The organism is Pseudomonas sp. NFACC41-3 (assembly GCF_900109505.1).
Classification (GTDB): Bacteria; Pseudomonadota; Gammaproteobacteria; order Pseudomonadales; family Pseudomonadaceae; genus Aquipseudomonas; species Aquipseudomonas chlororaphis.
On the sequence record NZ_FOAE01000001.1, the window covers coordinates 682541 to 739645 of the forward strand.

At 65.4% G+C, this 57105-nt stretch carries 47 protein-coding genes (1 of these 47 running past the window's edge); 30 read left to right on the forward strand and 17 right to left on the reverse strand.

Annotation, left to right across the window (positions count from 1 at the left end; all coding sequences use genetic code 11):
• The 3 genes from BMY68_RS03190 to BMY68_RS03200 form a co-directional block, all read left to right on the forward strand.
• Positions 1-269 carry the end of an ABC transporter substrate-binding protein gene (locus BMY68_RS03190; RefSeq protein ID WP_007932592.1) on the forward strand. Its footprint begins 511 nt before the window's first position, so only the last 269 of its 780 coding nucleotides appear in the window; its start codon lies beyond the left edge, outside the window; the stop codon is at positions 267-269.
• 297 nt (positions 270-566) lie between these two features.
• Positions 567-1679, forward strand: coding sequence for a succinylglutamate desuccinylase/aspartoacylase family protein (locus tag BMY68_RS03195; protein WP_085530387.1), 1113 nt, complete (start codon positions 567-569; stop codon positions 1677-1679).
• 89 nt (positions 1680-1768) lie between these two features.
• Positions 1769-2485 (forward strand): alpha/beta hydrolase, encoded by a 717-nt coding sequence (locus tag BMY68_RS03200; RefSeq protein ID WP_085530388.1) that lies wholly within the window; start codon positions 1769-1771, stop codon positions 2483-2485.
• 36 nt (positions 2486-2521) lie between these two features.
• Here BMY68_RS03200 and BMY68_RS03205 read toward each other — a convergent pair whose 3' ends face one another.
• The 3 genes from BMY68_RS03205 to BMY68_RS03215 form a co-directional block, all read right to left on the reverse strand.
• Positions 2522-3097 carry a DcrB/PsbP domain-containing protein gene (locus tag BMY68_RS03205; protein ID WP_085530389.1) on the reverse strand — a complete coding sequence of 192 codons (576 nt, stop codon included), beginning with the start codon at positions 3095-3097 and terminating at the stop codon, positions 2522-2524.
• Positions 3098-3235: 138 nt separating this feature from the next.
• The gene (locus tag BMY68_RS03210) at positions 3236-4141 is read right to left on the reverse strand and encodes an aromatic amino acid exporter YddG (RefSeq protein WP_085530390.1); all 906 of its coding nucleotides are present in this window, start codon (positions 4139-4141) and stop codon (positions 3236-3238) included.
• Positions 4142-4201: 60 nt separating this feature from the next.
• Entirely contained in the window at positions 4202-4978 is a 777-nt protein-coding gene (locus BMY68_RS03215) for an AraC family transcriptional regulator (RefSeq protein ID WP_085530391.1), read from the reverse strand.
• A 254-nt stretch (positions 4979-5232) separates the two neighbouring features.
• Here BMY68_RS03215 and BMY68_RS03220 point away from each other — a divergent pair, with 254 nt between their 5' ends.
• Positions 5233-6552, forward strand: coding sequence for an Nramp family divalent metal transporter (locus BMY68_RS03220; RefSeq protein ID WP_085530392.1), 1320 nt, complete (start codon positions 5233-5235; stop codon positions 6550-6552).
• Between the two features lie 121 nt (positions 6553-6673).
• Here BMY68_RS03220 and BMY68_RS03225 read toward each other — a convergent pair whose 3' ends face one another.
• From BMY68_RS03225 to glcD, 4 genes are read right to left on the reverse strand one after another with little or no spacing between them, the layout of a single operon-like run.
• Positions 6674-7075: a heme-binding protein gene (locus BMY68_RS03225; protein WP_085530393.1), complete on the reverse strand. Its 402-nt coding sequence runs from the start codon at positions 7073-7075 to the stop codon at positions 6674-6676.
• A 12-nt stretch (positions 7076-7087) separates the two neighbouring features.
• On the reverse strand, positions 7088-8338 hold the full coding sequence (glcF, locus tag BMY68_RS03230; protein WP_085530394.1) for a glycolate oxidase subunit GlcF: 1251 nt from the start codon (positions 8336-8338) through the stop codon (positions 7088-7090).
• A 15-nt stretch (positions 8339-8353) separates the two neighbouring features.
• Entirely contained in the window at positions 8354-9418 is a 1065-nt protein-coding gene (gene glcE / locus BMY68_RS03235; RefSeq protein ID WP_085530395.1) for a glycolate oxidase subunit GlcE, read from the reverse strand.
• On the reverse strand, positions 9418-10917 hold the full coding sequence (gene glcD, locus BMY68_RS03240; RefSeq protein WP_085530396.1) for a glycolate oxidase subunit GlcD: 1500 nt from the start codon (positions 10915-10917) through the stop codon (positions 9418-9420). The genes glcE and glcD overlap by 1 nt, the downstream gene beginning before the upstream one ends.
• A 232-nt stretch (positions 10918-11149) precedes the next feature.
• Between glcD and glcC the strand changes: the two genes are divergently transcribed.
• Both glcC and BMY68_RS03250 read left to right on the forward strand, forming a co-directional pair.
• Positions 11150-11914, forward strand: coding sequence for a transcriptional regulator GlcC (gene glcC / locus BMY68_RS03245; protein ID WP_085530397.1), 765 nt, complete (start codon positions 11150-11152; stop codon positions 11912-11914).
• A 103-nt stretch (positions 11915-12017) separates the two neighbouring features.
• Complete coding sequence (locus BMY68_RS03250; RefSeq protein ID WP_062822890.1) at positions 12018-12188, forward strand: metallothionein; 171 nt, start codon at positions 12018-12020, stop codon at positions 12186-12188.
• A 154-nt stretch (positions 12189-12342) separates the two neighbouring features.
• Here the strand turns inward: BMY68_RS03250 and BMY68_RS03255 are convergent, their stop codons facing one another.
• Positions 12343-12570 carry a DUF6555 family protein gene (locus BMY68_RS03255; protein WP_007930743.1) on the reverse strand — a complete coding sequence of 76 codons (228 nt, stop codon included), beginning with the start codon at positions 12568-12570 and terminating at the stop codon, positions 12343-12345.
• A gap of 224 nt (positions 12571-12794) precedes the next feature.
• Here BMY68_RS03255 and BMY68_RS03260 point away from each other — a divergent pair, with 224 nt between their 5' ends.
• The 3 genes from BMY68_RS03260 to BMY68_RS03270 all read left to right on the forward strand — a co-directional run bounded on the left by BMY68_RS03260 (position 12795) and on the right by BMY68_RS03270 (position 15149).
• Positions 12795-13574 (forward strand): AraC family transcriptional regulator, encoded by a 780-nt coding sequence (locus tag BMY68_RS03260; protein WP_009043131.1) that lies wholly within the window; start codon positions 12795-12797, stop codon positions 13572-13574.
• A gap of 401 nt (positions 13575-13975) precedes the next feature.
• Entirely contained in the window at positions 13976-14149 is a 174-nt protein-coding gene (locus BMY68_RS03265) for a DUF1427 family protein (RefSeq protein ID WP_007930748.1), read from the forward strand.
• 43 nt (positions 14150-14192) lie between these two features.
• Complete coding sequence (locus BMY68_RS03270) at positions 14193-15149, forward strand: quinone oxidoreductase family protein (RefSeq protein WP_085530398.1); 957 nt, start codon at positions 14193-14195, stop codon at positions 15147-15149.
• A 148-nt stretch (positions 15150-15297) separates the two neighbouring features.
• Here the strand turns inward: BMY68_RS03270 and BMY68_RS03275 are convergent, their stop codons facing one another.
• Positions 15298-16341 carry a purine-nucleoside phosphorylase gene (locus tag BMY68_RS03275; protein WP_009043133.1) on the reverse strand — a complete coding sequence of 348 codons (1044 nt, stop codon included), beginning with the start codon at positions 16339-16341 and terminating at the stop codon, positions 15298-15300.
• A gap of 23 nt (positions 16342-16364) precedes the next feature.
• Positions 16365-17339 (reverse strand): nucleoside-specific channel-forming protein Tsx, encoded by a 975-nt coding sequence (locus BMY68_RS03280; protein ID WP_085530399.1) that lies wholly within the window; start codon positions 17337-17339, stop codon positions 16365-16367.
• A 537-nt stretch (positions 17340-17876) separates the two neighbouring features.
• Here BMY68_RS03280 and BMY68_RS03285 point away from each other — a divergent pair.
• The 4 genes from BMY68_RS03285 to mnmH all read left to right on the forward strand — a co-directional run bounded on the left by BMY68_RS03285 (position 17877) and on the right by mnmH (position 31072).
• The gene (locus tag BMY68_RS03285) at positions 17877-28418 is read left to right on the forward strand and encodes an autotransporter-associated beta strand repeat-containing protein (RefSeq protein WP_085530400.1); all 10542 of its coding nucleotides are present in this window, start codon (positions 17877-17879) and stop codon (positions 28416-28418) included.
• Positions 28419-28503: 85 nt separating this feature from the next.
• Positions 28504-28905, forward strand: coding sequence for a nuclear transport factor 2 family protein (locus tag BMY68_RS03290; protein ID WP_085530401.1), 402 nt, complete (start codon positions 28504-28506; stop codon positions 28903-28905).
• A gap of 32 nt (positions 28906-28937) precedes the next feature.
• Entirely contained in the window at positions 28938-29972 is a 1035-nt protein-coding gene (gene selD, locus BMY68_RS03295; protein ID WP_085530402.1) for a selenide, water dikinase SelD, read from the forward strand.
• Positions 29972-31072: a tRNA 2-selenouridine(34) synthase MnmH gene (gene mnmH / locus BMY68_RS03300; protein WP_085530403.1), complete on the forward strand. Its 1101-nt coding sequence runs from the start codon at positions 29972-29974 to the stop codon at positions 31070-31072. The genes selD and mnmH overlap by 1 nt, the downstream gene beginning before the upstream one ends.
• Before the next feature lie 121 nt (positions 31073-31193).
• Here mnmH and BMY68_RS03305 read toward each other — a convergent pair whose 3' ends face one another.
• Positions 31194-32249 (reverse strand): permease, encoded by a 1056-nt coding sequence (locus BMY68_RS03305; RefSeq protein WP_085530404.1) that lies wholly within the window; start codon positions 32247-32249, stop codon positions 31194-31196.
• A gap of 183 nt (positions 32250-32432) precedes the next feature.
• The gene (locus BMY68_RS03310) at positions 32433-33209 is read right to left on the reverse strand and encodes an IclR family transcriptional regulator (RefSeq protein WP_009043140.1); all 777 of its coding nucleotides are present in this window, start codon (positions 33207-33209) and stop codon (positions 32433-32435) included.
• Between the two features lie 167 nt (positions 33210-33376).
• Between BMY68_RS03310 and BMY68_RS03315 the strand changes: the two genes are divergently transcribed.
• From BMY68_RS03315 to BMY68_RS03330, 4 genes are read left to right on the forward strand one after another with little or no spacing between them, the layout of a single operon-like run.
• Positions 33377-34138, forward strand: a complete 762-nt coding sequence (locus BMY68_RS03315; RefSeq protein ID WP_053260502.1) for an ABC transporter substrate-binding protein — start codon at positions 33377-33379, stop codon at positions 34136-34138.
• Between the two features lie 60 nt (positions 34139-34198).
• Positions 34199-34855, forward strand: a complete 657-nt coding sequence (locus BMY68_RS03320) for an amino acid ABC transporter permease (protein WP_009043142.1) — start codon at positions 34199-34201, stop codon at positions 34853-34855.
• A complete protein-coding gene (locus BMY68_RS03325) occupies positions 34852-35598 on the forward strand; it encodes an amino acid ABC transporter ATP-binding protein (protein ID WP_009048220.1) in 747 nt (248 codons plus the stop codon). Before BMY68_RS03320 ends, BMY68_RS03325 begins: the two co-directional genes overlap by 4 nt.
• The gene (locus BMY68_RS03330) at positions 35595-36884 is read left to right on the forward strand and encodes an NAD(P)/FAD-dependent oxidoreductase (protein ID WP_085530405.1); all 1290 of its coding nucleotides are present in this window, start codon (positions 35595-35597) and stop codon (positions 36882-36884) included. Before BMY68_RS03325 ends, BMY68_RS03330 begins: the two co-directional genes overlap by 4 nt.
• Positions 36885-36894: 10 nt before the next feature.
• Here BMY68_RS03330 and BMY68_RS03335 read toward each other — a convergent pair whose 3' ends face one another.
• Positions 36895-37569 carry a histidine phosphatase family protein gene (locus BMY68_RS03335; protein WP_085530406.1) on the reverse strand — a complete coding sequence of 225 codons (675 nt, stop codon included), beginning with the start codon at positions 37567-37569 and terminating at the stop codon, positions 36895-36897.
• 328 nt (positions 37570-37897) lie between these two features.
• Here BMY68_RS03335 and BMY68_RS03340 point away from each other — a divergent pair, with 328 nt between their 5' ends.
• Complete coding sequence (locus BMY68_RS03340; RefSeq protein WP_085530407.1) at positions 37898-38602, forward strand: glutathione S-transferase family protein; 705 nt, start codon at positions 37898-37900, stop codon at positions 38600-38602.
• Between the two features lie 208 nt (positions 38603-38810).
• Positions 38811-39653, forward strand: a complete 843-nt coding sequence (locus tag BMY68_RS03345) for a PhzF family phenazine biosynthesis protein (protein WP_085530408.1) — start codon at positions 38811-38813, stop codon at positions 39651-39653.
• Positions 39654-39692: 39 nt separating this feature from the next.
• On the opposite strand, the gene BMY68_RS03350 is transcribed toward BMY68_RS03345, so the two are convergent.
• On the reverse strand, positions 39693-40724 hold the full coding sequence (locus BMY68_RS03350; RefSeq protein WP_085530409.1) for an AraC family transcriptional regulator: 1032 nt from the start codon (positions 40722-40724) through the stop codon (positions 39693-39695).
• Positions 40725-40919: 195 nt separating this feature from the next.
• Between BMY68_RS03350 and BMY68_RS03355 the strand changes: the two genes are divergently transcribed.
• The 9 genes from BMY68_RS03355 to BMY68_RS03395 all read left to right on the forward strand — a co-directional run bounded on the left by BMY68_RS03355 (position 40920) and on the right by BMY68_RS03395 (position 51879).
• Positions 40920-43424 (forward strand): flavin-containing monooxygenase, encoded by a 2505-nt coding sequence (locus BMY68_RS03355; RefSeq protein WP_085530410.1) that lies wholly within the window; start codon positions 40920-40922, stop codon positions 43422-43424.
• A 336-nt stretch (positions 43425-43760) separates the two neighbouring features.
• Positions 43761-44696, forward strand: a complete 936-nt coding sequence (locus BMY68_RS03360; RefSeq protein ID WP_053260509.1) for a Ppx/GppA family phosphatase — start codon at positions 43761-43763, stop codon at positions 44694-44696.
• 227 nt (positions 44697-44923) lie between these two features.
• A complete protein-coding gene (locus tag BMY68_RS03365) occupies positions 44924-45337 on the forward strand; it encodes an arsenate reductase ArsC (RefSeq protein ID WP_009043151.1) in 414 nt (137 codons plus the stop codon).
• 244 nt (positions 45338-45581) lie between these two features.
• Positions 45582-46553, forward strand: a complete 972-nt coding sequence (locus BMY68_RS03370; RefSeq protein ID WP_085530411.1) for a Bug family tripartite tricarboxylate transporter substrate binding protein — start codon at positions 45582-45584, stop codon at positions 46551-46553.
• Between the two features lies 1 nt (position 46554).
• Positions 46555-47049, forward strand: a complete 495-nt coding sequence (locus BMY68_RS03375) for a tripartite tricarboxylate transporter TctB family protein (protein ID WP_085530412.1) — start codon at positions 46555-46557, stop codon at positions 47047-47049.
• A 23-nt stretch (positions 47050-47072) separates the two neighbouring features.
• Positions 47073-48581: a tripartite tricarboxylate transporter permease gene (locus BMY68_RS03380; protein ID WP_053260512.1), complete on the forward strand. Its 1509-nt coding sequence runs from the start codon at positions 47073-47075 to the stop codon at positions 48579-48581.
• 236 nt (positions 48582-48817) lie between these two features.
• Entirely contained in the window at positions 48818-49915 is a 1098-nt protein-coding gene (gene nspC, locus BMY68_RS03385) for a carboxynorspermidine decarboxylase (RefSeq protein WP_085530512.1), read from the forward strand.
• Between the two features lie 26 nt (positions 49916-49941).
• Complete coding sequence (locus tag BMY68_RS03390) at positions 49942-51177, forward strand: saccharopine dehydrogenase family protein (RefSeq protein WP_062822877.1); 1236 nt, start codon at positions 49942-49944, stop codon at positions 51175-51177.
• Between the two features lie 297 nt (positions 51178-51474).
• On the forward strand, positions 51475-51879 hold the full coding sequence (locus BMY68_RS03395) for a DUF1801 domain-containing protein (RefSeq protein ID WP_085530413.1): 405 nt from the start codon (positions 51475-51477) through the stop codon (positions 51877-51879).
• A gap of 243 nt (positions 51880-52122) precedes the next feature.
• On the opposite strand, the gene BMY68_RS03400 is transcribed toward BMY68_RS03395, so the two are convergent.
• Positions 52123-52794 carry a glutathione S-transferase family protein gene (locus BMY68_RS03400; protein ID WP_085530414.1) on the reverse strand — a complete coding sequence of 224 codons (672 nt, stop codon included), beginning with the start codon at positions 52792-52794 and terminating at the stop codon, positions 52123-52125.
• Between the two features lie 178 nt (positions 52795-52972).
• Positions 52973-53725, reverse strand: a complete 753-nt coding sequence (locus tag BMY68_RS03405) for an SDR family oxidoreductase (RefSeq protein ID WP_009043159.1) — start codon at positions 53723-53725, stop codon at positions 52973-52975.
• Between the two features lie 127 nt (positions 53726-53852).
• Between BMY68_RS03405 and BMY68_RS03410 the strand changes: the two genes are divergently transcribed.
• Positions 53853-54761, forward strand: coding sequence for a LysR family transcriptional regulator (locus BMY68_RS03410; protein ID WP_085530415.1), 909 nt, complete (start codon positions 53853-53855; stop codon positions 54759-54761).
• A gap of 223 nt (positions 54762-54984) precedes the next feature.
• Here BMY68_RS03410 and BMY68_RS03415 read toward each other — a convergent pair whose 3' ends face one another.
• Positions 54985-55527 (reverse strand): Hsp20/alpha crystallin family protein, encoded by a 543-nt coding sequence (locus BMY68_RS03415; RefSeq protein ID WP_062822871.1) that lies wholly within the window; start codon positions 55525-55527, stop codon positions 54985-54987.
• 500 nt (positions 55528-56027) lie between these two features.
• Between BMY68_RS03415 and hemB the strand changes: the two genes are divergently transcribed.
• Positions 56028-57002, forward strand: a complete 975-nt coding sequence (gene hemB, locus BMY68_RS03420) for a porphobilinogen synthase (RefSeq protein WP_009043161.1) — start codon at positions 56028-56030, stop codon at positions 57000-57002.
• Positions 57003-57105: the final 103 nt, after the last annotated feature.

Here is a 57105-nt window from a genome sequence, read left to right on the forward strand (position 1 = left end):
TGGTTTCCGGGCGCATCGACGCGCTGCTGGCCGACTCGGTCAACCTCGACGACGGCTTCCTGAAAACCGACGCCGGCAAGGGCTTCGCCTTCGTCGGTCCCGAGTACAACGATCCGAAGTACTTCGGTGGCGGCGCCGGCATCGCCGTGCGCAAGGGCGATACCGCCCTGGCCGAGAAATTCAACACCGCCATTACTGAGATCCGCGCCAACGGCAAGTACAAGGCCGTGCAGGACAAGTACTTCAAGTTCGACGTCTACGGCGAGTAATTTGCCGGGCTGGAAAAGGCGGCTACCGTGAAGACGGCGCCGCCTTTTTTATGGGTGCGATTTCCCCCCGTGCGATGGGGCGCCCCTGTAGCCGCTGCCGAGCCCGCGAGGCTGCGATCGACCCCGCAGGGGGCGCAGGGACCTTGAGATCGCTGAAGGCCTTCGGCCTTATCGCAGCCTGCGGCAGCGGCTACAGAAGCCCGCGCCACCCGGCAGCGGACGACGACCTTTTCACGGCCGCGCAAATGCCTCAGGCTACGGCCCCCGCCGAACTCCATTTTTCTTCCGGAGCCCTTCATGCAACGCATCGACCATTCCTTGCCCTGGAGCCACCTGGGCACCCAGCGCCAGCTCAGCGTGTTCCGTTTTGGCGGCGGCAGCCGCAAGGTCTATATCCAGGCCAGCCTGCACGCCGACGAGCTGCCGGGCATGCGCACCGCCTGGGAACTGAAAAAACGCCTGAGCGAACTGGAAGCCCAGGGGCAACTCAAGGGCGTGATCGAGCTGGTGCCGGTGGCCAACCCCATCGGCCTCGACCAGCACCTGCAAAGCAGCCACCTGGGGCGTTTCGAAAGCGGCAGCGGGAAGAACTTCAACCGTGCCTTCGTCGAACTCAGCGGCCCGGTGGGCGACCTGATCGGTGACCGCCTGGGCAGCGATGCGGCGGCCAACGTCGCCTTGATCCGCCAGACCATGGGCGATGTCCTTGACGCTCTGCCAGCCCCGACCTCGCAGCTCCAGGCCCTGCAACGCCTGCTGCTGCGCCATGCCTGCGACGCCGACATCACCCTCGACCTGCACTGCGATTTCGAAGCGGCGATCCACCTCTACGCATTGCCTCAGCACTGGCCACGCTGGCAGCCCTTGGCCGCGCGGCTGAAGGCCGGCGTGGCGCTGCTTTGCGAAGATTCCGGCGGTAGCTCGTTCGACGAATCCTGCTCCACGCCCTGGCTGCGCCTGGCCCACGACTTCCCGCGGGCGGCGATTCCCCCGGCCAACCTCGCCACCACCCTGGAGCTGGGCAGCATGGGCGACACCCGGGTCGAACAGGCCCAGGCCAACTGCGAAGCGATCCTCGGTTTTCTCGCCGAGCAGGGGTTTATCGACGGCCAATGGCCGGCGACTCCGGACGCCTGCTGCGAGGGCATGCCGTTCGAAGGCACCCAATACCTGTTCGCCCCGCACCATGGGGTGGTCAGTTTCCTGCGTGAGGCTGGCGAATGGGTGGAGCGGGGCGATGCGATCTTCGAGGTGGTCGACCCGCTGAACGACGTCGTCAGCGTGGTGCGCGCCGCCACCAGCGGCGTGCTGTTCGCCCTGGACCGCAGCCGCTACACCGAGCCGGGCATCTGGCAGGCCAAGGTCGCCGGCCGCGAGCCGATCCGCAGCGGCAAGCTGACCAACGATTGAGACGTGCGCCGGCCTGATGATGGCCGAGCGTTTCCCCTACTCGCAGGCCAGGCCACATCGCCAGGCCTGCCCACCCGGAAGGACGTCCCATGTTCAAGTTCCTGGCCCTGTTACTGCTAAGTGTTTGCGCCACTGCCCAGGCGCAGACGGTGCTGCACGACGACCTGCCGCTGCTCTACCTGGAACAGGCCGCGGCCGATTCCCGCGACCGGCCTTTGGTGATTTTTCTCCATGGCTACGGCAGCAACGAAGAAGACCTGTTCGGCCTCAAGGATGGGTTGCCGGCGGATTACACCTATCTCTCGGTACGGGCGCCGCAGACGGTGGAAGAGGGCAGTTACCAGTGGTTTCATAAGCAGGGCGAAGGCGCTTACGACGGGGTGACCGTCGAGCTGGCCGACAGTGCCAAGCTGATCGACGAGTTCGTCCGGCAGGCGCTCGCCAAGTACCACACCCGCGCCGACCGGGTGTTCCTGGTGGGCTTCAGCCAGGGTGCGATCATGGCCTACGAGCTGGGCCTGCGCCATCCCCAGGCGGTCCGTGGGATTGCCGCCCTGAGCGGGAAGATCCTGCCGGTGCTGCGCTCGCAGCTCAAGAGCGGCGCGGGCCTGGAGCGGCTGGCGATCTTCATCGCCCATGGCACCGCGGATATGCGCCTGCCTTACAGCGACGGCTCCGAGGCCGACAGCCTGTTGCGCGGCCTGGGCCTGGCTCCGCAATTCCATGCCTACCCGGGCATTGGTCACACCATCAGCGACACCGAGCTCCAGGACCTGAACCGCTGGTTGCTCAGCCTCAACCCTTGAAGCCGTGAACCCGCCGCGGCCGCTGTGCCGCTGCGCTTACTTGCCGACGATCTGGCTGACCAGCTTGTCGTGATTGGTCTTGTCGCCGATTCGCGAAATCACCTGCACCACCGCCATGCGGTTACCCGAGCCGGCCAGCAGGGTGGAGCTCTGGGTCATGCCGCCGCCCTGGGTCGCGGTGCTGTCGATCTGGCGCAGGCCGAGGCCGCCGCGGGTCATGCTCTTTTCGCTCTGCTTGCTGAAGTCCGGCAGGGCTGCCGCCTGTTGCGAGAGGAAACCCGACACCGCGCTGTCGAGGAACTGCGCGTCGTTGTCCTTGGCCTGCACCGCATCGGGGATCAGGTTCTGCGCGGCGATGACCACGGTCTTGGTGCTGGCGTTGGTGTACAGAGTGCCGGTGGCGCCGGCGGTGCCGCTGGCTTCGTCGCCGGCCGGCAACGGGTTGGCGATAAAGCCCTTGGGCAGGCTGAACTTGAACTTGCCGCCGAGCATCGAGACGGTCTCGACCTTGGCCTTGTTGTTCGTCGGCTGGGCCGCGGACACCTCCAGGGCGCTGAAGCCGGCCAGCGCCGCCAGGACCAGGACCGCGGCGTGTTTACCGAACAGGGACATGCAGATTCTCCAGAGTGAGCGCGTTGGGGCGCGCATCTTCCCACGGCTGTCGCGGGGCACTCCAGCGGGATATGTGGCGGCACGAAATTTCGGATAAAAGGGCGCGGGAGCGACTTCGTGGGGCTTATCGGACGCTCCTCAACCCTGGGCAGAACGCGCCCCCGAGGTCGCCAGCACCGCCCCGGTGATGATCAGCAGCGCCGGCACCAGCAGCCATACACTGGCCGCGCTTTGCCCGATCACGATCAGCAGCAGGGTGGAGATCAACGGCGCCAGGTACGACAGTGCGCCGAGCGTGGCCAGGTTGCCGTGTTTGGTGGCGTGGTCCCAGGCGAAGAAGGCCAGGCCGACCGGACCCAGCCCCAGGCCGAGGATCGCCAGCCATTGCTTGAGGTCCGGTTGCACCGGGCTTTCGAACATCAGGTGGCAGAGCGCCCCGGCCAGCGCCACCAGCCCGCAGATGCCGCCGATCAGGCTGCTGGGCACGCTGCTGAAACGGCGGTTGAGCACCGAGTAGCCGGACCACACCAGGGCGCAGCCGAACGCCGCCAGGTAACCCGCCACCGGCATCGCGCCGACCTGGCTGGCAGCGCGCTGCTGCATGATGAACGCGGTGCCGGCCAGCCCCAGCAAGGCACCGGTCAGTTGCCGGCCGCGCAGTGGTTCGCCGCCGGCCCGGGCCGCCAGCAGGACAATCAGCAACGGCCAGAGGTAGGCGATCAGGCTGGCCTCGGCGGCCGGCGCGGCTTTCAGGGCGAAGAAATACAGCGCGTGGTAGGCAAAGATCCCGCCGAACCCCAGGGCCCAGACCGGCCAGGGCTGGCGCCAGCCACGAAAACCGGCGCGCCCCCGCAAGCCGAGCAATACCAGGCTGGCGCCGCAGGCCACGGCAAAGCTCAGGGCCAGCAACTGGAAGGGGGGAATGCCGGCGGTGAGGGTGGTCAGCAGCGCCAGGCATGACCAGAGGAACACCGCGATCACGCCGATGGCGGTGGCGGCGCCGCTGCGGGAGGGGGCGAGGCGGGTTGAATGGATCGCGGTCATAGACACACCGAGGCAAGGGCGGTGTGGCCAGCATAGAAGGCGCCGCGACGGCGGTATTGATCAGGCCTGCCGAAGTCTTGTTGCAGCCTGCGCCTGAGCGTCGCGAGCGGCCTTGCGCAGGGCCGCCGGGGTCAGGTTGCGCGCCTTCTTCAACGCATGGGTCAGGGCGCTTTGATCGGCGTAGCCGACCCGCTGGGCGATCTCGCTGATGGGCAACAGGGTGCGGCCGAGCAAGTCGATGGCGCGGTCCAGGCGCAGGGTCGAAATGTAGGCGAAGGGCGTGCTGTGCATGTCCCGCTCGAACAGCAGATACAGGGTGCGCTCGCTGACCCCCGCGGCCTGGGCGATGGCGCGGGCGCTCAGCGGGCTGCCCAGGTGTTGCTCGATGTAGGTCAGGGCCCGCACCAGCGTCTGGCGCTGCGGCGCGCTCGGCGTCGGGCGGGTCAGGCAGGCCAGCAGCAGGGCGCTCCAGGCGCTGGCGACCGGGCTGGAAGAGGTGAGCAAGGCACCGCTGTGGTTGGCATAGCCGAGCAGGTGGCGGATCTGCGGGTCGATGGTGAAGAAGCGGGTATCGGCCAGAGATTGCTCGGTGTCGGGGCTATCCAGGTCGAGCACCAGAAAGGTATTACGGCGTTCGGCCAGGAAGCTATGCCGGGCGCCCGGCGCAATCACCACGCCCTGGCTGGCGTCGACCTTGCCACCACGGCCATCCACCTCGATCTGCATCGCCCCTGACTGCGGCAGCACGATCTGCGGAAAATCGTGATGGTGCAGCTCGACCTGCCCGGAATACGAACGCATCGCCAGGGCGACAGTGGGGTGGGCTGGAGTGTTCATGGCGCTGCTCCGCGGATGGCTGCCTCGCATCATGCCTGAAAATACGGAGGCTGTAGGAGCGGTCGGTCGGTGCGGGATGGTTTGGGAAAAGGGGCCGGCTCATCTGTTGTGGTGACTGATATGCCGCTATCGCGAGCAAGCTTCGCACCTACAGAGGCAGGCTGCAAAAGGCCGGGGCAGGGCGCTATCAAGGCTTGGGCCGGTTCGCTGAAACGTCTAAGCTGGGCCACCGTTCCAGCCTTCCGGATGCCCGCGTGAAATTCACCCTCCCCAAAATCGGTACTGCACCGTTCTGCCCGCCGGAAGTCGCCGGCACCATCGTCGTCGATCCCAGTGCGCCGCTGTTCAAGCGCCTCCTGCGCTTCGCCGGCCCTGGCCTGCTGATTTCCATCGGCTACATGGACCCGGGCAACTGGGCCACCGCCATCGAGGCCGGCTCGCGCTATGGCTACAACCTGCTGTTCGTGGTGCTGCTGGCGAGCCTCGCGGGCATGGCGGTGCAATGCCTGTGTTCGCGCCTGGGCATCGCCACCGGGCGCGACCTGGCGCAGCTTTGCCGGCAGCGCTACAGCACCCGCACGGCGCGCACCCAGTGGCTGCTGGCGGAGGTGTCGATCATCGCCACCGACCTTGCCGAGGTCCTGGGGTGCGCCCTGGCGTTCCACCTGTTGCTCGGGGTTTCGCTGACCACCGGGATTGTCATCACCGCCTTCGACACCCTGTTGATTCTCGCCCTGCAGAACCGTGGCTTCCGCCGCCTGGAGGCGATCATGCTGGTGCTGGTGGGCACCATCGGCCTGTGCTTTTTCGTCGAGCTGCTGTTGATCAAGCCGTACTGGCCGGATGTGGCGCGAGGCTTCACGCCATCGCTGGCGGCGATCAGCGAAGCCGCGCCGCTGTACCTGGCGATCGGTATCCTCGGCGCCACCGTGATGCCGCATAACCTGTACCTGCACACCTCCATCGTGCAGACCCGCCTGGTGGGCCGGGACGAAGCCAGTCGGCGGGATGCGATCAAGCTGGCGCGCATCGACACCATCGGCTCCCTGGCCCTGGCGCTGCTGGTCAACGCGGCGATCCTGATCCTCGCCGCCGCGGCCTTCCATGGCACCGGGCACACCGAGGTGGTGGAGCTGCAGGACGCCTATCACCTGCTCGATCCGCTGGTGGGCGGGGCGCTGGCCAGCGTGCTGTTCGGCGTGGCCTTGCTGGCCTCAGGGCAGAGCTCGACCTTCACCGGCACCATCGCCGGCCAGGTGATCATGGAGGGCTACCTGAACCTGCGCCTGCCGTGCTGGCAGCGGCGCCTGATCACCCGCGGCCTGGCGCTGGTGCCGGCGTTCGTCGGCGTGTGGCTGATGGGCGACGGCGCGGTCGGCCAGCTGCTGGTGCTGAGCCAGGTGGTGCTCAGCCTGCAACTGCCGTTCGCCCTTTACCCGCTGATCCGCATGACCAGCGACCCGCGGTTGATGGGCGTCTTCGTCAACCGCTGGCCGACCCGCATCCTCGCCTGGAGCCTGTTCGCCGTTATCAGCGGGGCCAATGCCTGGCTGATTGCGCAGTTGGTGATGTGAGGCAGGCGTCGGGGCGGCGGATTTTCCGGCCCTATCGCGAGCAAGCTCGCTCCTACATGGACGGCGCAGAACCCTGTAGGAGCGAGCTTGCTCGCGATGGACCGCGCAGCGGTCCAGATTTTCAATCCAGTGCCCGAGCAGCGAACCGCGCCACCTGGGCATCCTCCCCGGACTTGACCCCGGACACCCCGACCGCACCGATCACCTGGCCGTCGAACACCACCGGCACGCCGCCTTCCAGCGAGGTCAGCAGGGGCGCCGAGAGAAACGCCGTGCGTCCGCCGTTGACCATTTCTTCATAGCCCTTGGACTCGCGTCGACCGAGGGCCGCGGTGCGGGCCTTTTCCACGGCGATGTAGGCGCTGACCGGCGCGCAGCCGTCCAGGCGTTCGAGGGCCAGCGGATGGCCGCCGTCGTCGACGATGGCGATGCTCACCGCCCATTGGTTGCGCTCGGCCTCGTCCCGCGCGGCGATCAGGATGCGCTGGACTTCGCGCTGACCCAGTACGGCTTTGCTGTGCATGGCGTGCTCCTTTCAGGGCGTAGCTGATTGATGGGAAGCATTCAGGGGTGGCAGGGCGGCCTCGACCAGTTCGATCCAGTGCCGCACCGGGGTACGCCCGGCGCCGTCGAGGTGGGTCTGGCAGCCGATATTGGCGGTGGCTATGACTTCGGGCCGGCCGCTTTCCAGGGCATTGAGCTTGTTGTCGCGCAGTTGCCGCGCCAGCTCGGGCTGGGTCAGCGAATAGGTGCCCGCCGAACCGCAGCACAGGTGGCTGTCGGGCACCTCGGTGAGCTCGAAGCCCAGGCGCTTGAGCACGGCCTCCACCGCGCCGCCGAGTTTCTGCGCGTGTTGCAGGCTGCACGGGCAGTGGAAGGCCAGGCGCTGGTCGCTGTGGACGTGCAACTGTTCCAGCGGTTCGTCGCGCAGCACTTCCACCAGGTCCCGGGCCAGGGCGCTGACCCGCTCGGCGCGGGCGGCATAACGTGGGTCGTGGGCCAGCAGGTGGCCGTAATCCTTGATAAAGGCGCCGCAGCCGCTGGCGGTCTGCACCAGGGCTTCGGCGCCGTTTTCCAGGTGCGGCCACCAGGCGTCGATATTGCGCCGCGCCCGCTCCAGGCCGGCCTCCTGGGCGTCCAGGTGGTAATCCACGGCGCCACAGCAGCCGGCCTCGCTCACGGTTTGCACGGCGATGCCCAGGCGGTCGAGGACCCGCGCCGTCGCCGCGTTGGTGTTGGGCGACAGGCTCGCTTGCACGCAGCCTTCCAGCAGCAAGACACGCCGCGCGTGGGCCGTGGTCGGACGCGCCTTGGCCGGTTGCACCTGGCGCGGCAGCTTGCCGTGCACGGCCTCGGGCAGCCACGGACGCAAAGTGGTGCCGGTGCCGAGCAGCGCCTTGAACAGCGCCGGGTTCGGCGCCAGGGCGCGCAGGCCCTGGCGCAGCAGGCGCTGGCCGAGGGGCCGGGGCACGGCGGCATCGACCACGGCGCGGCCGATGTCCAGCAGGTTGTGGTAATCCACTCCGGACGGGCAGGTGGTTTCGCAGTTGCGGCACGACAGGCAGCGGTCCAGGTGCAGCTGGGTCTTGGCCGTGGCCTGGTGGCCTTCCAGCACCTGCTTGATCAGGTAGATGCGCCCCCGTGGCCCGTCCAGCTCATCGCCCAGCAACTGATAGGTGGGGCAGGTGGCGTTGCAGAAACCGCAGTGCACACAGGTGCGCAGGATGCTCTCGGCCTCTGCGGCGCGGGGCAGCTGGCGCGCCTGTTCGCTCAAGGTGGTTTGCATGCTTGGGGTCTGCGTTCAGAGCTCGGCGTAGAGCCGGCCGGGGTTGAAGATCCCTTGCGGGTCCAGTTGCGCCTTGAGCTGGCGGTGGTAGCGCAGCAGCACCGCCGGCAGCGGCTGGAACGGGCTGTCCACCAGGCCGTGGCTGTAGCAGGTGGCATGGCCGCCGACGCGGCTGGCGAGGTCGCGGATGCGCTCCGCAGGCGCCGCGGATTTCAGCCAGCGCTGGGCCCCGGCCCAATCTATTAACTGCTGGCCGGGCAGCTCCAGAAGTCCCGTGTTATTGGGCAGCGACAGGCGCCACAACGGCAGGCCTTCGTCGAAGAATGCCAGGCGTTGTTCGTTGAGGTTGGCCCAGTAGTCGACGGCCAACGGCTCGCCACCCAGGCGGTCGCGGGCCGCGGCCACCGAGCCTTCGCCGCCCTCCAGGCGCAGGTGCAGGCGCTGGCCGTCATGGCTGGCGGCGCTGATGGGCAGTGGTTGCTGGCCCCAGTCGGCGAGCCGGGCCAGGGCCTTGGCGCTGTCCATTTCCAGGCTCAGGCTGAGGCACTGGCGCGGTTTGGGCAGGACCTTGAGCGACACCTCGGTGAGCACTCCCAGGCAACCGTAGCTGCCCACCAGCAAGCGCGAGAGGTCGTAGCCGGCGACGTTTTTCATCACCTCGCCGCCAAAGCGCAACAGCTTGCCGGTGCCGGTGATCACCCGGCTGCCGAGGACGAAGTCGCGCACCGAGCCGGCCCAGGGCCGCCGTGGGCCGGACAGGCCGGTGGCGACCATGCCGCCGACCGTGGCGCCGTCGCCGAAGGCCGGCGGTTCGCAGGCCAGCATCTGCCCGGCGGCGTCCAGCGTGGCCAGCAGTTCCGCAAGCGGCGTGCCGGCGCGGACCGTCACCACCAGCTCGGTGGGGTCGTAGCTGACGATGCCGCGATGGCCGCGGGTGTCGAGCACTTCTCCAGCGCTCATCCGCCCGAGAAAGACCTTGCTGTTGCCACCCTGGATCAGCAGTGGGGTATTGCCGGCCAGCGCCTGCCCGACCTGTTCCAGCAGTTCGCCGCTGGCGTCGTTATCCGCGTGTGCCGTCATCAGAAACGCTCCAGCTCGGGGAAGGGCAGTTGCCCGGCGTGCACATGCATGGCGCCGAATTCGGCGCAGCGGTGCAGGGTCGGGATGTTCTTGCCGGGGTTGAGCAGGCCACCGGGGTCGAAGGCCGCCTTGACCGCGTGGAACAGGGTCAGCTCGTCGCTGTTGAACTGGGCGCACATCTGGTTGATTTTCTCCCGGCCGACCCCGTGTTCGCCGGTGATGCTGCCACCGACCGCCACGCACAGTTCGAGGATCTTGCCGCCCAGGGCTTCGGCACGGTCCAGTTCGCCGGGCTGGTTGGCGTCGAACAGGATCAGCGGGTGCATGTTGCCGTCGCCGGCATGGAATACATTGGCCACCCGCAGCTGGTATTCGGCGGCCAGCGCGGCGATGGCCTTGAGCACCCCCGGCAGTGCGCGGCGCGGAATGGTGCCGTCCATGCAGTAATAGTCCGGCGACAGCCGGCCCACCGCCGGGAAAGCGTTCTTGCGCCCGGCCCAGAAACGCACCCGTTCGGCTTCGTCGCGGGCCTGGCGGACCTCGGTGGCGCCGGCCCGTTCGAGCACCGCGCGGACCCGATCGCAGTCGTCGTGGACATCGGCTTCGACACCGTCCAGCTCGCACAACAGGATGGCCTCGGCGTCCACCGGGTAACCGGCGTGAATGAAGTCTTCGGCGGCGCGTAGCGCCAGGTTGTCCATCATTTCCAGGCCGCCGGGGATGATGCCGGCGGCGATGATATCGGCCACCGCGCGGCCGGCTTTTTCCACCGAGTCGAAGGCCGCCAGCAGCACCTTGGCCAGTTGCGGCTTGGGCAGCAGCTTGACCGTGACTTCGGTGATGATCCCGAGCAGGCCTTCGGAGCCGGTGAACAGCGCCAGCAGGTCGAAGCCCGGCGCGTCCAGGGCGTCGCTGCCCAGGGTCAGGCGTTCGCCTTCGACACTGAGGATCTCCACCTTGAGCAGGTTGTGCACGGTCAGGCCGTATTTCAGGCAGTGCACGCCGCCGGCGTTTTCCGCGACGTTGCCGCCGATCGAGCAGGCGATCTGCGAGGACGGGTCGGGGGCGTAGTACAGGCCGAACGGCGCGGCGGCCTGGGAGATCGCCAGGTTGCGCACCCCGGGCTGGACCCGCGCGGTGCGGGCGGCGGGGTCGATATGCAGGATCTGGTTGAAGCGCGCCATCACCAGCAGCACGCCCTGTTCCAGGGGCAGGGCGCCACCGGAGAGGCCGGTGCCGGCCCCCCGGGCGACCACTGGCACGCGCCGTTCATGGCAGATCCGCAGCAGTTCCTGCACCTGCTCGATATGCCGCGGCAGGGCTACCAGCATCGGCGTGGTGCGATAGGCCGAGAGGCCGTCGCATTCGTAGGGCTTGAGGTCTTCCGTCTGGTGCAGCAGGTCGAGGTCGGGCAGGCGCTGGCGCAGCGCTTGGAGCAATGCCGCTTTATCGACGCTGGGCAGCGCGCCGTCGACGCGTTCGTCGTAGAGGATATTCATGGGTGGCTAACGACCCTGAGTTGTTTTTATGGGCGCTCGGCTGGCTGGGCCGCTCAGTTGCATCATTGGCCCGGCTGGCCTTACTGTCCACGGGGCCGAACGCTGGTCGAACCAGTTTGTTTTGTCGTCGATGGCGGGTTTTTTATAAAAAGTCAGGTATATCAGCAGGATGGCCTGGCGGTCCGTTTGATCGGGTTTTTTCTTCACGGCTGGTCATACCAGTGGAGGGCGCATGCACAGGAGCGATTCGGGCCGGCACCAGGTGGCGGATGTGGTGTGTGAACGCATCGAACGGCTGATCGTCGACGGCGTGCTCAAGACCGGCCAGCTGCTGCCCTCGGAGCGGCGCCTCACGGAAAAACTCGGCGTGTCGCGCACGGCCTTGCGCGAGGGCCTGAAGCTGCTGCGGGCGCGGGGCATCATCGAAACCGAACAGGGCAAGGGCTCGTTTGTCGCCCAACTGTCGGGGCAGGGCGCGACCTCGGCGCTGATGCATCTGTTCAGCTCCCAGCCGCGCACCCTCTACGACCTGTTCGAAGTGCGCAGCCTGCTGGAAGGCGAGTCGGCGCGGCTGGCGGCGTTGCGCGGCACCGAGGCCGATTTCGTGCTGATCGGCCGCGCCTATCAGGCGCTGCTGGACGCCCACGACCAGGCCCTTGATGCCTCGGCCCACGCGCGCCTGGATCACGCTTTCCACCTGGCGATCTGCGAGGCCTCGCACAACCCGGTGCTGGTGCAGACCCTGCGCTCGCTGACCGACCTGCTGCTCAATTCGGTGTTCGCCTCGGTCAACAACCTCTACCACCGCCAGGCGCAGAAGCGCCAGATCGACCGCCAGCACGCGCGGCTCTACAACGCCGTCACCGGACGGCTGCCGGAACAGGCGCGCAAGGCCGCCATCGCGCATATCCAGGGCCTCTGCGACAACCTGCGGGAGATCGAAAACGAAGAGCAGCGCCTGGTGCGGGCGACCTTGCGCCTGGAAGGCTGGAACTGAAGCCGCCGCGACCAGGGGCCAATGGCGGCGACGGGCAGCCACTACACTGCTAGAGACGCGGCAACATCCGCGTCGTCGACGACCACCACAAAGGAGTCACCCCATGTCCAACGAGACTTGTGCCTGTCCAGGCTGCACCTGCAAGGTCGGCGCCCATGCCATTGTGCGTCACGGCAAGCACTACTGCTGCCAGGCCTGCGCCAGCCACCACGCCAACGGCGAACCCTGCGCCTCTACCAAAGGCTGTGATTGCGCCAAGGGCGCGCATCACTGACGTGCTGCAACAGTGGCGGGGCGAAAAAAAAACAGTGGAGCCTGTCGTGGCTCCACTTTCAATTGTGCGGGGTGCAGATACCGCTTTCGCTGGCAAGGCGGCTGGCCGGCGGCTTTGGCAGCGCACGCCGCACAAGGCATCGACCTCGCTTGGCTCAGGTCGACGGTCGCCAGGTGACGTTCTCGATACCGAATTTTTCCGCCAGGGGCTTGCTGGTCTTTTTCACCCGTTCCAGGCCAAAGCGGCCGATGCGGCCGACACCGGCGTCGCAGCTTGCCCAGTGCCACGCCTCGGCGTTGTCCATCTTCTCCGAGCGGATGATGAAGGACTTGGGGGTGCCGTGCAGGGTGTATTCGATGACGAAAAGTTTTGCGTTGTTCATAGAGCTATCAATCCTCCCTGTGATGGTTTAGTGACCCGCGCGGGCAGGGAAAAATTCACTCGGATTGTCGAGCAAGGGGCTCAGCGGTCGGGCAGTGGTCGGGCAGGCATTCGAACGGGTTATTGCCTGTCGCTGCGGCGCCCGTTCGGATGTTTTCTCGCGGTTTTCCAGGCGGATCGACGGGGTTACCATGGGCCCCCCTTGCTTGACGACGATGCCCGGCCATGGCCCTTGCCGCACCTCCCGACCTCAGCGACACCGACGTACCGGTGCAACCCCTGGCGCGCACCTATCCGCGCGGCCTGTTCATCGAGCCCCACGAACACGCCTGGGGGCAGCTGCTGTACGCCATGAGCGGGGTGATGTGGGTCGAGACGCCGAACGAGGCGCTGGTGGTGCCGCCGCAACGGGCGGTGTGGCTGCCGCCGGGCGTGCCCCACGGGATCCGCGTGGTCACCGACCTGCAGATGCGCAATATCTATCTGCGCCCGTGCCTGGCGGCGACCCTCGACAGCCAGGTGCAGGTGCTGCAGGTGGACAACCTGCTGCGCGAGCTGATCGTGCGCCTGGTGGAGCATGACGGCGCGCCGCAGCCGGAGTACTACGACGCGCTGGTGGGCCTGGCCCTGCTGGAGCTCAAGCGCGCCCGGCGCTCGCAGCTGAAGATCGTCCTGCCGGACAGTTCCGACCGGCGTCTGATCAGCCTCTGCCAGGCGGTGATGGCCGCGCCTTCCCTGGACATTCCCTTCGAACGCCACGCCGAGGCGGCGGGCGCCAGCGTGCGCACCCTGGCGCGGCTGTTCAAGGACGGCCTGGGCATGGGCTTCGCCGAGTGGCGCCGCCAGGTGCAGCTGGCCACGGCCGCCGCCGAGCTGATCCAGGGCGTGCCGGTCGGCACCATCGCCCGCGAACTGGGCTATTCCCCCGGCAGCTTCAGCGACATGTTCCGCCGCGAGCTGGGGCTGGCCCCGTCGCAATACGCGGCCGGGGAAGCCCGCGCCTGAGTGCCTGTCATCCCTGTAGCCGCTGCCGAGCTCTGCGAGGCTGCGACCGGGCCACCGCGTTTATCCAGACCCACTGCATTCTCAGGCTTTGCGCCTGCTGCGCAGTCGATCGCAGCCTCGCGCGGCTCGGCAGCGGCTACGGGGGCTTGGCGGACAGGCATCCATTGTGTGTGGGCGCTGCAATCCCGTAGGAGCGAAGCTTGCTCGCGATGAACGATAACGCGGTATGCCAGACATTCCACGTCGGGGCCATCGCAGCCAGGCTTCGCTCTTACTCGTTCATACCCACAGATTGGCCGAAATCCTGAAGTGCTTGGCCGGTTGCCCGGTTTGGCGTTCCCTAGACTCCCGGCATGCCCAATCGCCGCCGCTCTGGCGCGGCGCACTGCCTGGAGTTCGTCATGCATTACCTCATCTCCCTGGCCATCGGTCTCGGTGTCGGCCTGCTTTATGGCGCGCTGAATTTTCGCTCGCCGGCGCCGCCGGCCATCGCCCTGGTCGGGCTGCTCGGCATGCTCGCCGGCGAACAGCTATGGCCCATGGGCCGGCAGCTGGTGAGCAACTGGTTGTCCTGAGGCCTTTCGATTCTTGTATGTATTCCTGTCCATGGAGGTGCTTATGCACGCCCTGCAATTTTCCAAGACCGGCGATCTCTCGTCGCTGCACTACGTCGAGGTGCCGACCCCGGTGCCGGCCACCGATCAGATGCTGGTGCGGATCAAGGCCGCCGGCCTCAACCCCAGCGACGTGAAAAATGTGCTCGGGCGTTTTCCCTACACCACTGTGCCGCGCATTCCCGGGCGGGATTTTGCCGGGGTGGTGGTGGAGGGGCCGCCGGAGTGGGTGGGGCAGGAGGTCTGGGGCACCGGCAAGGAGCTGGGGTTTTATGCGGACGGCTCCCATGCCCAGTACGTGGCGCTGTCGGCCAAGGGCGTGGCGCACAAGCCGGCGCAGCTGAGCTTCGCCCAGGCCGCCAGCCTGGGCGTGCCTTACACCACTGCCTGGGATGCCCTGGAACGCAGCGGGGTAAGCGCCGGCACCAGGTTGCTGGTGATTGGCGGCGGGGCGGTGGGCAGCGCCGCCCTGGCCCTGGCGAAGGTTCGCGGGGCCCGGGTGCTGGCCGCCGCGCGGCGTCCGGAACAGGTCAAGGCCTTGCAGGCACAAGGGTTCCAGGCCTTGCAACTGGACCAGCCGGAAGACCTCGGGGCGCAGGTCAACGAGGTGTTCGCCGGCGGCGCCGAGGTGATCTTCGACACCACCGGTTTCTGGCTGCCGGCCTCGGTCGCGGCCCTGGCGCCGTTCGGCCGCATCGCCATCATCGCCGCGCCGGTGGACGGTCATGTGCAACTGCCGGCCCTGGGCCTGTATCGCAAGGGCGGTTCGGTGGTCGGGATCAACTCGTTGCTGTACGGCGTGCAGGCCTGCGCGGCCATGCTCGAGCAGTTTGGCCGGTTCTTCGATGAGGGGCTGTTGCCATTGCCGCAGGGGCTGTTCGAATCGCCGCTGGAGCAGGGCGTCGAGCGTTATCACGAGGTCAATCAGGGCAGTGGCGAGAAGGTGATTTTGCTGCCGTAAAGGTGGGGTCTTGTGCGGGTCAGAGGATTGGCGTGGCTTGTTGTAGCCGCTGCCGAAGGCTGCGATCGCCCCGAAGGGGCGCGGCGATCTTGCGTTCGCTGAGGTCCTGCGGACCTATCGCAGCCTGCGGCAGCGGCTACAGGTTGGTTTACGCCCCCGGCACGCCTTTCTCCCACGCCGACCAGTTCTTCAGGATGTCCTGCACCAGCGGGTTGCCGGTGCGATAGAGGTTTTCCAGGGCCGGGACAAAACCGCCCTGGTCGGCGTACTTGAGCAGGTTGTCGACCTCGCTGCCGCCCGGCTCGGGGCGGTCGAAGTCGGAGCCGGCGCGGACCACCGCCAACCGCTGCACGTCCACCCGGCCTTCGCGACTGGCGCGCAGCAGGGCCTCGTAGGTCGAGTTGTCTTCCTGCTGGGTGGTGCAGTACTCGCCCTTGTTGTCGGTCAGCAGGCGGGTCCAGACCTCGGCCCGCTCGCTCAGGCGCGTACCGGAGAACCAGGTGTTGCCCGCCAGGGTGTCGCACTGGGTCACCACCGGCGGCTGGTTGGCCGGGGCCGCTGGGTACTTGAGGCGCCAGGCCGCCGATTCCTTGCTTTCGCTCAGGCTTACCCGACGCGACAGGGCGAAGGCCTTGGCCTGGAGTTTCGGGTTGAGCTCGAAGACTTCGGTCTTGTAGTCCAGCGGCGGTTTCTCGTTCGGCCCCTTGGTATTGATGCCCAGGTAGCCGGTCGGCCAGTCCTTGGGCGCGTCCCGCGAATCCAGTTCCCACTGGGTACCGAATTCCACCAGGTAATGGGCCCAGGCAGTGGTGCCGATGGTTCCGTGTTTAGGGCTGATGCCGGCGATCCCGGCGACCAGGAAATAGCTTTTGCGCAGGTCGAATTTCGGCGACAGCGCCAGTGCCAGGGTCGAGGCCGCGGCGTTGGTCTGGCCCATGCCGGTGACCAGCAGGCAGACGTCCCTGGTATTGCAACGGATCGCCGGGTACTCCGCCGACAGCCCCGGTACGCGCACTTCCTGTTTCAGTTCCAGGCGCTCGATCCAGTGCTGGGCCTCGGGGGCGAACATGGTGATCAGCATCACCTTGGGTTTGATCGGGGTCGCCGGGGCCTCGGCGGCCCAGGCCGTCGAAGCGAGCAGGGCGCCGCAGGCCAGGCCCACGGAAAGGGAAAGACGGGTTATCGCGTGCATGAAAGCCTCCATTGCTTGAGTGATCAGAACTGGTAACCGATGCCGGCGTAGTAACCCCAGCCATTGGACCGGGCGCGGAAATCGCCATCGCCGAAATTCAGCTCGCTGCCGTCCTGCCAGTTGCCGCCGTTGTGGAAGTAGCGGCCGACCAGGGTGAACCGCAGGTGGGTAAAGGAATACAGCAATACGTTGGTGGATACCGTGGCGTTGGCCGTGCGGGCTGGGTTGTCCTTGTGCAGGTCCGAGCCGAAATCGAAGTTGGTGAAGCCGATATAGGTCAGCGACGCGCCGTTGCCGAACTTGCTGATGGGTACGATGTACTTGAGCTGGGCCCGGTAGCCGTCCCAGGAATATTCATTGCTGGCGCCGTAGTTTTCCCACTGGTAGCGCCCGTAGAAGTTGGCCGACAGGTTGACCCGCGAATGGGTATCGATGTCGGTGCCCAGGCCGCTGTACAGGGTATTGGCGCGGTTGGCGCTGTTGCTGCCGTGGTCGTAGATCCAGTCGAAGGCCACGTACCACTCCTTGAATGGGCCGATGGCCAGGCTGCGTCCGGCCAGGTAGTCGATGGAGATCCGCGGTTCGTGTTCCATGAATACCGGCGAGCCGTGGTCCCACACGCCTTTGTCGTGGCTGTTGCCGATGTTGAAGATCTTCGGGATGTCGATGTAGCCGTACAGCTCGAACGGCCCCTTGCGGCCGAAGTACTCGTATTCCAGGTAGATATCGTCGGCCGGCTGCGGGCCGAAACTGATGTCCTTGCTGCCGATCAGGGTCAGGTCCTGGTTGTACCAGTCCGACAGGTATGCACCTTTTGTGGGCGGATTGGCGTCCGGGCTGAGGGTTTCGCCCTGGGCCGAGTCATCAACGCTTTGTTGGCGGTCGACGGTTTTTTCCTGGGCCTGGGCAGCGCTGCTGAGTACTCCCGTAACGACGGTCAGTAGCAGGGAAACAGCCAGGGTGCGACAGGAGGCCGAAGGTGTAAGAGGTCGATGCATTGAAACTCCCTGTTCATGCGGTAGGAAAGCCATGGCTGGCCGGGTTGAGGCGAACTTGTATTGATCGTCGGCTCAACGGGTTCGCGCAAACGTTTGCATATGCTGTACCAACTTCGCTCAGGTGTTTGAAACAAATGAAAAATCGGTGCAGAAACTGACTGTCTTGTTAGGAAATATCCGGAAAATCAAACCGGATACTTCTGAAATCGCTGGGCGGTAAGAGGGTGGGGCATAAGGTGGGCACTTGTGAGGGGATGTATCTGATCTGACAAAAAAGCTGTTTTTTAACTAATTGATAAATAAGAAGTTGATAACTTTTTACGAAGTTTTATCGGTCAATTCTTACCATAGTATTAATGCTATTTAATCCTGCGGTTTCGTCTCTGCCCCCGCAAAGCTCGTCTACGTTTCTGGCACGGAGCAATTTTCGCCACGGTCAGGTATTCGAAGTCAGTGCGTATCGATTCAGGACGTTGCTGAGCGAGCAGTACACGCATTCATGGATGAACAGCTTGGCCCCTTAGTAAGGAGTTGAGCGTGGACAAAGTTCAGGTCAGGGACGCAGTCAATCATCTTTCCCCCCTTTCTTTGGCAGTTCGCCTGGGGCTTGCCGGGTTGCTGCTCAGCCTGGTCAGTCCTTCGGCCATGGCCACCTGTTCCACCGTCGGCAGCGTGGTGACCTGTACCGGAGTACCGGGCCTGCCGCTGTTCCTCAACAACTTTTCCAGCGCCACCGATGGCCTGACGGTCAACGTCAACAGTGGCGCGCAAATGAACGCGACCCTGGGCGGCAAGGTGCTGGACCTGACCGGCAGCACCATCACCCTGAACAACGCCGGGACCCTCGATCCGGCGCTGCTGGGGCTGGTCTCGGTGCTGAGCGGCGGGGCCTTCATCGGCAACGGCGCGGCGGGGGTGGTCAACGTCACCAACGCCGTCACCGGGATCATGCGCGGTACCGGGCAATTGCTCGGCCTGAACCTGAGCAGCCTGGACGGCGCCGCGCTGAACATCAACAACGGTACTGGCGGTACCACCACCATCGTCAACAACGGCACCATCACCTCGACCGGCCTGTCGCTGCTCAGCGTGACCCTGGCGGACACGCCGGTGGTGGCGGTGTACGGCGGTTCCCAGGTGAACATGACCAACAACGGCACGCTGGAAGGCCGGGTCGCCTTCGAGAGCTCCAGCGGCGGCAATACCTTCATCAACACCGGTACCATCCAGGGTGGGGTGTCGATGGGGGTGAACAGCACCAACACCTTCACTGCGGTTACCGGTTCCAGTGTCGGCGTCGGCGATGGGATCAACATCAGCCTCGGCCTCGGCGGCCTGCCAGGGATCAACCTGACCTTCGCACCCACCGGCAAGGTCGATGGCGGCGCGGGCGGCACCAACACCCTGATCCTGCAGAACACCATCGGCCCTGGTGGTGGCACCACCGGCAGTGGCACGGTGTCGAGCGACAATTACATCAACTTCAACAACCTCACGCTCAACAGCGGTACCTGGACCCTGCAGGGGCCCCTGGTCAGCGGCAGCACCACCCTCAACGGCGGCATCGCCCAGTTCGATAACAGCGGTACTTTTGGCAGCGGGGTGCTGACCAGCAATGGCGGGATTCTGCAGGCCAGTTCCGGCGGCCTGACCCTGAGCAACCTGGTGACCCTGGGCGCCGGCGGCCTGACCGTGCAGGGCGGCAACGACCTGAGCCTGGCCGGGGTGATTTCCGGTACTGGCGGCCTGACCAAGAGCGGCGCCGGCCAGTTGAGTCTCGACGGGGCCAACACCTACAGCGGCAACACCAGCATCAGCGCCGGCTCGGTACAACTGGGCAACAACCTGGCCTTCGGCAGCGGCACGCTGAGCATCGATGGCGCGGCCACGCTGTCGACGCCCGGCACCATCACCCTGAACAACCTGGTCACCCTCAACAACAGCATGATCGCCACCGGCGCCGGCAGCCTGACCCTGGCGGGGCTGGTCAGCGGCAGCGGCGGGATCACCAAGAGCGGCAGTGGCAGCCTGCTTCTCAGCGGCATCAACAGCGGGTATTCCGGCACCACCACCCTGAGCGCCGGCACCCTCAGCGTGAGCAACGACAGTGCCCTGGGCAGCGGTGGACTGACCGTGAGTGGCAGCGCCAGCCTGGACAGCAGCGCCGCGGTGAACCTGGCCAATGCCGTGACCCTGAATGCCAACCTGACCACCCTCGGCAGCAATGCCCTGACCCTGGGCGGCGTGCTGTCCGGCACCGGCGGGCTGATCAAGAACGGTAGCGCCGACCTGACCCTGAGCGGTACCAACACCTACTCGGGCGGCACCTCGCTCAATGGCGGCACGCTGCTGGTGGGCTCCGGCACCGCCCTGGGCACAGGCGCCCTCAACGCTGGCGCGGGCACCACCCTGGACGCCAGCGCGGCCGTGAGCCTGGGCAATGCCATCAACCTCAGCGGCGACCTGACCCTTGGCGGGAGTCAGGACCTGACCCTGGGCGGGGCGATCAACGGCGCGGGCGGACTGATCAAGGACGGGGCCGCGGCCCTGACCCTGAACGGTGCCAACGGCTACCTGGGCGATACCGCCCTCAACAGCGGCTCGCTGATTCTCGGTTCGAATACGGCGCTGGGTCTCGGCACCCTGAACACCGCCAGCGGCACCACCCTGGATACGAATACTGCAGTGACCCTGGCCAATGCCTTGAACCTCACCGGCAACCTGAACCTCGGCGGCAGCGCCGACCTGACCCTGGACGGCGTGGTCGGCGGCAGCGGCGGCCTGACCAAGAACGGTGCGGCCAACCTGATCATCAACGGCGCCAACACCTTTCTTGCCGGCACCGCCCTCAATGGCGGCACCCTGACCCTGGGCAACGCCGATGCGCTGGGCAGTGGCGCCCTGACCGTGGGCGGCGCGGCGACCCTGGACAATACAGCCAGCATCGGCCTGGCCAACGATGTCACGCTCAATGCCGACCTGACCCTGGCCGGCAGCAACGCCCTGACCCTGGATGGCCTGGTCAGCGGCACCAGCGGGCTGATCAAGAATGGCGCGGCCAGCCTCACGCTCAACGGTGCCAATACCTACCAGGGCGGCACCACCCTCAATGCCGGGGGGCTGGTCCTGGGCAATGGCGCGGCATTGGGCAGCGGCGACCTGACCGTAGCCGGCGCCGGGACCTTGAGCGGCAGCGGCGCGCTGACCCTGAACAACGGTGTGCACCTCGATGCCAACCTGACGCTGGACGCGAGTAATCCCCTGACACTGGCTGGAGTCATCGACGGTACCAGCGGCCTGATCAAGAACGGCACCTCGAGCCTGACCCTGAGCGGCAACAACAGCTACCAGGGCACCACTGCGCTGAATGCCGGTTCGCTGATCGTCGGTTCCAATACCGCCCTGGGCACCGGAGCGCTGAATACCGCCGCAGGCACCACCCTCGATGCCAGTGCCGCGGTCAGCCTCGGCAACGCCATCAACCTGGGCGGCAACCTGACCCTCGGCGGCAGCCAGGACCTGACCCTGGGCGGGGTCATCAACGGCGTCGGCGGGCTGATCAAGAACGGCACGGCCGACCTGACCCTCAATGGCGCCAACGGTTATCTGGGCAATACCGCACTCAATGCCGGCACGCTGATCGTCGGCGCCAATACCGCCCTTGGCGGCGGTGCGCTGAACGCGGCCGCGGGCACCACGCTGGATGCCAATACCGCCGTCGCCCTGGGCAACCAGGTGAACCTGGCCGGTGCCCTGAACATCGCTGGCAGTGCCGACCTGACGCTGTCCGGCGCAGTCAACGGCGCCGGCAGCCTGGTCAAGGACGGCAGCGCCAACCTGGTGCTCAACGGCAGCAATGGCTTCCTTGGCGGCACCACCTTGAATGCCGGCACCTTGACCGTTGGCGCCGATGCGGCGCTGGGGCTCGGTGCATTGACCGTCGGTGGCGCAGCGACCCTGGACAGCAACACCGCCGTGGCCCTGAATAACGACGTGGCGCTCAATGCCAACCTGACCCTCGGCGGCAGCAACGCCCTGACCCTGGACGGCGTGGTCAGCGGCACCGGTGCACTGGTCAAGAATGGCGCGGGCGAGCTGCAGCTCAACGGCGTCAACGTCTATGCCGGCGGCACCAGCCTGAATGCCGGCACCCTGACCCTGGGCAATGCCGCGGCATTGGGCAGCGGCGACCTGACCGTGGGTGGTGCGGCGACCCTGGACAACAGCGCGGCTTTCACCCTGGGCAACGACATCGTGCTCAACGCCGACCTGAGCGTCGCCGGCAACAACAACCTGACCCTGGGCGGGGTGGTCAGCGGCGGTGGGGCGCTGATCAAGAACGGCCTGGGCGACCTGAGCCTGTCGGGCAACAACAGCTTCACCGGCGCCCTAGATATCAATGCCGGTAGCGTCAGCACCCTGAGCACCGGCGCCCTGGGCAATACCTCGGGCGCCAACGTCAGCGCTGGGGCCAGCCTCAACCTGGGGGCCGACAGCAGCCTGGCGAGCCTGACCGGCAGCGGCGCGGTACAGATCGGCGCGGGCGCCACCCTGAGCGTCGGCGGCGTCAGTGCCAGCAGCACCTTCGACGGCAGCCTGGGCGGCAGCGGCGGCCTGACCAAGGTCGGCAGCGGCACCCTCGACCTCACCGGGATCAACGGCATCACCGGCACTACCCAGGTCAACGGCGGCACCCTGAATGTCAGCGGCTCCCTGGGCAGTGCCAACGTCGGCGTCGCCAGCGGCGCGACCCTGGCCGGCAGCGGCTCGTTGCTGGGCACGCTGAACGTGGCCGATGGCGGTCACCTGGCCTTGAGCTCGGGCAGCACCCTTTCGACGGGCGGGCTGGTCCTCGGTGGCAATGCCAACCTCGACGCCAGCCTTGGCGCACCGTCCACCACTTCACTGCTCGATGTCGGCGGCAACCTGACCCTCGACGGTAAGCTGAATGTCACCGACGCCGGTGGCTTCGGCGTGGGCGTGTACCGCTTGATCAACTACACCGGCAGCCTGGTCGACCTCGGGCTGGACATCAATAGCGTGCCCGTGGGGTTCAGCCTCGGTGACCTGCAGGTACAGACCTCGGTGGGCAACCAGGTCAACGTGCTGGTGTCTGCGCCGAACGTCAATATCCGCTTCTGGGACGGCAGCCAGACCATCGCCAATGGCAGCGTCGATGGCGGCAGCGGTACCTGGAGTACCGCCGGCAGCAACTGGACATCGTCCGACGGCGTGCTCAACCAGGCCTGGGCTGGCGATTTCGGGATCTTCCAGGGCACTGCGGGTACCGTCACCGTCGACGGCGCCCAGACCTTCACCGGCCTGCAATTCACCACCAGCGGCTACAACCTGGTGGCGGGCACCGCCGGTGCGCTGACCGCGGTCAACGGCACTGGTGGCAACACCGCGCTGCGGGTCGATCCGGGCGTCACCGCGACTATCGGCGTGGACATCAACGGCAGCGGCACCCTGGCCAAGCTCGACGCCGGCACCCTGGTGCTCAATGGCACCAACACCTACAGCGGTGGCACTTTGCTCAATGGCGGGACCCTGGTGGTCGGCAACGACTCGGCGCTGGGCAGCGGCCAACTGACCGCCGCCACCGGCACCACCCTGGACAGCAACACCGCGGTCAACCTGGCCAACGCAGTCACCCTCAACGGCAACCTGACGGTCGCCGGCAGCAATGACCTGGCCCTGAACGGCGCCATCGGCGGCACTGGCGGCCTGATCAAGAGCGGTAGCGCCGACCTGACCCTGGGCGGCAATAACAGCTACCTGGGCCCGACCGCGTTGAACGCCGGCGGCCTGATCCTGGCATCCAACACGGCGCTGGGCAGTGGCGCGCTGAACGCCGCTGCCGGCACCACCCTGGATGCCAGCAGCCCAGTCAGTGTGAGTAACGCGGTGAACCTGGCCGGCAACCTGGGCATCGGCGGTAGCGCCGACCTGACCCTCGCCGGGTCGATCAACGGTGCCGGCAGCCTGAGCAAGGACGGCAGCGCCAACCTGACCCTCAACGGCGCCAACGGTTTCCTCGGCGGCACCACCCTCAATGCCGGCACCCTGACCCTGGGCAATGCCGCGGCCTTGGGCCTGGGCAGCCTGACGGTGGCCGGCGCCTCCACCCTGGACAGCAATACCGGCCTGACCCTGGGCAACAACCTGGCATTGAACGCTGACCTGACGGTCGGCGGCAGCCAGGCCCTGACCCTGGGCGGGGTAATCAGCGGCACCGGGGAGTTGAGCAAAAACGGCACGGCCAACCTGACCCTCAACGGTGTCAACACCTACCAGGGCGGCACCACCCTGAACGCTGGCAGCCTGACCCTGGGCGGCGCGGCGGCCCTGGGCAGCGGTGCCTTGACAGTGGCGGGCAATGCGACCCTGGACAACAGCGCGCCGCTGATCCTGGCCAACGACCTCAACCTCAATGCCGGGCTCAGCGTGGCGGGCAGCAACGACCTGACCCTGGCTGGTACCCTGGCCGGCAGCGGCACCTTGACCAAGAACGGCACGGCCGACCTGCTCCTCAGCGGCAGCAATACCTTCAGTGGCCAGTTCAACGTCGCGGCCGGCAGCCTGAGCACCCTGGGCGGCTCGGCGCTGGGCAACGACGCCGGGGTCAACCTGGCCAGCGGCACCCAGCTCAACCTGGGTGGTTCGGCCAGCCTCGCCAGCCTGACCGGTAGCGGCACGGCGCAGGTGGGCGCGGGCAGCACCCTGAGCATCGGCGGCAACAACCTGAGCAGCACCTTCGACGGCAGCCTGAGCGGCAGCGGCCTGCTGAGCAAACTCGGCAGCGGCACCCTGACCCTCGGCGGCAGCAACAGCCTGACCGGCGATACCAGCGTCAATGCCGGCACCCTGAACGTCAGCGGTTCGCTAGCCAGTGCCAATGTGGCGGTCAACAACAGCGGCACCCTGACTGGCACCGGCAGCCTGAGCGGCGCGGTAACGGTCGCCGACGGCGGCCATCTGAGCCTCAGCAGCGGCAACACCCTGACGCTGGGTTCGCTGGTGCTGGCGCCGAACGCCAACCTGGATGTCGGCCTGGGTACGCCGGTGGCGGGTGGCGGGACTTCGCTGCTCAACGTCGGCGGCAACCTGACCCTCGACGGCACGCTCAATGTCAGCGATATCGGCGGCTTCGGCAGCGGCGTGTATCGCCTGATCAACTACACCGGCAGCCTGACCGACAACGGCCTGGTGGTCGGCAGTGTGCCGGGCAGTGTGGTGCCGGGCGACCTGCAGGTGCAGACCGCGGTGGGCAGCCAGGTCAACCTGCTGGTGACCGCGCCCAACACCCTCGTGCAGTTCTGGGACGGCGGGCAGTTGACCGGCAACGGCGCCATCGACGGCGGCAGCGGCACCTGGGCCAGCGGCACCAGCAACTGGACCAATGTCGATGGCACCCTCAATCAGAACTGGGCCAACAGCTTCGCGGTGTTCCAGGGCGCGGCCGGCAACGTCACGCTCAACGGCACGCAAAGCATCACCGGCATGCAGTTCGTCACCGATGGCTACAACCTGATCGATGGCAGCGCCGGCGCGCTGAACGCGGTCAATGGCGCCACCGGCAATACGGCGATCCGTGTCGACCCGAACGTCACCGCCACGATCGGCGTGGCCATCAACGGCGCCGGCACCCTGGCCAAGCTCGACAGCGGCACCCTGGTGCTCAACGGCAGCAATGGCTATACCGGCGGTACCGCCCTGAACGGCGGCACCCTGGTGGTGGGCAACAACAGTGCCCTGGGCAGCGGTGCGTTGACCGCGGCCAACGGCACCACCCTGGACAGCAATGGCGCGGTCAACCTGGGCAATGCCGTGGTGCTGAACGGCGGGTTGAATGTGGCCGGCTCCAACGACCTGACCCTGGCTGGCGTGGTCAGCGGCACCGGCAGCCTGATCAAGAACGGCGCGGCGAACTTGACCCTCGACGGCAGCAACAGCTATCAGGGCGGCACCCAGCTCAATGGCGGCGAGCTGACCCTGGGCAACAACGCGGCCATCGGCAGCGGCGCCTTGAGCGTCGGCGGCAATGCCCAGCTCGACAGCAGCACGGCCTTGCAACTGGCCAACGCCATCAACCTGGGCGCCCAGCTGACCCTGGCCGGCACCCAGGACACCACCCTCAGCGGCGCCATCGGCGGCAGCGGCAGCCTGGTCAAGAATGGCAGCGGTGCCTTGCTGCTCAGTGGCGCCAACAGCTACACCGGCGGCACCACCCTCAATGGCGGCACCACCACCGGCGATACCTCCAGCCTCAAAGGCGCGATCCTCAACAACGCAGCGCTGACCTTCGCCCAGAACAGCGACGGCACCTACAGCGGCAACCTCAGCGGTAGCGGCACCCTGACCAAAAGCGGCACCGGCGAACTGTTGTTGACCGGCAGCAACGGCTTCACCGGCAGCACCAGCGTGCAGGCCGGTTCGCTGCGGGTCGACGGCACCTTGAACAGTGCCACGGTGAATGTTGCCTCCGGCGCGACTATTGGGGGCAGCGGGGAGATCGGCGGGACGCTGCAACTGGCCAGCGGCGCCACCCTGAGTGCTGGCGGCGCTGCCACTCCGTTGTCGGTGGGCGCCTTGAACCTGGCCTCCGGGACGACGCTGGACTTCACCCTGGGGCAAGCCAGCAGTTCGACCACGGTGGTCGATGTGGCCGGCAACCTGACCCTCGACGGCACCCTCAACGTCACCAATGGCGGCGGTTTTGGTGTCGGTATCTACCAGCTGTTCCGCTACGGCGGCAGCCTGACCGACAACGGTCTGGTCTACGGCACGCTGCCAGCGGGTGTGCTGCCTGCGAGCCTGACGCTGCAGACCGCGCTGGCCAAGCAGGTCAACCTGCTGGTGCAGGGCACACCGGGTGAGGTGCAGTTCTGGAACGGTGACAAGATCACCGCCGACGGCACCATCACCGGTGGCAGTGGCACCTGGGGGCCGGGCACCAACTGGACCGACCCGAACGGCACCCAGAGCCTGGGTTCCAATAATCAGTTCGCGGTCTTCGGCGGGCAGGGCGGTACGGTCACCGTGGTCGGCAACCAGGGCTTCACCGGCCTGCAGTTCCTCGACCCCGGCTACAGCCTGGTCGCCGGGGAGGGCGGCAGCCTGAGCCCGACCAATGCCGCCGATGGCACCCTGGCCGCGGTGCGGGTCAACGCCGACGTGACCGCGCAGATCGATGCGCCGCTGGTCGGCACAGGCGGGATCAACAAGCTCGACGCCGGCACCCTGCTGCTGACCGGCGCCAATACCTATACCGGCGGCACCACCGTCAGCGGCGGCACCCTGGCCGGTAACACCACCAGCCTGCAGGGCCGCATCCTCAACAATGCGCGCCTGTTGTTCAGCCAGAACCGCGCCGGGCGCTTCAACGGCGTGCTCAGTGGCACCGGCAGCCTGGTCAAACAGGGCAGTGGCCTGTTGCTGCTCACCGGCAACCAACCGTTCAGCGGCACCGTCGCGGTCGAGCAGGGCGAGTTGCAGGTCGGCGATCGCAGCACCCCGAGCGTGTTCGCCGGACAGGTCACGGTGGCCAATGGCGCCGCCCTGAGCGGCAACGGCAGCGTCGGGTCGCTGGACAACCATGGCCTGACCCAGTCCGGCGGGACTGCCGGGACCCTGAGCGTGGCGGGCAACCTCAGCAACGCCGCGGACGGTGTGCTGGACCTGACCGTGACGTCGCCAACCAGCACCGTGCTCGCCGTGGGCGGTACCGCTACCCTCGACGGCGGCCTGCAAGTGCGCTCGCTGGCGCCTTACACCGGCAACACCACCTACTCGCTGATCACCGCCGGTGGTGGGGTCAACGGTACCTTCAGCAGCACCAGCCTGCCGTCCCTGGCCTTCCTCGACACCTCGCTGGTGTATGGCCCGAACCAGGTCGGCCTGGCGGTCAGTCGCAACCAGACCACCTTCGCCGAAGTGGCGGCCACCCCCAACCAGCGGGGTGTCGCCAGGGCGTTGGAGAGCTACAGCGGCGCCGAAGGTTCGGCGGGCGATGTGCTCAGCGACCAGGTCGTCAACCTGGATCGAGCCTCGGCCCGTGCCGCGTTCGACAGCCTGTCGGGCGAGATCCACGCCAGCACCGCCAGCTCGCTGCTCGAGGACTCGCGCCATGTGCGCGATGCCCTCAATGACCGCATGCGCCAGCCCGGCTGCGGTACCGAGGAGGATGAACTGCGGCGCACCCTGGCGCCGGGGGACAACCGCCTGAGCCGCGAAGGCTGCCAGGACCAGGACGAGATGGTCGGCTGGCTGCGGGTGCTCGGCTCGTGGGGCGACATGGAAGGCGACAGCAACACCGCGGGCCTGGATCGCAACCTGTCCGGCTTCATGCTCGGCACCGACCGCCAGCTTGGCGAGCAGTGGCGCGGCGGCGTTGCGGCCGGCTACACCCACAGCGATATCGATGCGCAACGGCGCCAGTCCGATGCCACGATCAACAGTACCCACCTGGCGGCCTACCTCAACTCCCAGCATGACGCCCTGGCGGTCCGCCTGGGCGCGGCCTACAGCTGGCACCGGATCAGCACCAAGCGCAACGTCAGCGTCGGCAGCTACAACGATCGCCTGAAAGCCAACTACGACGCGCGCAGTGCCCAGGTGTTCGGCGAAGTCGGTTATGCCCTGGACGCGGCGGGCGTAGCGCTGGAGCCATTCGTCGGCCTGGCCTACGTCAACTACGACAGCGATACCGGCCGGGAAAAGGGTGGGGCCGGGCGCTTGAGCGCCAAGTCAAGCCAGGACATCACCTTCTCCACCGTGGGCCTGCGGGCCGGCAAGCGCATCACCCTGGGCAACGGTTCGCAGATCACTCCGCGTGCCGCCCTGGGCTGGCGCCATGCCTACGGCGACACCAAGCCCGATGCCGACCTGACCTTTATCGAGGGCGGTGGTTCGTTCACCACCCAGGGCGTACCGATCGCCAAGGACAGTGCATTGGTCGAGGTCGGCCTGGACTACCAGATCAGTCCCGCCGGCAAGCTGGGTGTCGGTTACTCGGGCCAGCTGTCCCACGACAACCGCGACCATGCCATGACCCTCAGTTTCACCCTCGGTTTCTGATCCCCACCGAGGTTCCTTGCAACCGCCCGAAAGGGCGGTTTTTTTTGCCGCTATGCTTGCAGGCTGGATCGACTGGAGGAGCGACATGCAACTGCTTGCACAACTGCTGGCGCTGGAAAGCGAGCTGCACGACCCGGCTGCGCGCGCGGACCGTCGGCGCCTGGTCCAACTGCTGGCCGAGGAGTTCGTCGAGTTCGGCGCCAGCGGCCGGGTCTGGAACCGGGCGCAGATCATCGAGGCGCTCCTCGAAGAGGCGCCGGCACAGCGCAGCGTCAGTGACTTTCGCGTGCAACTGCTGGCCACCGGCGTGGCGCTGGTGACCTACCGCTGCCGCACGCTGATCGACCGGCAAGCGCCCCAGGATTCGCTGCGCAGCTCGTGCTGGCGGCAGGACGGCGACGCCTGGCGCATGGTCTTTCATCAGGGCACGCGGGCGGCACCGCGGGTCGACGGCCGAGGACACTCCCAGAGGCGAGGGCTCTGTTAGAATCGCCGGTCCACGACTTCCAGAGGTGCCCCATGAGCGAGCCGATTCGCCTGACCCAGTACAGCCACGGCGCGGGTTGCGGTTGCAAGATTTCTCCCCAGGTCCTGGAGGTGATTCTGGCCGGCAGCGGCGCGCAGAACCTCGACCCGAAACTCTGGGTCGGCAACGCCTCGCGCGACGACGCGGCGGTGTACGCCATCGACGAAGAGCGCGGCGTGGTCTCGACCACCGACTTTTTCATGCCGATCGTCGACGACCCGTTCGACTTCGGGCGCATCGCCGCGACCAATGCCATCAGCGACATTTACGCCATGGGCGGCGACCCGTTGATGGCCATCGCCATCCTTGGCTGGCCAGTGAACGTGCTGGCGCCGGAAATCGCCCGCGAGGTGATTCGCGGCGGCCGCGCGGTGTGCGACGCGGCCGGCATCCCCCTGGCCGGCGGCCATTCGATCGACGCCCCGGAACCGATCTTCGGCCTGGCCGTGACCGGCCTGGTGGAAAAGCGCCATATGAAGCGCAACGACACCGCCACCGCCGGTTGCCTGCTGTATCTGACCAAGCCCCTGGGCATCGGCGTGCTGACCACGGCCGAGAAGAAGGGCAAGTTGCGCAGCGCCGACGTCGGCCTGGCCCGCGACTGGATGTGCACCCTGAACAAGCCCGGCAGCCGCTTCGGCAAGCTCGACGGCGTGACCGCGATGACCGACGTCACCGGTTTCGGCCTGCTCGGGCACCTGGTGGAAATGGCCGACGGCAGCGGCCTGACCGCGCGTATTCACTACGATCGCGTACCACGCCTGCCAGGGGTCGAGTACTACCTCGACCAGGGCTGCATACCGGGCGGCACCCAGCGCAATTTCGACAGCTACGCCGACAAGCTCGGACGTATCCAGGCCCTGCACAAGCTGGTGCTGTGCGACCCGCAGACCAGCGGCGGGCTGTTGATCGCCGTCACCCCGGAAGGCAATGCGGCCTTCCTCGCGCTGGCCACCGAACTGGGCCTGGAACTGGCGCCGATCGGTGAGCTGGTGGAACGACAGAGCAACGCGGTCGAGGTGATCTGATGCCCATCGATATCACCGACTACCGCGAAATCTTCCTCAACGACCGGCCGATGATGGATACCCGCGCGCCGGTCGAATTCAGCAAGGGCGCCTTTCCCGGCGTGGTCAACCTGCCGCTGATGACCGACCACGAGCGGCAGCGGGTCGGCACCTGCTACAAGCAGCAGGGCCAGCAGGCGGCGATCGTCCTCGGGCACCAGCTGGTGTCCGGGGCGATCAAGGCCGAGCGCATCCAGGCCTGGGCCGATTTCGCCCGGGCCCACCCCGATGGCTACCTGTACTGCTTCCGCGGCGGTCTGCGTTCGCAGATCGTCCAGCAGTGGCTCAAGGACGAGGCCGGCATCGACTACCCGCGGGTCGGCGGCGGCTACAAGGCCATGCGTACCTTCCTGCTCGACACCCTCGAAGGAGCGGTGGCCGAGTGTGATTTTGTCCTGCTCGGCGGCATGACCGGCATCGGCAAGACCGAGGTGCTCAACCAACTGGCCAACGGCCTGGACCTGGAAGGCCATGCCAACCATCGCGGCTCCAGTTTCGGCAAGCGCGCTAGCGGCCAGCCGTCGAACATCGATTTCGAGAACCGTCTGGCGGTGGACATCCTGAAAAAGCGCGAGCGTGGCATCGGCGGGTTCGTGCTGGAAGACGAGAACCGCATGATCGGCAGCTGCGCCTTGCCGTTGCCGCTGTACCAGGGCATGCAGCGTTTCCCGATGGTCTGGCTGGAGGATGGCCTGGAGGGGCGGATCGAGCGGATCCTGCGCGACTACGTGATCGACTTGTGCGCGGAATTCGTCGCGGTGCATGGCGAGGACGGTTTCGCGCGGTTTTCCGAGCGCCTGCTGGAAAGCCTGAACAACATCCGTAAGCGCCTGGGGGGCGAGCGTCACCAGCGCCTGTACCAGCTGCTGGAGGCCGCCCTGGCCGAGCAGGCCCGCAGCGGCAGCGTGGACCTGCACCGGGCCTGGATCGAAGGCTTGCTCAAGGAATATTACGACCCGATGTATGCCTTCCAGCGCGAAAGCAAGGGCGCGCGCATCGAGTTCGTCGGCGAACAGGCGGCGGTGCTGGAGTATTTGCGCGAGCGCGCCAAGCGCGGTTGAGGCGGTAGCGGGCGGGGCCTTTGGCCCCATCGCGAGCAAGCTCGCTCCTACGGGGGGCGCTAACCATGTAGGAGCGAGCTTGCTCGCGATGGCGTCCGGGCGGACGCCATCGAACCTTGGGTTACAACAACGCTGCGCCAATCAACCCGCACACCACGCCAATCAGCATGGTCAGGCCGGCCACGGTCACCAGCACCCGCGCGTCGAAATCCTTGCGCAGCATCAAAAGCGACGGCAGGCTGATGCTCGGCAGGGTCATCAGCAAGGCCACCGCCGGGCCGGTGCCCATGCCCAGGGTCATCATGGTCTGCACGATGGGGATTTCCGCGGCGGTGGGAATCACGAACAGCGTGCCGACAATCGCCAGTGGCACCAGCCACAGCAGGCTGTTGCCAATCGCGCCCTCGACATGGGGGAACAGCCAGACCCGCGCCGCGCCCAGCACCAGCACCGCCAGCACATAGATCGGAATGGTGCTCCAGAACAGTTGCCACAGGCTGCGTGCCCAGCGGCTGAAGAACGCACCTTCATTGCCCGTGCTGGCCTCGACCACGGCCTCCACCGCCGCTTCCGGCAGTTGTTCGGGACGGGCGATGCGCTGGGCCACCAGCGACACTCCCAGCACCAGCACGATGCCCGCCACCAGCCGCAGCGCGGTGAAACCCCAGCCCAGGACAAAGCCCATGAACACCAGGGTCGCCGGGTTGAGCACCGGGTTGGCGATCCAGAAGGCCAGCGCCGCGCCCACCGAGACATTCTGCCGGCGCATGCTCGCCGCCACGGGCGCGGCGCAGCAGGAGCACATCATGCCCGGCAGGGCGAACAGGCCGCCGCGCAAAGTCGAGCCGAAACCGGCGCGGCCGAACAGGCGCAGCAGCCAGTCCCGCGGGATCAGCACTTGCAGCAGCGAACCGAGGATCACCGCCAGCACCGCGGCCTTCCAGATCGCCAGGAAATACACCTGGGCGTAGGCCAGGGCGGCGTTCAAAGGCGAGGAGGGCTGATCGTTGATGATCGAGGCGCCGATGCTGTGGCTGTCGGCGGCGATAAAGGCCTTGGCGTAGTAGGGCGACCACTTGACGAAGTAGAGGCCGACACACGCCACCAGGACGAACAGGGCGGGTTTCCACCAGAACGACCAGCCCCGGACGGGGCTGGCAGGGGCAAGGCTGGACATGAACAGTGATTCCGGGCAATGACGTTAGGTCGCGAATCTTAGCCTACTCGCGCACCTTGCGCGCCTGTGTAGCCGCTGCCGAAGGCTGCGATCGACCGCGCAGCGGTGGTAAAACCTCGCAACACGGAGTGCCGGGCCAAATCCCGGAATCCGCACCGGCGACTACAAAAGGGTCATGGCCACTCAGAGGGTACGAATCGAGGTGCGAATCGCCCGGGCGCACTCGATCACCGAAGGCGCCAGCTTGCGTTCGGCTTCTTCCAGGGTCCAGCGGCTGCTGGGGATCACCACGTGCACGGCGGCCACCGGCAGGCCCTGGCTGCCGATAATCGGCGCGGCGATGCTCATGTCGCCGAGAAACAGCTCTTCCTGGTTCAGGGCGTAACCGCGCTGGCGGGTGGCGACGATTTCCCCATGGATCGCGTCGATCCCGGTCAGGGTGTGCCGGGTATGGGCCTGGCGGTCGCTGGCCTGGAGCATCGCCAGGGCTTCCTGGTCGGGTAGGGCGCTGAGGTAGGCGCGGCCGGAGCCGGTGCAGTACATCGGGATGCGGCTGCCGATGGGCATGTGGATCGGAATGAACTTGGGCGCCACGAAGCGCGCGACATAGACCATGTCCAGGCCGTCGGGCTCGGTGAGGTTGGTGGTTTCGCCGGTGACCTGGGCCAGCTCGGCAAGGAACGGGTTGGCCACGTCCACCAGGGTGTCGGCGGCCAGGTAGTTGTAGCCGATCTCCATCACCCGCGGGGTCAGCTGGAAGCGTTTGGTCTGCGGGTGCTTACGCACGTAACCGAGCTGCTCCAGGGTGTGGATCATGCGTTGCGCCGAGCTTTTGTTGATCTCGGCAGCCTCGGCGATTTCCGCCAGGTTCATGGTCCGTTGGGCAGCGTTGAAGGCGCGCAGGACCGCCAGGCCTTTTTCCAGCGACTGATTGAACAGGCTATTGGGGGTGTCGCTCATGGCGGTTCCTTTGGTTTTTTGTGTTTTAAATATCGATATTCGATATTTATAAATCTCTTTACGATTTTTGTAAATTGTTTATAGTCGGTCCATGCCTCCTGCCCCCACTTTCAGAGGCCAACCATCACGGACTTCCAACAATAAAATCGTCCAATGGGAGATTCGCCATGCAAAAGCGTTTTCGTGTCCTTGCATTGTGCTGCGCACTCACCGCCGGCCTCGTCGGTTCTGTCAGTGCCGGCGCCGCGCCGGTGTACAAGGTCGGCGCCACCGCCACCGGCATTCCCTTCACCTTTCTCGACGTCAAGAGCCAGAGCATCGAAGGCATGATGATCGACGCCGCCCGCGCGGTGGGCCAGGCCGGCGGCTTCGAGGTGGACATCCAGCAGACCACCTTCGCCGCGCTGATTCCCTCGCTGACCTCGAACAAGATCGACATCATCTCCGCCGCCATGCTGCGCACCCCGGCGCGGGAGAAGGTGGTGCAGTACTCCAACCCGGTGTTCAGCTATGGCGAGGGGCTGATCGTGCGCGCCGACGACAACACCGCCTACACCCGCATGGAGGACTTCAAGGACCAGGTGGTCGGTGCCCAGGTCGGCACGGTGTTCATCGATGAGTTGAACAAGCGCGGGATCTTCAAGGAAGTGCGCGGCTACGACTCGATCCCCGACCTGCTGCGCGACCTGGCGCTGGGGCGGATCAAGGCCGGTTTCGCCGACCGGCCGATCGTCGCCTACCAACTGGCCCAGGGCACCCAGAACAAGGTGCAGCTGGTGAAAAGCTACCAACCGGTGGTGATGGGCGATGTCTGCCTGATCGTGCGCAAGGGCGATGCGCAGACCCTGGACGAGGTCAACCGCGGCATCGCGGCGATCAAGGCCGACGGCTCCCTGGAGCGGATCATCGAGAAGTGGAAGCTCAACTGACCACCCCGCGGCCCGGCCGTCCGGCGGGGTCGCTTCACTCCTGATTGCGCAGGTCCTCCTATGTTTCTCCAGAACGCTCTGGACTTCCTCCCCATTCTGCTGAAAGGGGCGGTGGTCACCTTGCAGGTCACGGCCGGCTCCTTTGTGCTCAGCTCGCTGATCGGCCTGGTATTCGCCTTGATGATGGTGTCCAAGGTGCGCTCGATCTCCCTGTTCGCGATTGGCGTGGTCAACGTCATTCGCGGCCTGCCGATCATCGTGCAGCTGTTCTACATCTACTTCGTGCTGCCGGATTTCGGCATCCAGCTCACGGCCATGCAGGCCGGGGTGATTGGCCTGGGCATCGCCTACTCGGCGTACCAGGCGGAGAACTTCCGCGCCGGCATCCAGGCCATTCACCAGGGGCAGATCGAGGCGGCCGAATCCATCGGCATGCGCGGCGGCATGATCATGCGCCGGGTGGTCCTGCCCCAGGCCTTTCGCATCGCCTTGCCGCCCTATGGCAACACCCTGGTGATGATGCTCAAGGACTCCTCGCTGGTGTCCACCATCACCGTGGCCGAAATGACCCGCGCCGGTCAGCTCATCGCGTCCTCGACCTTCGAGAACATGACCGTCTACACCCTGGTGGCCTTGCTCTACCTGGCCCTGAGCCTGCCGTTGTCCTTTGCCCTGCGTCGTCTGGAGGCGCGCTTCAGCACCCGGAGAAAGTCATGATCGAGATCAAGGGCGTACACAAGAGTTTCGGCAACGTGGCGGTACTCGAAGGCATCGACCTGAGCGTGCAGAGCGGGGAAGTGGTGTGCCTGATCGGACCCTCGGGGTCCGGCAAGTCGACCCTGCTGCGCTGCATCAACGGCCTGGAAAGCTACGAGCAGGGCGACATTCTGGTCAGCGGCGAACGGGTCGACCGCCATGGCAAGACCATTCACCAGCTGCGTACTCAGGTGGCCATGGTGTTCCAGCGCTTCAACCTGTTCCCCCATCGCACCGCGTTGCAGAACGTCACCGAAGGGCCGATCTACGTGAAGAAGCAGAACCCGCAGCAGGCCCGGGAGCGGGCCGAGGCGCTGCTGGAAAAAGTCGGCCTGGCCCATCGCATGCACGCCTATCCGGACGAGCTGTCCGGCGGCCAGCAGCAGCGGGTGGCGATCGCCCGGGCCCTGGCCATGGACCCGCAGGCGATCCTGTTCGACGAGCCGACCTCGGCGCTGGACCCGGAGCTGGTGGGCGAGGTGCTGGCGGTGATGCGCAAGCTCGCCGACGAAGGCATGACCATGATTGTGGTCACCCACGAAATGGGCTTTGCCCAGGACGTGGCGGACAAGGTGTGCTTCCTCCACAGCGGCAAGATCGTCGAGGCCGGGCCGGCGAAGCAGGTGCTGAGCGCGCCGCGCCATCCGCGCACCCAGGACTTCCTCAAGCGCCTGCTCAACCAGGGCGCGGAGGTGCAGGCATGAAGGCCGCCGAAACCTTGCGCCTGCCGCCTTCCTTGTGGGCCGCCACGGCGACGGCGGCGGTCGAGACCCCGGCGCTGGCCGAAGACCTGCGGGCCGATGTGGCCATAGTCGGCGCCGGCTACACCGGGCTGGTGACCGCGCTGCGCCTGGCCGAGGCCGGGGTCAGTGTCTGTGTGCTGGACGCCGGGGAGCCGGGTTGGGGTGCCTCCGGACGCAACGGCGGGCAGGTGATTCCCGGGCTCAAGTACGACCCGGATCAGTTGCTGGCCAAGTTCGGCGCGGCCCGCGCCGAGGCCATGCTGGAGGCGGCCGGCTCGGCCGCCGACGAAGTGTTCGCCCTGATCGAGCAGCATCGCATCGCCTGCGATGCGACGCGCAAGGGTTGGATTCAGCCGGCGTTTTCCGCCAGTTCCCTGCAGGCCATCGAACAGCGCGCCGAGCAGTGGCGTCGGCGCGGGGTGACGGTGGAATTGCTCGACCGCGCCGCCGTCGGTCGGCGCATCGGCAGCCAGAACTACCTCGGCGGCTGGGTCGATCCGCGCGCCGGCAGCCTACACCCGCTGAACTATGCGCGCGGCCTGGCCAGGGTGGCGCAGCAGCAGGGCGTGCGGATTCACGGGCAGACCCGGGTCGAGGCTTTGCAGCGCGAAGGCGGGCAGTGGCAGCTGCGCACCGCCCAGGGCTATCGGGTCCAGGCCCAGCGCGTGGTGCTGGCGACCAATGGCTACACCGACGACCTGTGGCCACGGCTGCGGCAGACGGTGATTGCTGCCAACAGTTTCATCATCGCCACCCGCCCGCTGTCGGTCGAGCTGCGTCAGGGCATCCTGCCGAACGGCGAGGTCTGTTCCGACGCCCGGCGGCTGTTGCTGTATTTCAAACAGGATGCCCAGGGGCGCTTGTTGCTGGGGGGGCGCGGACCGTTTTCCGAACCGAGCCACAGCGGCGACTGGCGTCATCTGGAGCGTTCGTTGCTGGGCCTGTTTCCGCAGTTGGCGGGCACGCCCATCGAGTATCGCTGGAGCGGGAGGGTGGCGTTGAATCAGAGCTTCCTGCCGCAGCTGCATGAGCCGCAGCCGGGGTTGTCGATCCTGCTCGGCTACAACGGTCGCGGCATCGCCTTGTCCACGGCCCTGGGCAAGCACCTGGCGGCGCGGCTGTCGGGGGCGAGCAGTGAATTTCCGTTTCCGGTGACGCCGATCCGGCCGATTCCGCTGCATGGTTTGCAGCGTCTGTACCTGGGGGCGGGGATCGCCTGGTACCGCCTGCTGGACGCCCTGCGCTGAGGGCGGCGCATCAGGTCGGGCAGTTTTCCTCGCCGTTATCCAGGCCCTGCTTGTAGCTGCGGCTGTCGAGGGTGGCCTTGCCGTTGTGCCAGGTCAGGGTCAGCACGTAGAGCGAGTCGAAGTCGTTGGAGGCCCAGTCGTCGGTGATGGTGCGTTTTTCGCCGACGGCTTCGCGCGCCACCTTGTTGATCAGCTCCGGCAGGTAGCCGTGGGACCAGGCGGTGTAGATGATCGAGTTGTGGTAGCGGTCATGCAGCAGCTCATCGGCCAGTTCGCTGGTGTCGTTGGCCGAGAATTCGATGTTCACCGGCAGGCCGAGCTTGATGGCGCTGGGGCTGATGGTCATCAGCGGGCGGATGTAGCTGTAGGAGTTGTCGAGCTCGCCTTCCTCGACATTGCGCGTCGGGTTGGCGGCGAATACGTAATTGGCCTTGCCGAATTTTTCCGGCAGCAGGGATGCCAGGTCGATGGCGCGGTTCAGGCCCTGGCAGTTGAGCTGGCCGAGGCCGCCGGCGGGTTTTTCCGCGTGGCGCAAAAAGACCAGGGTCTGGGTACCGTCCACCGGCTGGGCGCGACTTTCGCTGGACTCCAGCGACAGCAGCAGCCCACTGGTCAGCAGCAGCGCCGGGAAGAACACGTAGGACCGGTGTTGCAGGCGTTGGGTGAAACTCAGCAGATTCTTCATGGATCGTCGGTACTTCAGCGCAATCGGTTAAGGCTGACAAACCTTTCCACGGCGAGCTCCCGCTTCGCGTGGTTTTCCCTGTCGTTGAACGAGTGTTCTACCCGTAGGTAGTGCTCAGAGTCCCAGGACGCCTTTTGGTTCGATCCGGGCATGGGGCTGCGAGCGTGGCCCGTCACTTTATCCGCACCGCTGTCTGGCTGCCGGGAAGCTTAACCACCGGATGTTTCGAATTTAAGAATGCGCGCCGCGGACCGATGCCTGTAATCTAGCGCCGTCGCGCCCGGCCCCGGGCCACGGCCTTTCATCTGACTGTCATTGGAAGCCTGTCATGACCGATCTCCATGCATTCCCCATCACCCAGAAATGGCCGGCGCAGTACGCCGACTGGATTCAGCTGTATTCCTTGCCGACCCCCAACGGCGTCAAGGTCTCGATCATGCTCGAAGAGATCGGGCTGCCCTACGAGCCGCATCGCGTCAGTTTCGAAACCAACGACCAGATGTCCCCCGAGTTCCTCTCGCTGAACCCGAACAACAAGATCCCGGCGATCCTCGACCCCCACGGCCCGGGCAACCAGCCGCTGGCGCTGTTCGAGTCGGGGGCGATCCTGATCTACCTGGCGGACAAGAGCGGGCAACTGCTGGCCCAGGAATCCGCGGCGCGCTACGAGACGATCCAGTGGCTGATGTTCCAGATGGGCGGCATCGGCCCGATGTTCGGCCAGCTGGGCTTCTTCAATAAATTCGCCGGCAAGGATTACGAGGACAAGCGTCCGCGCGACCGTTACGTCGCCGAATCCCGCCGCCTGCTGAGCGTGCTCGAGGGCCGCCTGCAAGGTCGCGACTGGATCATGGGCGAGCGCTACACCATCGCCGATATCGCCACCTTCCCCTGGGTGCGCAACCTGGTCGGCTTCTATGAAGCGGGCGATCTGGTGGGCTTCAAGGACTTCCCCAACGTGCAGCGCGTGCTGGAGCGTTTCCTCGCACGCCCGGCGGTGATCCGCGGCCTGGAAATTCCCAAGCCGGTCTGACTGCCCTCTCTGTAGCCGCTGCCGCAGGCTGCGCTCGGCGACGTAGTCGTCGTAGAACCTGACGACGCGTTCTGTCTGGCACAACGCGTGGGTCCTTTTGCGATGACTGCGTCATCGATCGCAGGCTTCGCCAGCGGCTACAGGTATGTTTTTTTGCAGGTCAGGCCGGTTCCAGGCCTGGCCGTGTTCATTCAGACAAGGACCCGCAATGAGCCGATTCGATTTCAAGCAGGTGGATGTCTTCAGCAACCAGCCGCTCAAGGGCAACCCGCTGGCGGTGGTGTTCGGCGCCGATGAGTTGAGCGACGCGCGCATGGCGGCGTTCGCCAACTGGACCAACCTCAGCGAAACCACCTTTATCCTCGAACCCCAAGACCCGCGGGCCGACTATCGCCTGCGGATCTTCACCACCCTGCAGGAACTGCCGTTCGCCGGCCATCCGACCCTCGGCAGTTGCCATGCCTGGCTGGAAGCCGGCGGCGTGCCCAAGGGCGAGGAGATCGTCCAGGAGTGCGCGGTCGGCCTGGTGCGCATTCGCCGCAATGGCGCCGAGCTGGCGTTTCTCGCGCCGCCCTTGCTCAAGTCCGGCCCGGTGGAGGCCGGGTTGCTGGAGCAGGTGCGCCAGGGCCTGAGGCTGGCGCCTGACGCCATCGTCGACGCGCAATGGGTGGACAACGGCGCCGGCTGGCTGGCGGTGCTGCTGGCCGAGCGCGGCCAGGTACTCGACCTGCAACCCGACTATGCACAGCTCAAGGGCCTTGCGGTCGGAGTGATCGCCCCCTGGAACCCCGAGCGCGATGGCGACGCGGCGCAGTTCGAGGTGCGCGCCTTTATCGCCGGCGACGGCATGCCGGAAGACCCGGCCACCGGCAGCCTCAACGCCGGCATCGCCCAATGGCTGCTGGGCGCGGGGTTGGCGCCGGCGTCCTACGTGGTCAGCCAGGGTTTGAGCATGGGCCGGGCCGGGCGCATCCAGGTCGAGCAGGTCGGCGATGAAATCTGGATCGGCGGCTCGGTGGTGACCTGTATCGAGGGCAGCCTGACGTTGTAGGCGAGGGTGCTTTGCAGTCAGGCCCGGCCTGGCTGTTGCCTAAGTGGCCCTGGACGCGTGGCGATAGCTTCTGGGGGATACGCCGTACCAGCGTTTGAAGGTCTGGGAGAAACTCGACAGGTCGCTGTAGCCCAGTTTTTCGGCGATGTCTGTCAGTTTCAGCGTCGGGTCGCCGAGCAACTCCAGGGCCTCGGCGCTGCGCGACTGCTCCAGCAGGTGCCGGTAACAGGTGCCTTCCTCGTGCAGGCGTCGTTTCAAGGTCCGCTCGCTGAGATTGATCAGGCTGGCCATGCCCGGCAGGTCTGGCGGTACGCCCAGGGGGGCGATGTTCAGGTACTGGCGGACCAGCTCGGCGGTGCCCGTGCGGGGGCTGCGGCGCTCCATCAATTGCGCGCACATCTGCTCGCACATCGCGACGGTGACGGTGTTTGCCTGGGGGAGTGGGCGGCTCAGCAGCGAACGATCAAAGGCCAGGCTGTTGCGGTCGGCGAGGTAGGTGGGGCGCACGCCAAGAATACTGCCGGCACTGGCCGCCACCTGATCGACCGGGCGTTTCTTCTTCAGGGTAAAACCTGCCAGCGAGAACTCGCGGCCAGCTATTTCCTTGAGCAGCACCGCGGCGGCGGCCATGTCGCGTTCGATCACAAAGTCTCTGAGCGACTCGTCCGTCAGCGCCGGTTCGGTGAACGTCAGGATGCCGAGCGGGGGTTGCTCATGGTAGGCGATCCGGGTGAACGCGTAGGTCAGCGGCAAGAAGCGCAGGGCCAGCTTCAAGGCGTCACCCGCGGTCGCGCTGCTGATCAGGCCATAACCGAACAGCCCGTAGGTCGAGAAGTGATAGCGCTCGCCCACTTGATAGCCCAGCCCCTGCGGGTGTCCCGACAGGTTGAGCAGGTTATTGATCAGGCGCAGTTCCTGGGCGCATGACAGCTCGAAGTTGGGATCTGCCAGCCGGGCCAGCGACAGGCCCGAACCGGCCAGCAATCGCGCAGGCGAGAAGCCTCTTTCGCGACCGAAATCCACCATCAGCAGGGCACTGGCCGGTCCCCGCGACAACTCCAGCATGTTCATGCTCGCGACCTGGGTCAGGGAAAGGAATTGGCCTGAATACTAAAGTATCTGTCCCATTACGTCATGGGACTGGCGAGGGCGGGCAAGCATGATGGGCGCGCAGGCTACGCTGATCGGGATTAGCGGGAAACCCTGGGACCTGATCATGCGAAGACCTGTGCCTGCCCATGAAAAAAACAACAAAAGAGGTGCTGCATGCCCCAACTCGAACCTGACCTGCAATCGCCGGCGCCACTCACCGCCGTGATCATCGGCAGCGGTTTTGCCGGCATCGGCATGGCCATCGCGCTGCGCAAGGCCGGCGTCACGGACTTCATCATTCTGGAAAAACAGCAGGATGTCGGCGGCGTCTGGCGGGACAACAGTTACCCGGGCGCTGCCTGCGATGTGCCGTCGCACCTGTATTCGTTTTCATTCGAACCCAACCCCGGCTGGACGCGGATGTTTGCCCCGCAAGCCGAAATACAGGGGTATCTGCAGCATTGCGTACGCAAGTATGAGGTGCAGCGGCATATCCGCTTCGGCGCTGAAGTGCGGGCGGCGCGATTCGACGAGGCCAGCGCGCAGTGGTGCATCACCGAAGTCGGTGGGCGGGTGCATCGCGCTGCCTTGCTGATTAGCGCCACTGGCCAGCTCAGCCGGCCGGCGCTGCCGACGTTCGAAGGCATGCAGGCGTTCAAGGGGCGTGTGTTCCATTCCGCGAGCTGGGATCACGGCTATTCGTTGGCGGGGAAACGGGTGGCGGTGATAGGAACGGGCGCTTCGGCGATTCAGTTCGTGCCGGCCATCGCCGACCCGGTGGCGCAGCTCAAGGTATTCCAGCGCTCGCCGGCCTACATCTTGCCCCGGCCCGATCGCGCCTACAGCGACGAAGAAAAGCAGCTGTTCGCCAGGAGGCCGTGGCGCATGGCGCTGCATCGTGCCGCCATCTACCTGCGCTACGAATCCAGGGCCCTGGGTTTTACCCGCCTCAAGGGGCTGATGAAGTGGGCGGTCGGCCTGCCGTTTCGCCGCTTGTTGAACCAGTCGGTCAGTGACCCGCAGCTGCGCCGGCAACTGATCCCGGATTACCCCATCGGCTGCAAGCGCATCCTGCTGTCCAGCGATTACCTCAAGACCCTGGCCCGGCCCAATGTGCAGTTGATCACCGAGGGTATCGGGCGCATCACCGAGCAGGGCATCGAGACGCTGGACGGCAGGCACCACCAGGTGGATGCGATCATCTACGGCACGGGGTTCGCGGCGACGCAGTTCCTTGCACCGATGACGATCGTCGGGCGCGGCGGGGTGGAGCTGCAGCACGCCTGGGAGCAGGGCGCACGCGCGTATCTGGGGCTGGCGGTGCCGGGCTTTCCCAACTTCTTCATGTTGTATGGCCCCAATACCAACCTGGGGCACAACTCGATCGTCTACATGCTGGAAAGCCAGATATCCCATGTCATGCGCTGCTGGCGTGCGATGCAGAAGGCTGCGGCCACCACCGTCGAGGTCGATGACCAGGCTGAGCAGCGTTTTCATCAACGGATCCAGCGCCGCCTGGCCGGTTCCGTGTGGAGCGGTTGCAAGAGCTGGTATGTCGATGCAGCGGGCAATAACAGCACCAACTGGCCGGGCTTCACCTTGTCCTATCGCTGGCTGACCCGTTATTCGGCATTGCGCGCCTATGGTTTCTCCAGGGCGCTGGCCAGCGAGTCGGGGCAGGTCTACGGGCAGGTGATTGCCGAGCCCCGTGATGGCCTCGAAGTCCTCAGTGCCGGTGTGTTGCGCCAACTCTTGCGGGTGAGCTTCCGGGCGCTGATCGGTCCGCCGCGAAGCATTGCCACCCAGCGGCGTATCGTCAACGGCCTGTCCTGGTTGATGCCGGGCTGCGCTGGCGTGAGCCAGGCACGGGCCCACGTCTCGGGCGTACCGCTGCGAATCCTGACACCGGGCCATGCCGAGGCGGGTGGGGTGATTCTTTATCTGCATGGCGGTGCCTTCTGCCTGGGCGGCCCTGCCACGCACCGCAGCGTTACCAGCCGCCTGGCCCGGGAAGCGGGGATGACCGTCTGGGTACCGGACTATCGGCTGGCGCCGGAACAGCCGTTTCCCGCGGCCCTGGAAGATGCGTTGGCCTGCTATCAGGCGATCCGGGCGCAAGGCTATTCGGCGCGGCAGATCCTGCTGGCCGGCGACTCCGCGGGTGGTTCTCTCGTCCTGGCCCTGGCGCTGACGCTGCAACAGCGGGGCGAGCCCTTTGCCGCGGGCCTGCTGCTGTTGTCCCCGGTGACGGATACGACGCTGAGCGGGCCAACCCTTATCACCCGCCAGTACGCCGATCCCATGCTGCGGCGCGATTGGCTCGAGCAAGGGCTGCGCGCCTACGCAGCGCCTGCCCAGAGCCCGTTGCACAGTCCATTGAGCGCCGACTTGCGTGGGCTGCCGCCGATGCTGATCCAGGTGGGGGACCAGGAATTGCTGCTGGCGGACGCCACACGCCTGGCCGAGCGCGCGCTGCACTGCGGCGTGGCCTGTCGCCTGGAAGTGCATGCCGCGAGGTGGCATGTGTTTCAGTTGCAGGCGTTCTACTTGCGTTCGGCCAGGCAAGCCCTGCGTTCAGCGGCCCTGTTCGCTCGCCGCCGCCTGGACGATCGCGGCGAGCCTTGTGCCGACGCGGTCGCAGCAGCGGCGGTGATGGATGTCGCAGCCCTTGATGGGTAGGCAGGCTGTCTCGATCCGGCAAGGTTGTCGCGAGGATTTTCGGGCAAAAAAAAGCTGCCCAAGATGGCAGCGTTAAAGGAGAGCACGCGTTGCTGATAACGCGAGTATCACTGCGAAAAATGACCCAATGATGACAGTCCCCTTGCCGCCGAACAGCCTTTCGTGACCGGGCTGCGGCAGGACAAGGTCTGTGTGAGCGCAACTGGAGGGCCGGGCGGATCAAGGCGGGCGGCTGTCATCTTGGCGTCATCGACGCCATGGCAAGATCGCCGCAAACCGTCTTTAGTAGTCGACAGGCTGCGGCCTGCCGGTCGATGAATCTGCCAGGAATCCCCCATGAAAGGCGACGCTTCTCTGTTCGCAGCCATTGATCTTGGGTCCAATGCGTTTCGCCTGATGATCGGCCAGCCGGTCCGGCGCAGCCAGGGGTTCATGATCCAGGAAGTGAAGACCCTGCGTGAGCCGGTGCGCCTGGCCGAGGGCTTCCAGGAGGGCGCCCTGGACGAGCTGGCGCTGGACCGGGGCTGGCAGGCACTGGCGCGCTTTGGCAAGAAGCTGCGCGGTTTCGAGGCCGGTCGGGTACGGGCGGTGGCCACCAGCGCCGTGCGCGAAGCCGACAATGCGCCGCTGTTCCTGGCCAGCGCCGAGCGTCACCTGGGGTTTCGCATCGATGTCATTTCCGGGCATGAAGAGGCGCGGCTGGTGTATGCCGGCGTCGCCCATACCGTGCCGGGCAGCGAAAGCATGCGGCTGGTGGTGGACATCGGCGGCGGTTCCACCGAGCTGATCCTCGGGCAGGGCGCCCAGCCCTTGCTGACCGAGAGCATCGCCATTGGCAGCGGGAGCTTCGGCGCGCGCTACTTTCCGGGCGGCGCGGTCTCGGCTCATGCCCTGCAGGAAGCCGAGCGCCTGGCCAGCCTGAAGTTCGAGAAAGTCGCCCGGCGTTATCGCCAGCTCGGTTGGCAGCAGGCCATAGGCTCCTCGGGCACCGCCCGGTTCCTGGCCAAGGTGCTCAAGGCCAACGGCCTGAACGACTATGGCCAGGACGGCATCACCTACGGCGGGCTGTTGCGCCTGTCGTTGCGCCTGCTGGAGGCCGGGCATGTCAAGCGCCTGCGGCTGGCCGGGCTGCAATCCCATCGCCTGGGCATCCTGCCCGGTGGCCTGGCGGTGATGCTGGCGGCGTTCAAGGTGTTTGGCGTCACCCATATGACGCCTTCCGAACCGGGGCTGCGCTTCGGCGTGCTGCATGGCCTGATATGTAACAACTGATGACCGAGCCTTGTCCGCACGCGGCGGGCCTTCCTCCAGACACCTGTTGCCGCCAGGGTGTTCTGTCGCTCTAACTCAACCCTTCACAGGTCACGCCGGGATCAACCGGCGGGGCAACGCCTGCGCGCCGTCGCCGCGGTATTCCCGCCGGCGAAAAAAGGCTGTCATAAAAAGTGCGATTTTGCGCGGCACTATCCCCAGCAGTCTGAAAACAGGGGACATGAACCATGAGTGACAAACGCCGCGTGCTGTTCGTGTGCGCCAGGAACGATGCCCGTTCATTGATGGCGCAAGCGCTGCTGCGCCATGCCGACGCCGAACACTTCGACGCCTTCAGCGCCGGCCTGGTGGCCAGCGAGATCGACCCGCGCACCCTGGAGTCTCTCGAACATATCGGCATCGCCACCGACGGGCTGCGCAGCAAGGCCCTCGACGAGTTCGCCGGGCAGCAGTTCCACTATGTCATCACCCTGTGCGACAAGTCCTCGGAAGAGGCCGCGCGCATGCCGTCCTCCGGCGAGGTGATCGTCTGGAACTTCGAGGACCCGGTCACCAGCGACAAACATGAACCGTTTCGCCACACCCTCCAGGAGATCCACGATCGGCTGCACATGTTCATCACTGTGAAGACCCGCTCGTGATGGCAAGGAACGCCGATCCTCTTTGGCCGAATCGCTGATCCTCCCTCGCTGATTGGCACGGCCGGGTTGCATGCCGGCCAACCCACCCCGAATCCAGACTCTGGACGCCGTGTTCACCCTGGGTTCTCTGCTCTGGCGGTCGCCCACCGCCGGCCGTCTACACTTAATCGCAGGCCACACAGGGCGGCAGCCCTGGGCGCATTCAACCGGTATCAACAAAAACAATAGTCTCGGGAGAAACCTGATGTTTACAGCACTGCGTCGATTCAGCCGCGGCATGGCCCTTGCCGCCAGCCTCGCCACGCTCACCCTCGCAACCCCGGCGTTTGCCCTGGATACGGTCAAGTTCATGGCCCCGGGCTCCGTGGGCGGCGGTTATGACCAGACCGCGCGGGTTTTGGGCAAGGCCCTGCTCGAGGCCGGCACGGCCAAGTCCGTGACCTTCGAGAACAAGGGCGGGGCCGGGGGCACCCTGGGCCTGGCGCAGTTCGCCAACAGCACCAAGGGCGACCCGAATGCGCTGCTGGTGGTGGGGGCGATCATGGTCACGGCGGTGGAGCAGAACAAGCCGCAGATCAGCCTCAAGGACGTGACGCCGATCGCCCGGTTGTTCACCGAATACAACGTGCTGGCGGTGCGTGAGGATTCGCCCTACAAGACCCTCGAAGACCTGCTCAAGGACTTCAAGGCCAACCCGGCCAGCATCAAGTGGGGCGGTGGCTCCAAGGGTTCCATCGACCATATCGGCATCGCCGAGCTGGCGAGCAAGATGGACGTGCCGGTGAACAAGGTGAACTACGTCGCCTACGCCGGCGGCGGCGAAGTGGTGGCCGCGACCCTGGGCGGCCACATCACGGTGATCACCGGCGGTTATGCCGAACTGGCCAAGTACGTGCAGTCCAAGCAGTTCCGCCTGCTCGCCATCGGCGCTCCGGAGCGCGTGCCCGGCATCGATGCGCCGACCCTCAAGGAGAATGGCTACGACGTGATCATCGGCAACTGGCGCGGTGTCTATGGCGCGGCCAACCTCAGCGCCGAGCAGCGCAAGCAAGTCACCGACGCGGTGCTGGCCGCCACCAACAGCAAGGTCTGGCAGGACAATGTGAAAGCCAACGCCTGGTCGCCGAGCGTCCTCACCGGTGACGAGTTCGGCAAGTTCGTCGACGAGGAACACCTGCGCCTGCGAGCGATGCTGGTCAAGGTCGGGCTGCTTTGAGATGGCCGGGCGCAGCAGGGTCGTGCTGTCGCAGTTGGCGATTGGCCTGGGGCTGATCGCCATCAGCCTGGTGCTGGTCGTCGGCGCCTTGCGCTTTCCGCCCGAGATGGGCTTCGTCATCCTCGGTGCCCATGTCTATCCCAGCGCGGTCGCGGCCTTCCTCGGCGCCGTGGGCCTGTTGCTGAGCTATCAGGCCTGTACCGGCGGTTTCCGCGAACTGGCCGTCCACGACGACGAAACCGCCCAGGCCCTGCCCGGTGGCAGGCTGGGCGTGGCCTGGGTCACCGCCGGTCTGGTGGTGCTTGCCGTGCTGATCGACCTGATCGGTTTCGTCCTGGCCGCCGGCTTGCTGTTCGCCTGCTCGGCACGGGGTTTCGGCAGCCGGCGGCCGCTGCGTGACCTGGCTATCGGCATCGCCCTGACCCTGCCGATCTACTGGCTGTTCAACGCCGGGCTGGGCGTGGCCCTGCCACCCCTGTTCAACGCCTGGATCTGAACCGGGCCGAAGGAGGTCACACGGTGGACATTCTCTTGAGCCTGGCGACAGGTTTCTCCGCGGCGCTGGCGCCGATCAACCTGCTCTGGGGGTTTATCGGCTGCCTGCTGGGCACGGCGATCGGCGTGTTGCCGGGGATCGGCCCGGCGCTGACCGTGGCGCTGCTGTTGCCGATCACCGCCAAGGTCGATCCCACCGGCGCGCTGATCATGTTCGCCGGCATCTATTACGGGGCGCAGTTCGGTGGTTCGACCACCTCGATCCTGCTCAATACCCCGGGCGAGTCGTCCTCGATGGTCACCGCCCTGGAGGGCAATCTCATGGCCCGCAACGGCCGCGCCGGACCGGCCCTGGCCACCGCGGCGATCGGCTCGTTTTTCGCCGGGACCATCGCCACGGTGCTGCTGACCCTGTTCGCCCCCATCGTCGCCATGCTGGCGCTGAAGTTCGGCCCCGCGGAGTATTTCGCGATCCTGGTGCTGTCCTTCACCACGGTGTCGGCAGTGCTCGGCGCGTCCATGCTGCGCGGTTTCGCCTCGCTAGGGATCGGCTTGGGCATTGGCCTGATCGGCCTCGACTCGACCTCGGGCATTGCCCGCTACACCCTGGGCGTTCCCGAGCTGGTCGATGGCATCGAAGTGGTGCTGGTGGCGGTCGGCCTGTTTGCCGTGGGGGAGGCCTTGTACAGCCTGCTGTATCAAAAGGAGGAAGCGTCCGGCCGGCATCGCCTGACGTCCTTGTGGATGACCCGAGAGGACTGGAAACGCTCGATTCCCGCCTGGCTGCGCGGCACCCTGATCGGCTTTCCGTTCGGCTCGATCCCGGCCGGTGGCGCGGAAATCCCGACCTTCCTGTCCTATTCCACCGAGCGCAAGCTGAGCAAGCACCCGCAAGACTTTGCCGCCAGCAAAGGACCGGGCGCCATCGAAGGGGTGGCCGGCCCGGAGGCCGCCAACAACGCCAGCGCCACCGGTTCCCTGGTGCCGCTGCTGACCCTGGGCATTCCGACCTCCGCCACCGCGGCGATCCTGTTGGCGGCGTTCCAGAACTACAACCTGCAGCCGGGGCCGCTGCTGTTCCAGACCTCGGGCGAGCTGGTCTGGACCCTGGTGGCCTCGTTGTATATCGGTAACGTTATCCTGCTGGTATTGAACCTGCCGTTGGTCGGGCTCTGGGTGAAACTGCTGCAGATCCCGCGGCCGTACCTCAATGCCGGGATCCTGGTGTTCGCCTCCATCGGCGTGTACGGCATGCGCCATTCGTCCTTCGACCTGTTGCTGATGCTGGCGATCGGCTGGGGCGGGGTGCTGATGCGGCGTTTCGATTTCCCCGTCGCGCCAGTGATCGTCGGCATGCTGCTGGGGCCGATGGCGGAAAAACAACTGCGCAACGCCTTGTCCATCAGCCAGGGCGATTGGTCGATCTTCGTCACCCAACCGATAGCCGCGGCCTTCCTCGGCTTGACCCTGCTGGTGCTGGTGGTGCCCCACCTGCTGCACGCCCGGGGCATCAAATTGCACGAGGATGATTGAGCGGCGAGTGCGATGCGCCAGCCACCGCGGCGCGCCACCTCAGAACGTCATGGCGGGCCCCTAGGATAGGGGCTGCCAGGCGGTTTGCGTCCTGGTCCATTGCCTGCGACGGCGCCGATCCGGACACAGTGCCGAGGCACTGACCCGGCGAGCGGTGCTTTCTGCCCTTTCGATACGCAGCAAGTGAAGGCACAATGCGCATCCTTTTTTTGGCTGGCCTGGCCGGAGGCCTCGAAATGATCAAAACGCCGTACTACCTCATCGACAAACAGAAACTGCTCGGCAACATGGAGAAGATCGCCTACGTGCGCGAACAGTCCGGTGCCAAGGCCCTGCTGGCGCTCAAGTGCTTCGCCACCTGGTCGGTGTTCGACCTGATGCAGCAGTACATGGACGGCACCACCTCGTCGTCGCTGTACGAGCTCAAGCTCGGCCGGCAGAAGTTCGCCGGCGAGACCCACGCCTACAGCGTGGCCTGGGCCGACGACGAAATCGAAGAGATGCTCGACAACTGCGACAAGATCATCTTCAACTCCATCGGCCAGCTGCAGCGCTTCGCCGAGGCGTCCGCGGGCAAGGTCTGCGGTCTGCGGGTCAACCCCCAGGTGAGCAGTTCCGATTACCTGCTGGCCGACCCGGCGCGTCCGTTCAGCCGCCTGGGCGAATGGGACCCGGTGAAGGTCGAGGCGGTCATCGAGCAGATATCCGGCTTCATGTTCCACAACAACTGCGAGAACGCCGACTTCGGCCTGTTCGACCAGATGCTGGGCACCATCGAGGAACGCTTCGGCCACCTGCTGCACAAGGTCGAATGGGTCAGCCTCGGCGGCGGCATCCACTTCACCGGCGAAGGCTACGACCTGGACGCCTTCTGCGCGCGCCTCAAGGCGTTCTCCGAGAAGTACGGCGTGCAGGTCTACCTGGAGCCGGGCGAAGCGGCGATCACCCAGAGCGCGTCGCTGGAAGTCACCGTGCTCGACACCCTCTACAACGGCAAGCACCTGGCGGTGGTCGACAGCTCCATCGAAGCGCACATGCTCGATCTGCTGATTTATCGCCTGAACGCCAAGCTGGCACCCAGCACGGGCGAACATACCTACATGGTGTGCGGCAAGTCTTGCCTGGCCGGAGACATCTTCGGCGAGTACCAATTCGATCGTCCGCTGACCATCGGCGATCGGCTGTCGTTCGTTGACGCGGCGGGTTACACCATGGTCAAGAAAAACTGGTTCAACGGCCTGAAAATGCCGTCCATCGTAGTGAAACAACTCGACGGTAGTGTCGAGGTGGTTCGTGAATTTGGGTTCGAAGACTACCTGTCCAGCCTCTCGTAAGCTGGCGGAAAGGAGAGATAAAGAAATTGAAGAAGAACGTTCTTATCATTGGTGCAGGAGGTGTCGCCAAGGTGGTGGCCCACAAGTGCGCGCAGCACAACGACGAACTCGGTCGTATTGCTATCGCGTCGCGCAACATCTCCAAATGCCAGGCCATCATCGACAGCGTCAAGGCCAAGGGCAGCCTCAAACAGCCCGCTGAAATCAAGGCCTACGCGCTCAACGCGCTGGATATCGAGGCGACCAAGGCGCTGATCCGCGAGACCGAATCGCAGATCGTCATCAACGTCGGCTCCGCCTTCCTCAACATGTCGGTGCTGCGTGCCTGCATCGATACCGGCGTGGCCTACCTGGACACCGCCATTCACGAAGAACCGGGCAAGATCTGCGAGACGCCGCCCTGGTATGGCAACTACGAGTGGAAACACCTCGAGGAATGCCAGCAGAAGAACGTCACCGCCATTCTTGGCGTGGGCTTCGATCCGGGCGTGGTCAACGCCTATGCGGCCCTGGCCAAGCAACAGTATTTCGACCGCATTGATTCGATCGACATTCTCGACGTCAATGCCGGTTCCCATGGCAAATATTTCGCCACCAATTTCGATCCGGAAATCAATTTCCGCGAATTCACCGGGCAGGTGTGGAGCTGGCAGGACAGCCAGTGGACCAGCAACACCATGTTCGAAGTCAAGCGTACCGACGACCTGCCGGTGGTCGGTTCGCAGAACCTGTACCTGACCGGTCACGATGAAGTGCACTCGCTGTCGAAGAACCTCGACGTGCCCAACGTGCGCTTCTGGATGAGCTTCGGCGAGCACTACATCAACGTGTTCACCGTGCTCAAGAACCTCGGCCTGCTCTCCGAGCAACCGGTCAAGACCGCCGAAGGCCTGGAAGTGGTGCCGCTGAAAGTGGTCAAGGCCGTGCTGCCCGATCCTGCCTCGCTGGCGCCGGGCTACACCGGCAAGACCTGCATCGGCGACCTGGTCAAGGGCACCAAGGATGGCCAGCCGCGCGAAGTCTTCATCTACAACGTGGCCTGCCACGAAGAAGCCTTTGCCGAAACCGACAGCCAGGGCATTTCCTACACCGCGGGCGTACCGCCGGTGGCCGCGGCCCTGCTGGTGGCCCGTGGCGAGTGGGACGTGCAGCGCATGGTCAACGTCGAGGAGCTGCCGGCCGAGCCGTTCCTCAAGGCGCTGGACCTGATGGGCCTGCCGACCCGGGTCAAGGACGAGCACGGCGACCGTCCGTGGAACTGATTCACCCCCCGCTGTAAAAAACCAGGTGCGCCCACGGGGCGCACCTGGCTCTCGATTCCCGCTACTCCCTCCTGTCAAGACAACTGCCTCCTGCCTTCAATCCCAGGGGCACCAGCGTATCCGAGCGACGCCAGAAGTAAGCCCGCATCGAGGGCGTGCCACGCCTGAAGACGGAAATCCCCATGCCGAAAAAAACCGAGCACCGCGCTGCCGGTGTGACGCTCGTCGGTTACCTGGAGGGAAATGGCCCGTCAGCGATACTCAAATGTCGGGCGACCCCTCCAGAGGATGATCAGGATGAAGAAACAGAGCAGCGACGCCACGCCGGCAGAGCAGAGCGCTTGCGCTTCACAGCTGATAGACGGGCGCATCGAAGAGCTGGGCGACTGGCGCGGCGAGATGCTGGCCCGGGTCCGGGGGCTGATCCGCCAGGCCGACCCGCAGGTGGTCGAGGAGTGGAAGTGGCGCGGGGTGCCGGTGTGGTCCCACGGCGGCATCCTCTGCACCGGCGAGACCTACAAGAACGTGGTGAAACTGACCTTCGCCAAGGGCGCCGCGCTGGACGACCCGGCAGGCCTGTTCAACGCCAGCCTCGAGGGCAATACCCGGCGGGCGATCGATCTGCATGAGGGTGACAAGCTTGACGAGGCCGCCTTGAAGGCGCTGATCCTGGCTGCCGTGGCGCTCAATAGCTCGCGCTGAGCGGGTGTGCCGCCCGGCAAAAAAAGGCCTGTGTCAAGTCCTCGACACCCACAGACTTGAACCATAAACCTATACGGAACAGTAACTTAGGTCGGATCTTGGCACCTTCGAAGCATGCACGTTTGCCCACCCGTTGGGGCCAGCTAATCGTTGACATACTCAACGATGATCAGAGCGCTTTTTGATGGATTCGTGATGTTCCCGACTCCTGATCGAAAGGCTTGGGTTGATTGATCGCTTCGGCTAAGCGGCAGCGATCAGCGCTCCTTGTTGGCGCAGATGCGTTTGGAAACGATCGGCATAGTCTTCGACAACGGCATCCCTTACGCTGGAGCGCGCCTCAAGCGTCTCACGCCAAGCCGAAATGCGCGCAAGGCCGTCGAAAATCTGCTGTGCGACAGTTGCGTCGATACTCTCGAAGTAACGGAAAAGCGGGGCATAAACCGCATCAACCATTCCAAAGGCCGAGCCATCGAAGAACGGCCCCACGCCTATTTCTGACTCCAGTTTGCCGAGCCGTTCGCGAAATGCGGTGCGCTTGGCATCTGCGGTCGCAGAGTCACGAGCGTGGAGAAACTGCCAGGCTTCAGCTTGCGTCTGTGACGCGAACTCGATCCACGCGCGATTCCGTGCGCGAGCTAACGCATCAACGGGGTACATCGGCGCGCCACCTTGGGTTTCGTCGAGGTACTCGCAGATGACCATGCTTTCAAATAGGATCGCATCTTCCGCATTGTCCTGGCGCACCTTGAGCACGGGGACCTTGCCGGTTGGCGAAACTGCCAGGAACCAGTCTGGCTTGGCTGATAAATCGACATTTATCCGATCGAATTGGATGCCCTTTTCAAGAAGCACAATCGCGGCGCGCTGTACGAATGGGCATAGTGGGTGGCTTATCAGCGTAAGAGCGTTCATTGCTTTTAGTGGCTCTGGATGGTTTATCAAGCGGAAACAGCGGCAGAGGTTTCCCGCGTACCGCTGTTTGCACAGTCTGGATGGGACTGGTTCGTCGCTAAGTGCTGAGGCGGGCGTTCAGTACCTGATTGACTCAGCCCAGGCGATGTTGCATTCGCGCAATTCTTGAGTTGCGCGCTTAGCCATTCAGCAGGCGGCCGCCGTCAAGGACGATTTCAGAGCCAACCGTCCAGCGCGACTCGTCGGATGCCAGATACAGCACTGCCTTGGCCACCTCGTCGGAGGTACCGAAGCGCCCAAGCGGAATGGTTGCTGCGATCTCTTTGTTGAGCTGCTCGCGATAAGCTTCCGGAATACCCAGCTTGTCGTAAAGCGGAGTCTCGACGGGGCCAGGGCTCACTGCGTTGACACGGATGCCACGGCCCAGCAATTCGGTCGAGAGCGTCTTCGACATGTTCAGCAATGCGGCCTTCGTTGCGGCATACACGGACGAGCGATCTGCGCCTGCATGCGCGCTTACGGAAGTCGTCAACACTACGGAAGCAGGATTTGCGAAGACCGGCAACAGCGCCTGCATCAGGAAGTACGGCCCTTTGACGTTGATGTCGAAAGAGCGGTCGAACATATCTTCCGTCCATTCCTCAATGGGCAGCCAGACGGATACGCCGGCATTGAGGAAGGCAACGTCGAGTTGGCCGTAGTGTTCCTTGATGACTTGTGCCAGCTCCTTTTGTGCTGCAACGCTGGCCGAGTCGGCGCGCAGCACCGGCACTTCCGGGCCCAATTCGGCCTGGGCCTTTGCAATCGAATCGGGGTTGACACCCGTTACGATCACGCGAGCACCCTCCGCCAGGAACTGCTTTGCCGTTTCCAGCCCGATGCCACTGGTGCCACCAGTGATGAGCGTACGTTTACCTTGCAAGCGCGACATTTGAATTCTCCGGTGAATGACGACCACCGCGGTCGACATGGAGAAATATGCGCTCATGCTTCGTAGTAGATAAGACTGCCTATTCGCATATAATTCATGCAAATCAAGCATGAATTGAGGCGACGAAGTGGACCGATTTCTTTTGATGACATGCTTCGCGCGTGCTGTAGAAACTGGGAGCTTTTCGGCGGCAGGGCGGGATCTAGGACTGGGGCAACCCAATGTAAGCCGCTATGTAGCGGCTCTGGAGGATCATTTGCAGACGCGCTTGCTCCACCGGTCTACGCGCAAGCTGTCCTTGACGCCGGAGGGCGAACGCTACTATGCGGACATCCGGCGCATCCTGGATGCGGTGGATGAATCCGAATCGTCCTTCAGGAACAACGTCGACCCATCGGGACTCTTGCGCGTAGCCTGTCCGACAGCGCTCGCACACGCGTTTGTGCTGCCGCATGTGCCGGCCTTTTTGGAGCGCTACCCTCAATTGAACCTGGATCTCCAACTCAACGATCGATACGTAGACCTGGTCAATGAAGGCACCGAACTCGCCATTCGCATAGGACATCTGGAGGACAGCGCCTTGCGCGCCCGGCCTCTTGGGTGGTACGACCGGGTCTTCGTCGCCAGCAAGGACTACCTGGCCAAACGCGGAGTTCCGCAGACCCCGGATGACCTACGCGACCACGATTGCATCATCTACACCTTGCTGTCGTCCGGGGCGACCTGGCGATTCCGGGACGCGGACATTCCGATTGCCGGCAGGCTCAGGGTCAACTCGCCCGACGCTGTGAGTGCGGCGGTCGTGGCAGGCCTGGGTGTGGCGCATGGACCTGCGTGGCTGTTTGAGGGCGGGCTGAACAGCGGGAGATTACAGTTCATTCTCACCAACCATGCGGCTCCCCCTGTCCCCGTGCAGATGGTTTATGTCGCCAATAGACTGCTCCCCACGCGGGCTATCGTGTTCATGGATTTTATGGCTGACGTGTTTTCAAAGATTCCAGCCTTGAACGGCAACACCCCTGTGCCGACTCTATAAGACAAGACGACAAAACGTGACCTCTCACGCTTTTACCTAACGCCACGCGACCGGAAGCCGGGTCAGGTTTCGGAAAGCACCGGCCTATGTTGAACTCGCCTAAGTAATTGATAAACCTGCTGTATCGGGCTTAGGCGCAGTCCAGCGAAGTGCCGGGCTGGAGTCATCGTCAAACAAAAAAAGCCCCTTGCCGTTTTCCCGGCAAGGGGCTGGCTGGCCTGGGTCATTCGCCTTTGATCTGCACGACCTTGTCCGCCGTCATGGCGGCGGGTTTTTTCGGCAGCGAGATACTCAGCACGCCTTTGCTGAAGCTCGCCTCGATCTTTTCGGCATCGACCCCCTTGGGCAGGTTGAACACCCGCTCGAAGGAGCCGTAATGACGTTCGCTCAGGTGGTAGCCCTTCCTGTTTTCTTGGGTTTCCTCTTGTTTTTCACCCTTGATGATCAGGCTGCCGTCGGAGAGTTTGATCTCGATATTCTTCTGATCCATGCCGGGTAATTCGGCAGTGATTTCGAAGCTCTCGTCTTTCTCGGTGATGTCGACGGCGGGCATGCCGCGGCCGATCAGTTCGCGCCGCCAGAACGGATCCACATCGAACAACCCGCGGCTGAAGGGTGACAGGCCGGGGCCGCGATTGAAGTCATCGAACAGGTGATCGACCTGTTGCCGCAGTTTTTCCAGGGGTTGCCACAGGTCGCTCATGCTCGAGCGCCGGGTGGCCTTGTCTTCACTCTGGATCGGCATTTTTTTCACGGAGTTGGCCATTTTCGCTTCTCCTCCCGGGTCAAGGGGGCGGGCCGCGAGCGTCCCTGTGGCGACCCGCCACGACAGAACGACAACCGGGCTCACTGCCTGCAAGCCCGGTTCTTGTGCCCGCGACAGCCATCGCGCGAACGTGCTGCCAGGGAGCTCGACTGAAATCCTCGATGTCGTCCCCGGCAGATGATTCGCCCGGGCCTGCTTCTATCGGGCGCAAGGTCCTGCACACGCGGCGAGCAAGTGCCGCAGGCACTGGTCTTCAAGGCCGGCCTGCGCAGCTCTGCGTGTCTTATTTAGATCGAAAATCGACGCGACAGTTTCGTCGTGGAGCATTTGTCTGACAGGCGTAACCCCCTGCTTTCACGGCATTGTTACCAGAGCGCAAACACAGTTTTGGCGACGCGGCGTTTGTGCCGGTCGGGGCTTGGGGCATAAGCTTCGCTTCTTTTGGCTGCGGTCTTTTCGCGCCCAGCCTCGTCTTACTTGGCCTGCCCTGAGGAAGTCCCATGTCCAGCCAGTTCCCCCAAGCCCGTCCCCGTCGCTTGCGCCGCAGCGAACAGATGCGCAGCCTGTTCCAGGAAACCGAGTTCACCCTCAACGACCTGGTGCTGCCGATTTTCGTCGAGGAAGAGATCGACGATTTCGTGCCGATCAAGAGCATGCCGGGGGTGATGCGCATTCCGGAATCGAAGCTGGCCGGGGAGATCGAGCGTTACGCCCGCGCCGGGATCAAGTCGGTGATGACCTTCGGCGTGTCGCACCACCTGGACAGCAACGGCAGCGACACCTGGAACGACAACGGCCTGGTGTCGCGCATGTCGCGGATCGCCAAGGACGCGGTGCCGGAAATGATCGTGATGTCCGACACCTGCTTTTGCGAGTACACCGACCACGGCCACTGCGGCGTGCTGCACGGCCATGAAGTGGACAACGACCAGACCCTGGTCAACCTCGGCAAGCAGGCAGTGGCCGCGGCCCGCGCCGGCGCCGATGTGATCGCGCCGTCGGCGGCCATGGACGGGCAGGTCCAGGCCATCCGCCGCGCCCTGGACGAGGCCGGCTTCAGCCAGACCGCGATCATGGCTTATTCCACCAAGTTTGCCTCGGCGCTCTACGGGCCGTTCCGCGAGGCCGGCGGCAGCGCCTTGAAAGGCGACCGCAAGAGCTACCAGATGAACCCGATGAACCGCCGCGAAGCAGTGCGCGAGTCCTTGCTGGACGAACAGGAAGGCGCGGACTCGCTGATGGTCAAGCCGGCCGGCGCTTACCTGGACATCATCCGCGACATCCGCGAAGCCTCGCGCCTGCCGGTGACGGCGTACCAGGTCAGCGGCGAGTACGCGATGATCAAGTTCGGCGCCCTGGCCGGGGCCATCGACGAAGCGCGGGTGGTTCGCGAAAGCCTGGGTTCGATCAAGCGCGCCGGTGCCGACCTGATCTTCACCTACTTCGCCATGGACCTGGCGCTCGCCGGGATCTGACGCATCCCGGCTGAGCCCTCGCGGGCTCTATCGCGAGCAAGCTCGCTCCTACAGGGTCGGCGCTGTCCTGTGCAGGAGCGAGCCTGGCGATGACGTCAGCCGG

Excerpts from the sequence above, each read along its gene's own strand:
- BMY68_RS03310 (WP_009043140.1), bottom strand. The coding sequence starts at position 33,209 with ATGAGCGACACCCCCAATAGCCTGTTCAATCAGTCGCTGGAAAAAGGC.
- BMY68_RS03260 (WP_009043131.1), top strand. The coding sequence starts at position 12,795 with ATGGCCCTTGCCGCACCTCCCGACCTCAGCGACACCGACGTACCGGTG.
- BMY68_RS03200 (WP_085530388.1), top strand. The coding sequence starts at position 1,769 with ATGTTCAAGTTCCTGGCCCTGTTACTGCTAAGTGTTTGCGCCACTGCC.
- BMY68_RS03255 (WP_007930743.1), bottom strand. The coding sequence starts at position 12,570 with ATGAACAACGCAAAACTTTTCGTCATCGAATACACCCTGCACGGCACC.
- BMY68_RS03355 (WP_085530410.1), top strand. The coding sequence starts at position 40,920 with ATGCCCCAACTCGAACCTGACCTGCAATCGCCGGCGCCACTCACCGCC.
- BMY68_RS03415 (WP_062822871.1), bottom strand. The coding sequence starts at position 55,527 with ATGGCCAACTCCGTGAAAAAAATGCCGATCCAGAGTGAAGACAAGGCC.
- mnmH (WP_085530403.1), top strand. The coding sequence starts at position 29,972 with ATGCCCATCGATATCACCGACTACCGCGAAATCTTCCTCAACGACCGG.
- BMY68_RS03345 (WP_085530408.1), top strand. The coding sequence starts at position 38,811 with ATGAGCCGATTCGATTTCAAGCAGGTGGATGTCTTCAGCAACCAGCCG.
- selD (WP_085530402.1), top strand. The coding sequence starts at position 28,938 with ATGAGCGAGCCGATTCGCCTGACCCAGTACAGCCACGGCGCGGGTTGC.
- BMY68_RS03305 (WP_085530404.1), bottom strand. The coding sequence starts at position 32,249 with ATGTCCAGCCTTGCCCCTGCCAGCCCCGTCCGGGGCTGGTCGTTCTGG.
- BMY68_RS03325 (WP_009048220.1), top strand. The coding sequence starts at position 34,852 with ATGATCGAGATCAAGGGCGTACACAAGAGTTTCGGCAACGTGGCGGTA.
- BMY68_RS03205 (WP_085530389.1), bottom strand. The coding sequence starts at position 3,097 with ATGTCCCTGTTCGGTAAACACGCCGCGGTCCTGGTCCTGGCGGCGCTG.
- BMY68_RS03250 (WP_062822890.1), top strand. The coding sequence starts at position 12,018 with ATGTCCAACGAGACTTGTGCCTGTCCAGGCTGCACCTGCAAGGTCGGC.
- BMY68_RS03275 (WP_009043133.1), bottom strand. The coding sequence starts at position 16,341 with ATGCACGCGATAACCCGTCTTTCCCTTTCCGTGGGCCTGGCCTGCGGC.
- BMY68_RS03290 (WP_085530401.1), top strand. The coding sequence starts at position 28,504 with ATGCAACTGCTTGCACAACTGCTGGCGCTGGAAAGCGAGCTGCACGAC.
- BMY68_RS03225 (WP_085530393.1), bottom strand. The coding sequence starts at position 7,075 with ATGCACAGCAAAGCCGTACTGGGTCAGCGCGAAGTCCAGCGCATCCTG.
- BMY68_RS03265 (WP_007930748.1), top strand. The coding sequence starts at position 13,976 with ATGCATTACCTCATCTCCCTGGCCATCGGTCTCGGTGTCGGCCTGCTT.
- BMY68_RS03330 (WP_085530405.1), top strand. The coding sequence starts at position 35,595 with ATGAAGGCCGCCGAAACCTTGCGCCTGCCGCCTTCCTTGTGGGCCGCC.
- BMY68_RS03270 (WP_085530398.1), top strand. The coding sequence starts at position 14,193 with ATGCACGCCCTGCAATTTTCCAAGACCGGCGATCTCTCGTCGCTGCAC.
- BMY68_RS03365 (WP_009043151.1), top strand. The coding sequence starts at position 44,924 with ATGAGTGACAAACGCCGCGTGCTGTTCGTGTGCGCCAGGAACGATGCC.
- hemB (WP_009043161.1), top strand. The coding sequence starts at position 56,028 with ATGTCCAGCCAGTTCCCCCAAGCCCGTCCCCGTCGCTTGCGCCGCAGC.
- BMY68_RS03350 (WP_085530409.1), bottom strand. The coding sequence starts at position 40,724 with ATGAACATGCTGGAGTTGTCGCGGGGACCGGCCAGTGCCCTGCTGATG.
- glcD (WP_085530396.1), bottom strand. The coding sequence starts at position 10,917 with ATGAATATCCTCTACGACGAACGCGTCGACGGCGCGCTGCCCAGCGTC.
- BMY68_RS03280 (WP_085530399.1), bottom strand. The coding sequence starts at position 17,339 with ATGCATCGACCTCTTACACCTTCGGCCTCCTGTCGCACCCTGGCTGTT.
- BMY68_RS03320 (WP_009043142.1), top strand. The coding sequence starts at position 34,199 with ATGTTTCTCCAGAACGCTCTGGACTTCCTCCCCATTCTGCTGAAAGGG.
- BMY68_RS03335 (WP_085530406.1), bottom strand. The coding sequence starts at position 37,569 with ATGAAGAATCTGCTGAGTTTCACCCAACGCCTGCAACACCGGTCCTAC.
- BMY68_RS03340 (WP_085530407.1), top strand. The coding sequence starts at position 37,898 with ATGACCGATCTCCATGCATTCCCCATCACCCAGAAATGGCCGGCGCAG.
- nspC (WP_085530512.1), top strand. The coding sequence starts at position 48,818 with ATGATCAAAACGCCGTACTACCTCATCGACAAACAGAAACTGCTCGGC.
- BMY68_RS03315 (WP_053260502.1), top strand. The coding sequence starts at position 33,377 with ATGCAAAAGCGTTTTCGTGTCCTTGCATTGTGCTGCGCACTCACCGCC.
- BMY68_RS03215 (WP_085530391.1), bottom strand. The coding sequence starts at position 4,978 with ATGAACACTCCAGCCCACCCCACTGTCGCCCTGGCGATGCGTTCGTAT.
- BMY68_RS03375 (WP_085530412.1), top strand. The coding sequence starts at position 46,555 with ATGGCCGGGCGCAGCAGGGTCGTGCTGTCGCAGTTGGCGATTGGCCTG.
- glcE (WP_085530395.1), bottom strand. The coding sequence starts at position 9,418 with ATGACGGCACACGCGGATAACGACGCCAGCGGCGAACTGCTGGAACAG.
- BMY68_RS03360 (WP_053260509.1), top strand. The coding sequence starts at position 43,761 with ATGAAAGGCGACGCTTCTCTGTTCGCAGCCATTGATCTTGGGTCCAAT.
- BMY68_RS03400 (WP_085530414.1), bottom strand. The coding sequence starts at position 52,794 with ATGAACGCTCTTACGCTGATAAGCCACCCACTATGCCCATTCGTACAG.
- BMY68_RS03210 (WP_085530390.1), bottom strand. The coding sequence starts at position 4,141 with ATGACCGCGATCCATTCAACCCGCCTCGCCCCCTCCCGCAGCGGCGCC.
- glcC (WP_085530397.1), top strand. The coding sequence starts at position 11,150 with ATGCACAGGAGCGATTCGGGCCGGCACCAGGTGGCGGATGTGGTGTGT.
- BMY68_RS03195 (WP_085530387.1), top strand. The coding sequence starts at position 567 with ATGCAACGCATCGACCATTCCTTGCCCTGGAGCCACCTGGGCACCCAG.
- glcF (WP_085530394.1), bottom strand. The coding sequence starts at position 8,338 with ATGCAAACCACCTTGAGCGAACAGGCGCGCCAGCTGCCCCGCGCCGCA.
- BMY68_RS03395 (WP_085530413.1), top strand. The coding sequence starts at position 51,475 with ATGAAGAAACAGAGCAGCGACGCCACGCCGGCAGAGCAGAGCGCTTGC.
- BMY68_RS03370 (WP_085530411.1), top strand. The coding sequence starts at position 45,582 with ATGTTTACAGCACTGCGTCGATTCAGCCGCGGCATGGCCCTTGCCGCC.
- BMY68_RS03405 (WP_009043159.1), bottom strand. The coding sequence starts at position 53,725 with ATGTCGCGCTTGCAAGGTAAACGTACGCTCATCACTGGTGGCACCAGT.